Origin of the sequence: Echinicola shivajiensis (assembly GCF_018642165.1) — a bacterium.
Lineage (GTDB): Bacteria > Bacteroidota > Bacteroidia > Cytophagales > Cyclobacteriaceae > Echinicola > Echinicola shivajiensis.
Genome location: NZ_JAHHZM010000018.1, coordinates 1 through 57,671, shown reverse-complemented (window position 1 = coordinate 57,671; position 57,671 = coordinate 1). Strand labels below are relative to the sequence as shown.

At 38.6% G+C, this 57,671-nt stretch carries 40 protein-coding genes (1 of these 40 running past the window's edge); 8 read left to right on the top strand and 32 right to left on the bottom strand.

Annotated elements, in window-relative coordinates; all coding sequences use genetic code 11:
- From KMW37_RS20055 to KMW37_RS20010, 10 genes are all read right to left on the bottom strand, one after another.
- Nucleotides 1-1,809 carry the 5' portion of a TonB-dependent receptor gene (locus KMW37_RS20055; RefSeq protein ID WP_215226425.1) on the bottom strand. It extends 1,509 nt beyond the left edge of the window, so 1,809 of the gene's 3,318 nt are visible here — the first part of the coding sequence; its start codon is at nucleotides 1,807-1,809; its stop codon lies off the left edge, out of view.
- A gap of 168 nt (nucleotides 1,810-1,977) precedes the next feature.
- A complete protein-coding gene (locus tag KMW37_RS20050; RefSeq protein WP_215226424.1) occupies nucleotides 1,978-3,135 on the bottom strand; it encodes a FecR family protein in 1,158 nt (385 codons plus the stop codon).
- Between the two features lie 95 nt (nucleotides 3,136-3,230).
- Nucleotides 3,231-3,758 carry a sigma-70 family RNA polymerase sigma factor gene (locus tag KMW37_RS20045; protein ID WP_215226423.1) on the bottom strand — a complete coding sequence of 176 codons (528 nt, stop codon included), beginning with the start codon at nucleotides 3,756-3,758 and terminating at the stop codon, nucleotides 3,231-3,233.
- Between the two features lie 159 nt (nucleotides 3,759-3,917).
- Nucleotides 3,918-6,050 carry an FN3 associated domain-containing protein gene (locus KMW37_RS20040; RefSeq protein ID WP_215226422.1) on the bottom strand — a complete coding sequence of 711 codons (2,133 nt, stop codon included), beginning with the start codon at nucleotides 6,048-6,050 and terminating at the stop codon, nucleotides 3,918-3,920.
- Nucleotides 6,051-6,121: 71 nt separating this feature from the next.
- Complete coding sequence (locus tag KMW37_RS20035; protein WP_215226421.1) at nucleotides 6,122-7,576, bottom strand: DUF1501 domain-containing protein; 1,455 nt, start codon at nucleotides 7,574-7,576, stop codon at nucleotides 6,122-6,124.
- Nucleotide 7,577: 1 nt separating this feature from the next.
- Nucleotides 7,578-9,890: a PSD1 and planctomycete cytochrome C domain-containing protein gene (locus KMW37_RS20030; protein ID WP_215226420.1), complete on the bottom strand. Its 2,313-nt coding sequence runs from the start codon at nucleotides 9,888-9,890 to the stop codon at nucleotides 7,578-7,580.
- A 158-nt stretch (nucleotides 9,891-10,048) separates the two neighbouring features.
- A complete protein-coding gene (locus KMW37_RS20025) occupies nucleotides 10,049-10,633 on the bottom strand; it encodes a GNAT family N-acetyltransferase (protein WP_215226419.1) in 585 nt (194 codons plus the stop codon).
- Between the two features lie 33 nt (nucleotides 10,634-10,666).
- Nucleotides 10,667-12,142 (bottom strand): alpha-L-fucosidase, encoded by a 1,476-nt coding sequence (locus KMW37_RS20020; RefSeq protein ID WP_215226418.1) that lies wholly within the window; start codon nucleotides 12,140-12,142, stop codon nucleotides 10,667-10,669.
- 322 nt (nucleotides 12,143-12,464) lie between these two features.
- Complete coding sequence (locus KMW37_RS20015; RefSeq protein ID WP_215226417.1) at nucleotides 12,465-13,565, bottom strand: family 20 glycosylhydrolase; 1,101 nt, start codon at nucleotides 13,563-13,565, stop codon at nucleotides 12,465-12,467.
- 43 nt (nucleotides 13,566-13,608) lie between these two features.
- On the bottom strand, nucleotides 13,609-14,853 hold the full coding sequence (locus KMW37_RS20010) for a DUF5009 domain-containing protein (RefSeq protein ID WP_215226416.1): 1,245 nt from the start codon (nucleotides 14,851-14,853) through the stop codon (nucleotides 13,609-13,611).
- A gap of 547 nt (nucleotides 14,854-15,400) precedes the next feature.
- On the opposite strand from KMW37_RS20010, the gene KMW37_RS20005 reads away from it, so the two are divergent.
- Nucleotides 15,401-15,775, top strand: coding sequence for a CHASE3 domain-containing protein (locus KMW37_RS20005; RefSeq protein ID WP_215226415.1), 375 nt, complete (start codon nucleotides 15,401-15,403; stop codon nucleotides 15,773-15,775).
- Nucleotides 15,702-16,379, top strand: a complete 678-nt coding sequence (locus KMW37_RS20000; RefSeq protein WP_215226414.1) for an ATP-binding response regulator — start codon at nucleotides 15,702-15,704, stop codon at nucleotides 16,377-16,379. The genes KMW37_RS20005 and KMW37_RS20000 overlap by 74 nt, the downstream gene beginning before the upstream one ends.
- Before the next feature lie 68 nt (nucleotides 16,380-16,447).
- Here the strand turns inward: KMW37_RS20000 and KMW37_RS19995 are convergent, their stop codons facing one another.
- The 12 genes from KMW37_RS19995 to ggt all read right to left on the bottom strand — a co-directional run bounded on the left by KMW37_RS19995 (nucleotide 16,448) and on the right by ggt (nucleotide 36,169).
- Nucleotides 16,448-17,641 carry an MFS transporter gene (locus KMW37_RS19995; protein ID WP_215226413.1) on the bottom strand — a complete coding sequence of 398 codons (1,194 nt, stop codon included), beginning with the start codon at nucleotides 17,639-17,641 and terminating at the stop codon, nucleotides 16,448-16,450.
- 541 nt (nucleotides 17,642-18,182) lie between these two features.
- On the bottom strand, nucleotides 18,183-19,481 hold the full coding sequence (locus KMW37_RS19990) for a response regulator (protein WP_215226412.1): 1,299 nt from the start codon (nucleotides 19,479-19,481) through the stop codon (nucleotides 18,183-18,185).
- A gap of 85 nt (nucleotides 19,482-19,566) precedes the next feature.
- A complete protein-coding gene (locus KMW37_RS19985) occupies nucleotides 19,567-20,916 on the bottom strand; it encodes a sigma-54-dependent transcriptional regulator (protein WP_215226411.1) in 1,350 nt (449 codons plus the stop codon).
- Nucleotides 20,917-21,326: 410 nt separating this feature from the next.
- Entirely contained in the window at nucleotides 21,327-25,295 is a 3,969-nt protein-coding gene (locus KMW37_RS19980) for a PAS domain-containing hybrid sensor histidine kinase/response regulator (protein WP_215226410.1), read from the bottom strand.
- A gap of 350 nt (nucleotides 25,296-25,645) precedes the next feature.
- A complete protein-coding gene (locus KMW37_RS19975; RefSeq protein ID WP_215226409.1) occupies nucleotides 25,646-27,169 on the bottom strand; it encodes a sulfatase-like hydrolase/transferase in 1,524 nt (507 codons plus the stop codon).
- A 49-nt stretch (nucleotides 27,170-27,218) separates the two neighbouring features.
- The gene (locus tag KMW37_RS19970) at nucleotides 27,219-29,537 is read right to left on the bottom strand and encodes a GH92 family glycosyl hydrolase (RefSeq protein ID WP_215226408.1); all 2,319 of its coding nucleotides are present in this window, start codon (nucleotides 29,535-29,537) and stop codon (nucleotides 27,219-27,221) included.
- Nucleotides 29,538-29,587: 50 nt separating this feature from the next.
- Entirely contained in the window at nucleotides 29,588-31,180 is a 1,593-nt protein-coding gene (locus KMW37_RS19965; RefSeq protein WP_246581581.1) for a sulfatase, read from the bottom strand.
- A gap of 290 nt (nucleotides 31,181-31,470) precedes the next feature.
- Nucleotides 31,471-31,716 carry a YtxH domain-containing protein gene (locus tag KMW37_RS19960; RefSeq protein WP_215226407.1) on the bottom strand — a complete coding sequence of 82 codons (246 nt, stop codon included), beginning with the start codon at nucleotides 31,714-31,716 and terminating at the stop codon, nucleotides 31,471-31,473.
- 147 nt (nucleotides 31,717-31,863) lie between these two features.
- Complete coding sequence (locus KMW37_RS19955; protein WP_215226406.1) at nucleotides 31,864-32,322, bottom strand: hypothetical protein; 459 nt, start codon at nucleotides 32,320-32,322, stop codon at nucleotides 31,864-31,866.
- Nucleotides 32,323-32,575: 253 nt separating this feature from the next.
- A complete protein-coding gene (locus KMW37_RS19950) occupies nucleotides 32,576-33,565 on the bottom strand; it encodes a 2-hydroxyacid dehydrogenase (RefSeq protein ID WP_215226405.1) in 990 nt (329 codons plus the stop codon).
- A 228-nt stretch (nucleotides 33,566-33,793) separates the two neighbouring features.
- Nucleotides 33,794-34,162 (bottom strand): response regulator, encoded by a 369-nt coding sequence (locus tag KMW37_RS19945; protein ID WP_215226404.1) that lies wholly within the window; start codon nucleotides 34,160-34,162, stop codon nucleotides 33,794-33,796.
- A 264-nt stretch (nucleotides 34,163-34,426) separates the two neighbouring features.
- Nucleotides 34,427-36,169: a gamma-glutamyltransferase gene (gene ggt, locus KMW37_RS19940; RefSeq protein ID WP_246581580.1), complete on the bottom strand. Its 1,743-nt coding sequence runs from the start codon at nucleotides 36,167-36,169 to the stop codon at nucleotides 34,427-34,429.
- 244 nt (nucleotides 36,170-36,413) lie between these two features.
- Between ggt and KMW37_RS19935 the strand changes: the two genes are divergently transcribed.
- The 3 genes from KMW37_RS19935 (at nucleotide 36,414) to KMW37_RS19925 (ending at nucleotide 38,787) form a co-directional block, all read left to right on the top strand.
- Nucleotides 36,414-37,298 carry an AraC family transcriptional regulator gene (locus tag KMW37_RS19935; protein WP_215226403.1) on the top strand — a complete coding sequence of 295 codons (885 nt, stop codon included), beginning with the start codon at nucleotides 36,414-36,416 and terminating at the stop codon, nucleotides 37,296-37,298.
- A 159-nt stretch (nucleotides 37,299-37,457) separates the two neighbouring features.
- Nucleotides 37,458-38,042: an SRPBCC family protein gene (locus tag KMW37_RS19930; protein WP_215226402.1), complete on the top strand. Its 585-nt coding sequence runs from the start codon at nucleotides 37,458-37,460 to the stop codon at nucleotides 38,040-38,042.
- 43 nt (nucleotides 38,043-38,085) lie between these two features.
- Nucleotides 38,086-38,787 (top strand): methyltransferase, encoded by a 702-nt coding sequence (locus tag KMW37_RS19925; RefSeq protein ID WP_215226401.1) that lies wholly within the window; start codon nucleotides 38,086-38,088, stop codon nucleotides 38,785-38,787.
- Here KMW37_RS19925 and KMW37_RS19920 read toward each other — a convergent pair.
- From KMW37_RS19920 to KMW37_RS19900, 5 genes are read right to left on the bottom strand one after another with little or no spacing between them, the layout of a single operon-like run.
- Nucleotides 38,768-41,857 (bottom strand): efflux RND transporter permease subunit, encoded by a 3,090-nt coding sequence (locus tag KMW37_RS19920; RefSeq protein ID WP_215226400.1) that lies wholly within the window; start codon nucleotides 41,855-41,857, stop codon nucleotides 38,768-38,770. The two genes, KMW37_RS19925 and KMW37_RS19920, sit on opposite strands and share 20 nt — an antisense overlap.
- A complete protein-coding gene (locus tag KMW37_RS19915; RefSeq protein ID WP_215226399.1) occupies nucleotides 41,854-42,912 on the bottom strand; it encodes an efflux RND transporter periplasmic adaptor subunit in 1,059 nt (352 codons plus the stop codon). The genes KMW37_RS19920 and KMW37_RS19915 overlap by 4 nt, the downstream gene beginning before the upstream one ends.
- Nucleotides 42,909-44,240: a TolC family protein gene (locus KMW37_RS19910; RefSeq protein WP_215226398.1), complete on the bottom strand. Its 1,332-nt coding sequence runs from the start codon at nucleotides 44,238-44,240 to the stop codon at nucleotides 42,909-42,911. The genes KMW37_RS19915 and KMW37_RS19910 overlap by 4 nt, the downstream gene beginning before the upstream one ends.
- The gene (locus tag KMW37_RS19905) at nucleotides 44,237-45,073 is read right to left on the bottom strand and encodes an SDR family NAD(P)-dependent oxidoreductase (protein ID WP_215226397.1); all 837 of its coding nucleotides are present in this window, start codon (nucleotides 45,071-45,073) and stop codon (nucleotides 44,237-44,239) included. Before KMW37_RS19905 ends, KMW37_RS19910 begins: the two co-directional genes overlap by 4 nt.
- Nucleotides 45,073-45,870, bottom strand: a complete 798-nt coding sequence (locus KMW37_RS19900; protein ID WP_215226396.1) for a DUF1295 domain-containing protein — start codon at nucleotides 45,868-45,870, stop codon at nucleotides 45,073-45,075. The genes KMW37_RS19905 and KMW37_RS19900 overlap by 1 nt, the downstream gene beginning before the upstream one ends.
- Nucleotides 45,871-45,968: 98 nt before the next feature.
- On the opposite strand from KMW37_RS19900, the gene KMW37_RS19895 reads away from it, so the two are divergent.
- On the top strand, nucleotides 45,969-47,081 hold the full coding sequence (locus KMW37_RS19895) for a sulfotransferase family protein (protein ID WP_215226395.1): 1,113 nt from the start codon (nucleotides 45,969-45,971) through the stop codon (nucleotides 47,079-47,081).
- Here the strand turns inward: KMW37_RS19895 and KMW37_RS19890 are convergent.
- Entirely contained in the window at nucleotides 47,078-47,599 is a 522-nt protein-coding gene (locus tag KMW37_RS19890) for a hypothetical protein (protein WP_215226394.1), read from the bottom strand. The genes KMW37_RS19895 and KMW37_RS19890 overlap by 4 nt on opposite strands.
- Nucleotides 47,600-47,740: 141 nt before the next feature.
- Here KMW37_RS19890 and KMW37_RS19885 point away from each other — a divergent pair, with 141 nt between their 5' ends.
- Nucleotides 47,741-50,590 carry a TonB-dependent receptor gene (locus tag KMW37_RS19885; RefSeq protein WP_215226393.1) on the top strand — a complete coding sequence of 950 codons (2,850 nt, stop codon included), beginning with the start codon at nucleotides 47,741-47,743 and terminating at the stop codon, nucleotides 50,588-50,590.
- 62 nt (nucleotides 50,591-50,652) lie between these two features.
- On the opposite strand, the gene KMW37_RS19880 is transcribed toward KMW37_RS19885, so the two are convergent.
- The 4 genes from KMW37_RS19880 to KMW37_RS19865 all read right to left on the bottom strand — a co-directional run bounded on the left by KMW37_RS19880 (nucleotide 50,653) and on the right by KMW37_RS19865 (nucleotide 55,469).
- Nucleotides 50,653-51,903, bottom strand: a complete 1,251-nt coding sequence (locus KMW37_RS19880; RefSeq protein WP_215226392.1) for an NAD(P)/FAD-dependent oxidoreductase — start codon at nucleotides 51,901-51,903, stop codon at nucleotides 50,653-50,655.
- A gap of 198 nt (nucleotides 51,904-52,101) precedes the next feature.
- Nucleotides 52,102-53,100: a 4-hydroxyproline epimerase gene (locus tag KMW37_RS19875; protein WP_215226391.1), complete on the bottom strand. Its 999-nt coding sequence runs from the start codon at nucleotides 53,098-53,100 to the stop codon at nucleotides 52,102-52,104.
- Between the two features lie 21 nt (nucleotides 53,101-53,121).
- Nucleotides 53,122-54,558, bottom strand: a complete 1,437-nt coding sequence (locus KMW37_RS19870) for an aldehyde dehydrogenase (NADP(+)) (protein WP_215226390.1) — start codon at nucleotides 54,556-54,558, stop codon at nucleotides 53,122-53,124.
- Nucleotides 54,558-55,469 (bottom strand): dihydrodipicolinate synthase family protein, encoded by a 912-nt coding sequence (locus KMW37_RS19865; RefSeq protein ID WP_215226389.1) that lies wholly within the window; start codon nucleotides 55,467-55,469, stop codon nucleotides 54,558-54,560. The genes KMW37_RS19870 and KMW37_RS19865 overlap by 1 nt, the downstream gene beginning before the upstream one ends.
- A 285-nt stretch (nucleotides 55,470-55,754) precedes the next feature.
- On the opposite strand from KMW37_RS19865, the gene KMW37_RS19860 reads away from it, so the two are divergent.
- A complete protein-coding gene (locus KMW37_RS19860; protein WP_215226388.1) occupies nucleotides 55,755-57,440 on the top strand; it encodes a DUF885 family protein in 1,686 nt (561 codons plus the stop codon).
- The last annotated feature ends 231 nt before the right edge of the window (nucleotides 57,441-57,671 follow it).

Genomic DNA, 57,671 nt, shown 5'->3' with positions numbered 1-57,671 from the left:
ACCGGCCATAAAGCTCAACCGATGACGATCGTTAAAAGATTTTGTGTAGTTTAAGTAATTTTCATTCAATAAAATCGTGTTTTTGTTGGAAGAAATCGCTCCTGTACCTCCAGTGTTTCTTCCAGCTCTCAATGTAGTTGGCGTAAACTGACCATTTCTTGTATTATAAATTTGAACCCCGAAGGTGGTTTTAAAGGTCAGGTCTTTAATAAGGTCAATTTCCAAAAAGGAGTTGCCTTGAAAAATATCTGAGACCGTATTGTTTTGGAATTCATTGGCAACTGCGACAGGGTTGTCATGAGGATCCCCTACCTGGTGAATGGTATAATTACCATTTTCATCATAAACTCCTTGCACGGGTTCAAATTTCAAAGCTGCAGAAAGAACACCCACATTGGTAGCCCCGCCTGTAGTTTCTTGAGTTTTGACACCATCATTTTGGGTCCTCATAAAATACATTTTCACCCCAGACCTCACCTTATCACTTAGCTCTATATCCAAATTGGATAGACCTGAAAATCTCTCATATTTGGAATTGATTACTACCCCTTTGTTGCCATAATAGTTTACAGAAGTGTAATATTTCAAATTTTCCTTTCCACCATTGGCAGAAACTTGGTAATTCTGCAGTCCTCCAGATCTAAATATCTTATCCTGCCAATCCGTTCCAATCCCGTATTGCCCAGGATTAGGATAAGGGATGTTATTTACACCATCATTCGCATAGAGTTCATTGATATATTCCGCAAATTGTTGGCCATTGAGTAAGTCAAGTTTTTTACCGATTTCCTGTGCAGAATATGACATATTGAAATTCACTTGACTCCTACCTGCTCTACCCCTTTTTGTAGTAATCAACACTACTCCATTTGCACCCCTAGAACCATAAATCGCTGTGGCAGAAGCATCTTTTAATATTTCCATAGAAGCGATATCTTCTGGTGGTGGCATCACAGCTCCGGCAAATCCATCAACAACATATAATGGGGCTGAGCTGGCATTAATAGAAGTCCCTCCCCTAATTCGAATTCTTGCCCCTGAACCAGGTTCCCCATTAGTAGAGGTGACCATTACTCCTGAAGCCCTTCCTTGGATGGCCTGAGTGGCACTTATGGCAGGATAAGCAGTCAGTTCATCAGAGGTAACAGATGTAACAGAACCAGTTAAATCTGATTTTTTTATTGCTCCATAGCCCACCACTACAACTTCCTCTAAGCTTTCAGCTGAAAGTTTCAAGCTAACTGTAACAGTGGATTTTCCTTCAATATTTACCTCTTTACTATTATATCCAATAAATGAAATCACCAAAACAGAGCTACCATCAGGAATTTCAAAATCGAACTTACCATCTAGATCTGTTACCATACCTATATTGGTCCCCCTGACCATTACATTGGCATAAGGCAATGGATTCCCTGTTTCATCAAGCACTACCCCCTTTATCTTAGTCTTTTCTTTTTTTACTGCTATGGGAGTGTCTGTCACCTGAGAAGTTCGAGATTGGTCATAACCTTCATTTTTTAGGATAATCTGTTTGTTTCTAATAATAAAGAAAACATCAGTTCCCTTAAAAAGCCTCTCCAAAGTAATATCGAGGGGTTCATTATTAGCCTTGAAGGAAACTACTCTAAAAGCGTTAATCTTTTCATGATTATACAGAAACTTATATTCTGTCATTCCTTCAATCTCTTCAAGAACATGAGAAACTTGAACATTTTTTAGATCAAAGGATACCTTTACCTTTTGCGAATACGAATTCGCATGTGTAGATATAATCAACACAAAAAAAAGGAAAACGGTCAATTTCATGGTTAAAATGGGTTGTAACGGATATGGAAAATTATTCCACATCCTATTGTCTTTTTTCATACTTTTGTAAAGTGTTAAATGGTTATTTTGATAATCGTTTTCTATAAGCCGGGGAATGTTGCCGCATTTTCCGGCTGTTTTTTTCGGATGTTTTTTAATCCATAGGCACTATGGTTTTCTTATTGTTATAATATTATTTTTTACCTGATAACTAAACGGTGTATCTTCCTTAAAGGAATTAAGGACCTCTTCGATCGATTCAATATCAAAAGTGGCTGTAAACACTTGATCATTTAAATGAGAGTATAAATTCTTAATTTCAATATTATAATGCCTCTCCAACTTTGCGATTATGGTACTAAATGGTTGGTTTTTCAATATTAGTTTTCCTTCTTTCCAGCCCAAATAAATATCAACATCTACTTTTTCATATTCCACAAACTTCCCCTCTTTACTCCATTCACCTTTAAATCCAGGCTCTAACAATGCAATTCTGGCATCTTCATAGGATTTTTGGGAATCATAAAGTCCTACCGATCCCTCTACTAATACGGTACTAACTGTATGATCTTCTGGATAGGAAGAAACATTGAACTGAGTGCCATACACTCTTACATTTACTTCCTCTGTATTCACTAGAAAGGGATGTTCATCATCTTTGCTAACATCAAAGTAAGCCTCTCCTTTTAAATAAACTTCTCTATTTTTTCCACGAACAAAATTTACTGGATATTTGAGAGAGGAACCTGCATTTAAATACACCTCTGTTCCATCAGAAAGGGCCAATTGAATTTTTTTACCATAGGGAATCACCAATTCATTATAAATCAATTCATCTCCAACTACTCCAGTATATACTATCTGGTCATTTTTTTGTCTTCCTGTTATTTTTCCATTTTGGTCTTTTAGGGCTATCTCTTGATCTAAATTGATCACCTGGACCTCTCCTGCCTCATTAATCAGGGTTATTTCATTTGTGTTAGCTGGATCGATATTTGGTCGACTTTGATTTAAATTCCATAGTAAATAAGATAGGCTCAAAACAGCAATCAAAACAGCTGCATATTTGAAGAAAATAGAAGGGTAGATCTTTTTGCTATCTTCCTTTTTCCTTTCCTTATACTTTTCAAGGACGTTTTCCCACGCCGCATTGGCATCTAATTCTTTACTATTATTTTGATCTGATTCAACACCCTTCAATAATTTAAGCTCATGAAAAAACTGCCTATTTTGGTGAGATTCCTCTAACCAGGTTTTAAACAACTCCTCTTCTTCGTCATTCAAGCTCCCTTGAATTTTTCTAATCAACAGATCCCAGTTTTCCATTCTAATCGTAATTGAATTATTGCTTTTGTTTATAAGATCCAAAAACAGGAAAACAGGGTGACGAATTTTTGAAAAAAAAAAAAAAATTAAACTATTTAAAAAATGTATAGATAGGCGACTATAAGTCCTTTCAAAATGGTTTCCCCCAAAGCTTCTCTCAATACTTTGTAGGCTTTTTTGACTTGAGACTTCACGGTATTGACTGAAATCTCAAGCTTATCAGCAACATTTTGATAAGTAAGTTCTTCCACTATGCACATTAAAAAAACTTTTCTACATTGAACCGGAAGCTTGTTCACTTCTGCTAAAAGTTTGGAATTTTTCTTTTCGACCGTTAATTCAGCGTCTTTTCTGACTAAAAAATTTTCCTCAGCTATTAATTCACCTTCAATGGAGATTAATGTTTTTCTATCACGCAATCGTTTAAGACATTCATTTTTTATAGATCGTTTCACATAAAACTCCAAAAAATCAACATCAGCTAAATTATTCTTGAGCAAAAGTTTAACAAATACATCCTGCACTATATCCTCAGCTTCACTCATGTCATTGACATAAGCCTTCGCTAATAAGCACAATTCTTGGTAATGCACTTTAAAAATCAATTCTAATTTTGATCTCAAAATCAAACGGATTATTGTGGGTTTATCCCAATACTAATCCATTTTTTCTGCTAAACCAAGAATTTGTACTTGCCAAAAATAAATTTTATCTCCGCATATTCTAATTCAACACACTGAATTGTTATCTTATTGTTGTTGAACTAAATCTAAATACACTCACTAATTCACCACCACTTCATCTATAAACACCCAGCCTTTGTCTCCCGCTCCTCTGTGCCAAGAAGGCAAGTGCTGATTGGGATATAGTGTCAGTTTTAATTTGTCATAATTAGCTTGGTCCAACTGATAGAGAATTTGTTTCATCCTGCTTCTTTTTGATTTTTCTGGCACCTCTGGGGTTTCCTGTATGATGGTTTCCCAAGCCCCAGCACCAGTTTTTCCCTCTACCAATATTCTCACCGGGGGAAAGATATGGGCCTCTTCATGATACATTAAACTAAAGGCTATATTTTCAACATCTTGCCCCTCAGGAATGCCAATTTCCAATATCATAGGTTCATCCCTGAATCCTAACCAATCACCAGAAGCGTAATTACTATCTCCTTTTACCAAATCAAATAAAGTGGCTTTACCATTACCTTGATATTCGCCTGAAGGAGAAGTCTTTAAATCTACATCAATTGGCTGGATACCTGATTTATAAAAATAAGCATCTACCAATTCACTCTTGGTCCAACCTTTAGCATAAGCCCTGGCTTTAATGCTTGAGGTATTATCAATTACAATTGGTGATTCATATTTCAAACTGTTAATGCTATCTGGCTCAGAACCGTCAAGGGTATAAAATACCTGAACAGAGCCAATAGGATGCTTGATTTCTACCTTTTCATTTTCGTCGAAAATTTCCTTGTCGAATTTGATCTGTGGTGGATTGAGGGCATAAACTATCCCATCATCACTGAACCCCCATTCCAACATTACGTGAGGAAATTCTTTTTGATAACTTTTGGCATCCTCTTCACTAAGCCCTGTACTCCATAGATACACATACTCTAAGTTTTCAGCTTTGGCAAGGGTTTGGAAAATTTCAGGACTTAGCTTATTTCCAGCCAAAGTTAAACTTCTTAATCTTGGCATGGTTCCTAATACTTTCAGTTGTTCAGTACCAAGATCACAAAAATTAAGCTTTAGTTCTTCTAGGTTCGTAAACTCAGCTAATACGGATAAATCCACCTCTTTCAATGGCATCTTATTTAGGCTAATTCCAACAATTTGGTCTTTCACTTTTTTCAAGTCTTTCAAAGAAGCCGGATCAAATGCATTTGCTCCAAAATAAGACACCTCTAATGCCGGTGACTCTGGATAAAGTGGTTCTACCACTCTGTAGAAATTATTTAAAGAGGTTACTAGATCTGCATCAGCGGCTTCAAAATCAAATGGTGCCTCTTTTTCCAATTGTAAACTGGCCAATTGAAATAAAGTACTTTCCTCTCCTGTATCAATTAATTTCTGATCATATTTGGATCCTCCTTTTACCCATTCCTGCAAAATCTGTAATTCCTCAGGACTTAACTGGGGCTTGCCTTTAGGAGGCATGTGCCCCTTTTCCTCTATTGGTTTTACCAAACGCTTCATGAACAAAGAATTTTCCCAGTTCTTTTCATCAAACAGAACACCGTTTTTGCCCCCCTTTTGGATCATCTCCACTTCATCCAATCTTAGCTGTCCTTTACTTTTACTTGCTTGGTGGCATGAATTGCACTTTTGCTCCATAATAGGTTGAACCAAATGCGCGAAAACTTCAGCTTCCTCCAAGTTCACCTGAACACCATCATTTCCAGCAATAGGTGCCATCAAAAAGTCAGTGCCATGGGTTAGATTAGCTCCCCAATGCCCAGCACCAATCAATACCAACAATAAAGCCAGGCCCATTCCTTTTTGCATTTTAGGCTGTTTTTCCATTAAGAAATAAACCATAACGGCCAAGAAAAACACGGCTACACCCATCCATTTATGAAGCACCAGGTTATCCCCTTCATAGCCTTCTTCTTGGCTCAGCATCCAACCAGTCAATACCGTAACACCCGCAAAAAAACAGGCAAACAATAAAGACCATCTAGCTACTTTTTGCTGATATGGTGAAGGAAGTAAATTAGGTACCAGAACAAATACTAATGCCAATACCATTAATACAATGGGAAAGTGCAGAATCAAGGGATGACTTCTACCCAGCACCTGCAAAATAGGAGGCACCATCATCCTATCCCCACCGATAATAAATATGATAATTAAGCCGGAAAAAACGATCAATAGGTTTTCCAACCAGCCCTGTAGGTTATTTCTAATGTTCATTGTTAATTCTACTAAGCTCATGCCTACTGCTCAAAACAGAGCAGACTGCACCCTCATGAATGATTATTTAACTAAACTATGATCTCCTTCACCACAGATCCCGCCACATCTGTAAGCCTATACCTTCTGCCAAGATGTTTAAAGGTCATTTTTTCGTGGTTGATCCCCATCAAGTGAAGTACGGTAGCCTGGAAATCATGAACATGCACTGGATCTTTGGTAATATTATAGCCAAAGTCATCTGTTTCACCATGTACAATTCCGGATTTCACTCCGCCTCCGGCCATCCAAATAGAAAAAGCTCTTGGGTGGTGATCCCTGCCATAGTTTTCTACCGACATCTTGCCCTGACAGTAATTCGTACGTCCGAATTCTCCTCCCCAGATCACAAGGGTTTCATCCAATAAGCCCCTTTGCTTTAGGTCTTTGATTAAAGCAGCAGAAGCCTGGTCCACATCTTTGGCCTGTCCTGCCATTTCATTTGGAAGATTTCCATGCTGGTCCCATCCTTGGTGATAAAGCTGAACAAAACGAACACCACTTTCTGACAGTTTTCTGGCCAACAGACAATTGGCAGCGTAAGTACCTGGCACTAAGCAGTCAGGACCATACATTTTAATGATGCTATCCGGCTCTTTACTAATATCCGTTACTTCAGGAACAGCTGTCTGCATCCTAAAGGCCATTTCATACTGTTGGATTTTTGCTTGAATTTCTGGGTCACCAAACTGGTCATAGGATATTTGGTTCAAAGATGAAATTTGATCAAGCATTCTTCTTCTGTCCGCTCTTTTCATACCATTTGGATCACCAAGGTAAAGAACAGGATCCTCAGAATTGGAAAACTGAACGCCTTGGTGCACTGCATCCAAGAACCCATTACTCCAAAGTTTTGAATATACCCCTTGTCCATTGCCTTTACCCCTACTCAATAAGACACAGAAAGCTGGCAAATTATTATTTTCACTTCCAAGACCATAACTCAACCAAGAACCCATACTTGGTCTGTTCCCCACCTGTGCCCCCGTTTGAAAGAAGGTCAAAGCAGGATCATGGTTTATGGCCTCTGTATGCATAGACTTAACAATGCAAATATCATCCACAATACTGGCTGTATGAGGGAACATATCACTGATCCATGCCCTAGATTCACCATATTGCTTGAAATCATAATAAGATCCTACCAATGGAAAATTGGTTTGCCCTGCTGTCATCCCGGTCAATCGCTGACCATTCCTGATACTAGCAGGAAGGTCCTCACCCATCCGTTCCCTAAGCATTGGCTTGTAATCAAAACTTTCCAGTTGACTTGGGGCACCATTTTGGAAAAGGTAGATTACCCTTTTTGCTTTTGGGGCAAAATGGGGAATGGCTGCCATTAGATCTTCTTCCATTCCAGCACTGCCTTTAAACAGGTCTGGAATCAATAGGGATCCCAATGCCATACTTCCTACACCAAGACTTAATTTGGAGAGAAATTTCCTTCTATTCTGATTTAATCCGTGCTCTAATATTTCCTTTTCCATATCAAATCTTAGTTATGGTTTCTTCTAAATTGTAAAGTGAGACGATTACCTGCATCATAGCAGCCGACTCTGCACTGACGCCTTCTTCCAACAATGGTTTTTCGCCAATATCTAAGCTTTCTTCAATCACCTCAGGTTTGCCTTCAAAACGTTCTTTCTCTTGCGCATAATATTCCATTAACACATCCTTCTCCTCATCTTTAATATCCCTGCAAAGAATCTTTTTGAAAGCTGTTTCAATCCCCTCTTCTGGACTTAAACCGTCTTTTTCCATTTGGGTACTCATCACTCTTGCTGCCTCCAACACAAATGGGTCATTGAGCATCACCAATGCCTGCAATGGCGTATTGGTCCTGCCTCTGGTCACCTCACATCGATCACGATTACTGGCATCAAAGATGATCGCTTTTGGTGGCGGAACGGTTAATTTGATAAAGTGATAAAGTCCTCTTCGGTAAATCTTGTCACCCTTATCCTGAACATATTTGGCTAAAGAACCTCTTCCTGAAGTAGCCGCCTCCCAAAGACCTTCAGGTTGGTAAGGCTTAATACTCATACCACCAATTTCTTTGTTCAAAAGTCCACTGCTGGCCAATACCAAATCCTGAATATTTTCTGCAGTCAACCTTAATCTTGGGGCTCTTGCCAGATAAAGGTTGCTAGGATCCTTAGCCAGTTTTTTCTCTGTAATCACAGAAGACTGTCTGTAGGTAGCTGAAGAATAAATCTGCTTCATCAATCTTTTAATATTCCAGCCATTATCCATGAAATCCACTGCCAGCCAATCTAATAGTTGGGGGTGAGTAGGTAAATCACCCTGCATCCCAAAATCACCAGCGGTGGCTACGATCCCTTGTCCAAATATCTCCTGCCAAACAAGGTTAACAAACACCCTAGCTGTAAGTGGGTTTTTCTTATCTGTTGTCCATTTGGCCAGCCCCAAACGGTTCTTGGGCAATCCTTCAGCATACTTCATGATGGATGGAGGAGTTTCTGCCTGTACCTCAACTGTAGGAGCATCATAAACTCCCCTATCTAAAATATAAGTCTTACGTAAAGTATCTAGCTCATCCATTACTGAGACCATGATCTGCGAAGTATCCGGCGCATTCAAATAACTTAAAACACCTTCTGGATCCGTATCTTCTTTATTGATCCACAGAATTGGGGTTTTCGCAGGTTTACTTCTTGAAACATCTCCTTCAAATCCTTTTTCAGGAGTGTTGTTAAAGAAGGCATACATTTGATAGTAATTTTCTTGGGAAAAAGGATCATACTTATGATCATGGCACTGGGCACATTCCATGGTGATTCCTAAAATTCCTTTGGTAAATGTATTGGTCTTGTCCAGTATATATTCAACCCTATATTCCTCATGAATAATACCGCCCTCTTCCGTATATTTATGATTTCTATTAAATGCCGTGGCTAATATTTGTTCTTTGGTGGCATTTGGAAGCATGTCCCCGGCTAGCTGCCAAGTGATAAACTGATCATAGGACATATTCTCATTGAAAGCATGAATTACCCAATCACGGTATGGCCATTGGGTACGCATTTCATCATCCTGATACCCATAGCTATCCGAATACCTAGACACATCCATCCAAAGTACAGCTAGTTTCTCACCGTATGCTGGTTTAGCCATTAACTCATCGATCAATGCTTCGTATTTATCACCACTTAGATCCAGATATTTATCGACCAATTCCGGACTAGGTGGAAGCCCAGTAATATCAAGGCTCAAACGCTTAACTAAGGTAGCAGCATCTGCTTCCTCATTTGGGGAGAGCTTATGTTGCTTTATTTGAGCGAGCGCAAAATTATCTATTTCATTTCGGCACCATTCATCTTCAAGTGGAAGAGCTGCTTTTTGAGGAGCAGTAAAAGCCCAATGGGGCTCATATTTAGCACCTTTATTGATCCATTTCTTAATCAGCTGAATTTCTTCCTCAGTGAGCTTAAGGTTGGAATCAGGAGGAGGCATCTGTATACTAGGATCCTCAGTACTTATTCTTTGGTAAACTGCAGACTCCTTGGCCTTTCCAGGAACAATCACATGTTCCTCAGGTGAATCTTTTAGGGCAGCATAGGCTCCTTCTTCAGTATCCAGTCTTAGACCTGCTTCACGCTTATTGGCATCTGGACCATGACAAGCAAAACACTTATCCGACAAAATAGGCCGGATATGGAAATTATAGCTTATCTGATCAGATGCTACCATAGGATTGCTAGTATCTGTCCCAGAATTACAAGAGCTTAAAATTAAAGCACCTAACACTCCAGTAAGCAGAAGGTTAACTTGGGTTTTCATGCTTATATTTAATTTGTAGGTTTGTTTAAACAAATATGTGGAAAATACTTTCAAAACCAATAATTAACAATTAACTGATTTTCTTTTAGTAACATATTTTTCTTTGTAATAATCCCAAAACACTCTTTTGAAATGATTTTATGCTCAAAATAGGGCAATTACCCTAAATTATAAATTTTCTTTAAAAAATAAAATGGAAATCCGAAATCGTTTATTTTCCCATATAGTTCAAATCCATTCTTTAGATACCATGGAACATTCTTTTCAGTGGAAGTTTCTAAGCAAATAGTTTGATTGTTATCTCTTCCCAATTTCAAAACCTCATTCAATAAATCGGTCCCGATTCCTTTTCCTTGCATAGCAGGATCTACTCCAATATACCAGAGATATAATATTTGACCTGAAGGGTAATTTCCCTTGACGATTGATTGTCTTTTAAGTGCTTTTAGAATATTAGCTATACCTATAGTACTAATAATCAATTTAATATCCAACATAATAGCCTTAAAGAGAGGAGGCTTTGAATCCATGTATTGAACTAAAGCACAGGCACTTTCATCATCACTCAAATAAACTTGGCCATTAAGTTTACAACTCTCATAAGAATAATCCATTAGGCCAGCAATCCTCTTAAATCTTTGCGAATCCTTTTTAATCAAATAGTCCACGCTCCTATTATCATTAAAGGACTTACACAAAATACTAATCACCTTGGTTTTATCTTCTCTTTCTGCTATTCTCATTATTTGTCTTATATCGATAAAAGAGAAATAATATTACTTAATATGACTTATCTTAAAAGCCCAAGCATTCTCACACGGCAGTTCATCATTGCTTAATTCAGGCATCTCGATCACCAACTTCCTATTTTCCACTTTATAGGTCAATTCACCCTCGTGGCCCAAAAGACTCACTTTGGTGTCCTTGCTCACTTTAACATCATCTATCACCAACTGTTTCTTGTGAAATTTAGGACTGATTGCAAAAAGGTCATCACCTTTTATAGTAAAGAAAAGCTCTTTTACGGCCTTACCAGGTGCAGGATCAATTGTTTGCTTCAGGATATAATCCCCTCCCAAATATCCCTTTTTATGGTCAATGCTCCTATCACCTTCAGACCATTGCGCTGCTCTTTCCCATTTCCTACTTCCATAAATTGCCTCCCCATTGACTTTCAGCCACTCTCCTATTTCTAGAAGTCTCTCTTGCATAATTGGAGGGATATTACCTCTGGCATCTGGTCCTATATCCAGCAAAAGGTTTCCGCCATTACTTACGATATCTACAAGCATTAATATCAAAGCTTGTGTACTGTTATAATCCTGCGCATCTTCATTTTGATTATACCCAAAAGAAAAACCCATTCCACGGCATTCTTCCCAAGGTTTATCAAACACTTTTCCAGCTTCATATTCTGTGGTATAGTAACCACCATGCTTTTGTCTCAAACCCTTACCCCAACGGTCGTTCACCAAGATATTATCCTTAGCTGCTGACTCATTATAAAGCCAAGCCAGAAACTCCTCACTTTTCCACTTCTCTCCTTCCATTTCCCATTCACCATCAGTCCATAAAATATCTGGTTGATAATTTTGAACCAAATCCTTTATTTGAGGAAGATAATGTTCATCTACAAATCTATCTTTATCACTTAGCCATAATGGATGATACCATTCATAGAGCGAATAATAAAGACCCATTTTTACAGAAGTATTCTTAACTGCTGCACTCAGTTCTCCTACCAAATCCCTCTTTGCCCCTACTTCCATACTGTTCCACGCAAACCCTCTATCATTGGCTTGTTCATTTGGCCATAGGGTATAACCATCATGGTGTTTTGAGGTCAGTACGATATACTTGGCTCCCGCCTCTTCAAATAATCCAGCCCATTCCTCCGGATCAAACAGATCAGCAGTAAACATATCCCCAAACTCATAGTAGTCAAAATGTGCACCATATGTTTTCTTGTGGTATTGATATACTTCATCACCTTTGAAATTTCCATTTCCAAAAAGAGCTTTGTTTTGAAGCCAGAACTGATACCATTCAGAATAGGTGCCCTTGGGAGACCAGGCAGGAACTGAATAAGGTCCCCAATGTATGAATATACCAAACTTGGCATCTTCGAACCACTCCGGAACTGGCCTTTGATCTAATGATTCCCAGTTAGCCTCATAATTTTGGGCATTCAAAAAAGTAGAACTCAATATCAATAACGATAAACCAATTAAAACATTCCCAATGTTCTTCATCTGCAAGTATTTCCTTTTATAATCAATTCTTAACCCTCAAAATCATTTTCATTCTACAAATTATAAAAATTTACACTTTATCCCACACCCACAACTAATTACGCAAAAATAGTACGTACAAATGCAAACCTTCAAATATTTTCGATGTTAAGCACTCCTCATGTTAATCAGTTGTATCGCATAAATTGTACTTACTCCATTACTAAATAGCGGAACATTGCTAAGGACAAAAAAATGGATACCTATCCTGATATCCATTATAAAAGGCGTGAAAGTTCATTACAAAAAAACACCTCCTAACTTCCCCATAGTTGTCAGATACTTAATCTTCTAATTCTTGTATTTTATCAAACATCACCTTGAAGGTATGCCAGGAAGTTTTATTTCCGCCTTCTCGATCAGGTTTATTTTCATAAAATCCATCCATAAAATTCCCGGCTCCAGTCCATACCGTTTGCATGATGCCCTGAAATCGATCCTTCATTTCATCAGTGGATTTACTTCTAAATTCATACATATCCTCAACTTGTGCTACTGACACATCAGGATTCCTCCAATTACAGGTTAACACATTAAATCCTTTCATGGCAAAATACACAGCAGATTGATCAGGTCTTTCATAATGCCAGTCTCCAATAATGACATCTTTTGGAATCAAATCGATTGCTCTGTGGGTATTGTTCATACTGGCCTCCCACATTCCATACCCAGTAATCTTTCCATCCAACAAACGATCTCCCCAAATCCACAGTTCTCTTTTATCCTGGGCTAAATGATTCCTGATTTTGCTCACCTCTCCAGCAAACAATTCTGCTTTATCCCTTCCAGAGCATCTTGGGCAATCATCCTCTCCTAAATAAAACACCTCATCCATACCCGCATGAAAAGCATCCGCTTCAAATACTTCACAGATCTCGTCGACCATATCAAAAACGACCTCATGAACATCTGGATGAAGAGGACAATAACTCTTGCAATAAAGTCCATCTTCATTAGGCCATTCATATTTCTCAGGCAATTTCACATTTGGAGTTTCATCAAATTCGGGATATACTTCCAATAATTTACCCATTTTGCTGTGCCATGATTGATGCCCTAGGAGGTTGATCTGAGGTATCAGCCTGATATTATTTTCTTTACAGACTGCAACCATTTTTTTCACCTGTTCTTCGCTTAGGGGATCCTCACCAATTAACTCTGGACGCCCCTCATATTCATACCTGTAATCTACTCTAAGTATCAGGGCATTAATTCCTCTTGTAGCTAATTCCTCATCTATAAATTTCACAAAGCGATCTACCTCCTCAGGCATTGGTGCGGCAATAGCAAAACCTTTTACAGGCAAAGCTTCATAAGACACTTGAGCCATTAGGGGCTGTAAGCAACTTATCAATATCAACGATAAAATCTTTATTATTTTCATCTTTCTGTTTTTAAGGTTAATTGGTGTCTCCAAGGATAAGGTATTAAAGTTTCAACCTCAATCTTAACTTCTCCAAAACACCGGCAATTACAATAATCACTATAGAATAAAGAAGACATTTTATGATACCCAATACACCTGACCGCAATACTAGCGGTAAACTTATTCCTATTATCGTATAAATGGCATAATGAATATAGGGCAACAAATAACATGTAAGTGTACTTGTACCTGCTGGTTTAATTATATTAAACCACTTCATTTGCTTTTTGATATCTATCAACCAAACAAAAAAGGCAAATCCAGCAACACTTATAGCTATACAAATACTTAACCATGAGGGAGAATCCCCGATCTTATGAATCCCCCAAATGGGCCTAGTCACTATTCCATAAACCAACATAAGAGCTGAAAAAGCAAAAGACAATAGCCAGAAATGCTTGTGATTCCCTTTTAGAAACCACTTTCGATAACTTAATGAAATAATAACCCCTGCCATGGTAAAGGCCGGCATTGCACCATTACCTACTATCCATATGTATTCCTTCATTGGGGTCAAGAAGTTCAACCAACCCAATTCATTAAAGGAATTAAATGTAAAGAAAAACACAAAGGCAATTATCTGCCATGCACTCGCCCCCTTGGTGACAACATAGATTATAGCACAGATCATATAGGCCCAGCCGATAAGTCCCAAAATCCCATACCATTGCGTACGCATCCATTCAGGATTTTCGACTGTCCCACCTTCGTAGACATATGCCATGACAGTTAATAATAAAATTCCAGTAGCCTGAATTACATATTTCTTGCTTTTCGCAAGATGCTTGGGAAAATCCAACCAAATCATAAAGAAACCTATGGTGATCAGAATCTGCCATACCGGTTTCGGTAAAACAGCTCCATCGCTATAAGACTCCAAATTGACATGAAAAATCCCCATAATAAGCAGGGCGGCTGACCTGATAAATATATGCCCTATAGTGCTTATGGTACTAGCTCCTTTTTTCAGTCTACTTTGGATAGCAAAAGGAATAGATAATCCCATGATTACCAAGAATGCCGGAAAAACCACATCCGAAAACCCCAATCTATCTTCACCAAATGCGGCATGACCAATCCAAGCCGGATAGCCAGCTAAACTCCATAAATCGTTCACAAAGATCATCAGAAACATGGTAAAAGCACGGAAAACATCTATTGCATAACTTCTGCCTATATGCGGAATTGCCGAACTGGTGTCATTTTCCTTTTCTGGCCTTTGAATTATTATACTTGATCCGTCCATTTAAATACAATTAAGAAATAATTTGATTCCTTTCAGGTTTTGAAAAAATTGCCTTGAGGCATTAACCTGATTTAATCCTAAACTAAACTTAAACAAAACTATCCAATTCTTCCTCTTTAATCTCCTATATTTTCTTTCAGATATTCAGTAAAAAACAAAAATATTCAGTACCCCACAATACCCCTTAAACGATTATAACCTCATATAACAATTGTTTAATTTGTAGCAAAGTGCAAGGTTGATTTAGGCTTTTTACACTACCTTTACAAAGTAAAATCAGGAGCTAATCCAATTAAGTTTACACTATCTTCAATTTTATAGTTTTTTGTAAAAATCCTATTGGAAACACAAAATGAACGGCAAAAAATCATAAACATTAGTGTCTGCTATATTTACTATTTTTGACATTAATTGCTATATTTTGAAGTAAATTCTTTTATAATTTATCCCCCTTTCATTTACCAACTTAGTTTCCCTACTCACAATGCTAAATTTTAAAAATCGGATCATTATTGGATTCTCTATTTCACTAATCATCATTGCTTTAGTGAATTACTCATCCTATAATAGTTTAAAGTCCTATGAAAACAGATCAGAAAGAGTAGAACACACTTATGATGTCCTAGTGACAACAAAAGAAACACTTATCCAATTACTCATTGCAGAAGCTAGTCTGAGCAATTTTGCCTTAACCAATCAAGATTATCAACTAAATGGCTATATAACGGCCAAAGACTCCATTCAAGAAAGCCTGGATAAACTCAAAAATCTTATATCAGACAATCCCAATCAGATTAAGCGGGTAAAGGAATTAGAAGGCTTAGTTGAGAAGATATTATTAAATATCGATGAATCGATTGATGGATCTAAGAAACTGCAAACCGAGAATAAGGAAATTAGAACAATTAGAACGTATATTTGAAGAATTTTCCCAAGCAGATCCTACCATTACCCATAAATACGGAGGCACAGGGCTTGGATTAAGTATTGCTCGAAACCTGGCGATATGTAAAGGAGGGGACTTAAAGGTTGAAAGTACATTAGGAAAAGGGTCGACTTTTACATTTATGAATGATTTTGAGCTAGTAAAGGATGAGTATATGGAAGAAGAAAATCAAAAAGATCAGGAAATCCGACCTTTTGAGGAAACAGTTTCCATTTTGATGGCAGAAGACAATATGATCAATCAGTTTGCTGCAAAACATGTTATGAAAGATTGGAACGTAAATCTTGAAATAGCAGAAACAGGAACTGAAGCTGTTCAATTGTTTAAGGAGAAAAGCTTTGACATTATTTTGATGGACATGTATATGCCGGAAATGAATGGATTTGAAGCCACTCAGATCATCAAAAAGGAAATGCAGGAACAAAATAGTGAGATCCCCATTATTGGGCTTTCAGCAGTAGTGCTCGAAGAAGATATACAAAAAGCAGAGTCTGCTGGGGTATGTGATATTATTAGCAAACCATTTGAGCCTATAAAGCTATATTCCATGATCAAAAAGCACCTTGAAGCAGTTAGGTAAAATCAGGCTAGATGTTGAATAAAAGGCCTTCTCTCGGAGAAGGCCTTTTATTTTACTAAGAACTGCTTTTAAGACAAAGCCTCTTCAGCTTTTACATCCCTTTGGATCTTATTCCCTTTAAATTTCATAAACAAAAGGAAGAATATTATTGTAAGTATTGCTGGCAAAATAGCTACATAAGACAAAGTCGATGCACCGCTATCTGCATCCATAAATGAACCCATTACAGGTAAGACTATAGAAACAGAGAACATGCCTAAACCTCCCATCAGGGAAAGGCCAAGAGCACCACTTTCTGGAATTCTTTCGGCAACAAAACTTAACATTGTTGGCCAGAAATAAGTAATTCCTATCGCAAAAACAAAAGCAGCAGCAAATACAATGGCACCACTCGCATTGCTTAGCCAAAGCAAGCCAATACAGCTAAAAATAGCGGAAAACAGCAACATTCCAGTAGTATCCAACTTCTTCACAACGGGACCTGCAAACCCTCTTCCTATTGCCATAATTCCATTTACGAAGGCTAAGATCAAAATGCCGGAAACACCAGTTTCGCTCAGCAATGATTCAATTCTCTGGTTGGTCCCCAATTCAGTGGAAGCTGTCAACAACATGCAAAATCCCATCAATAAAAATAAAGGAGACACTACGGCTTTCCACATTTGCTTATTGGAAACTCCCATAGCCACTCTTTCAGTTTTTGGCAAATCTTTGCCCATGAACAAGATACCATAAAGAACAAGCGGGATAAATAATACGGCTACTAAAGCTTGCCATGGCAATCCTAGCATGTCCATCATAAAATAGCCAATGAGGCTGCCTATCACAATTCCACCTGGGAACCATACATGAAAACGGTTTAACATCTTCGTTTTGTTCTCTGGAAATAGACTTGCCACCAAAGGATTACAAGCTGCCTCGACCATTCCATTACCAATACCAATGAACATGGTTCCTAAGAAAAAAGAGTAAAACTCGGTAGAGAAAATTGTTAGTACAATTCCAACTAAATGACTAAAAAAAGCCATCCAAACTATCTTTTTGATACCAAAATAGTCCACCAAAGGACCACCAATAATCATGGCTAGGGTAAAGCCCCAAAAAGCTGGCGCAAATGCCAAGCCTATTTCTGTACTTGTTAATTCGAAATCAGTTTCTAAAACACCTTCTAATTTTGCCCTGACAGCAAAGGTCATTGAGGTGACAATTAATGCCAAACAACTGGCATTAAATAATGCATACTTTTTAATAGTCTGGTTCATTACTTTGGGATTTTGTTTATTTAAAGGTTAATGAAATTCTATCAGTTCAAAAACAGCTTGAAAATAAAAAATATTAGCTTTCAAAACCTAATTTTTTATGCTTTTTTCATCTATAAACTATTAGAGCAGACCTCATATGGCTAAACCACAAAATCATCTACCGAAACAATAAGTATTTATAATATAATAGCCAATTAGACCCTAACCATTTTAAGGAAGTACAAACATTAATTATTCAAGATAAAATAAAAGTGCCCAGACAAACCATCTGGACACTTAGGATGATCACTCTTATCAAAAAAGAATCCCTATATAAGGTGATCGCTACTTTGGAAGATTAACGATTGAGGGATATTCTACTGCCTTATTACCATTCTTATGCCAAGCATAAAATCAGCCTAAAACAGATAAAATCGAGGATTCGTATTATTTCTATTTCCATTTATTGGAATCCTATTCCATATATGGAAAACTTAATTTGAATATGGATTTCCCAAAAATAAAAAACTGAACTTCAAGGCTCAATGCCAGGTATAAGGATTTAAATCAGCTTCACCTTCTTTAATTCCATATTTGCTTCTTCAACCACAGCCTCTATCCTACCCAGAATTTTCACTATCTCATCTTGGTTAAGCTCTCCTTCTTCCAGCAGCACTATATCCTCTTTGACCCTAGTAATTCCCATACTATTCAATGAGGGTTTTAATCGATGAGCTACTTTTTGAACCTCCGCTAAATCCCTATTCATTAAAGCCTCCCTCATTTCCTTAATGGAGGAATTAGAAACCTGAATAAATAAGGTTATCATGTTTTGCATGAACCCTAAATTTCCATTGCAAATGGTTTTTAATTTTTCGAGGTCATATAACAACTCCTCAGGAGACTCTACTGACTGAATTTTACTATTTTTCAACTTTTCAAATAATTCATATTCATCAAAAGGTTTAATCAGATAATCATTCATGCCTGTTTTACCGAGCATCTCCACCCTCATCATTTCCATCTCTGAAAATACACCGATGATGGAGATATCAAGCCCCCTCTTTTGCCTAATAATTTTGGCTGTTTCTAAACCATTCAATAAAGACAAATCATCACTCAATAGCACAAAGTCGACTGAACTCTCTTCCAACTTTTTCAAGACCTCCAATCCGTTATTACATACCTGAACCTCAGCTCCCTTTTCTTGAAAAAGCCCCTTGATCATTATTCTATTGAGCTCGTTTTGCTCCGCCAATAATATCTTCTTGTCCTGAATAAAATCAAAATCAGCATCTGCCGATGGCAACTGATCTTTAGGTTTTCCTATTTTAAAACTGATTTCTAGGCAAACTACTTCTTGCCACTCCTTATCAAGCGTATAAATTAACTGTCCCTTCAGCATGGGGATCAATTTATCGTCTGTAAATAGATTATAAAACTTAAAAAAACTTCCTATTGATTTATCAGCATCCTTTTGAAGGGATTCAGAGGGTAATGCCATTTTTAAATTATCATTCCCTATATCAGTAAGTTTAAGCTGAATAATTTGTGTTATCTCATTTTCTTCCTTTAACTCACAGCTAATTTCCAATCTACCCGTTTTGGAATAAAATAAACCTTGATAAATTAATTGACAAAAAACTTGATTTATCCTGTAAGGATCCCCTATGAGAACAGGAGAAATAAGGTGATCTATAAAAGCTAAATTCAGTAACTTTCCCTTTTCCTGAGCATGGGGATGCATAAATCCAATTGTTCTTTGCAATAGCTGCTTTAGATCAAAGCCTACATTTTCCAAAGAGACTTTACCTCTTTCTATATTCTGTTTATCTATATGATGATCTAAAATCCTCAGCAAAATTCAGGTATTAAAAAATTTAAAAACAATTAACAGATCTTTATTTTGACATAAAAACACTTTTATAAACACATTATTCTAAGCATTAAAGCTCCCCATCCTTTATCATTTTATAGATAGTACTCTTACCTATATCTAACTGTTTGGCTGTGCTGACCACATCATTATTGTTTTTATTCAAATAATATCTAATTATATCAGTGGTGTGATCCCTTAGAGACTTTTGCTCGGCTAGAAACATGTCTTCCCTCACTATGCTATTAAATGATAAATCGTCTTCTGTTATTTCCTGCTCATTCGACATAACTATAGCCAGCTCAATTACGGATTTTAGTTCACGTACATTACCCGGGTAATGATATTTCAGTAACTTATCCTTAGCATATTGATTTAAACCAATACTTGCCATTTTGTTCTCACGGGTAAACTCATCAATAAAATACTTTGCCAAGATCAAAACATCACTCCCCCTTTCCCTGAGAGGGGGCAGCAAAATGGGTAGCCCCATAACCCGATAATATAGATCCTCCCTAAACTCATTTTTCTTTACCTTTTCAGCCAAATCCTGATGGGTGGCGACTATCAACCTTACATCCAGTTTAATCCTTTCATTTCCTCCTACACGCGTGATTTCACGCTCCTGCAAAACCCTCAGCAACTTGCTTTGATTATTAAAGTCCAGTTCAGCTATTTCATCCAAAAAAATAGTACCGCCTTCAGCCTCTTCAAACTTACCTATTTTTCTAGCCACAGCCCCTGTAAACGCCCCTTTTTCATACCCAAACAACTCACTTTCTATTAGTTCACTGGGTATTGCTGACATATTTACGGCAACAAACTTTTTATTCTTTCTTTTACTATTATAATGGATGGCCTTGGCAACCACTTCCTTTCCAGTACCTGTTTCACCTGAAATTGAAACATTGATATTAGTTTTAATGGCTTTTTCAATTAGCCCAAAAACTTTTTGAAGTGAATCACTACTGCCAATAATGCTCTTTTGGAAATTGAATTTTTGACCCAATTCCTCCTTAAGGCTTTCTACCTCCTTTTTCAGGCTTTGGTTTTCCCTGATTCTGACTACACTGTTCCATAGCAGATCTTTGGTGGTATCATCCTTTATAAGGTAATCGCTCACGCCCATTTTGAGCAACTTGACCGCTACAGCAATGTCCTCTTGGGAACTTACCACAATAACAGGCAAGTCTGAATGGGTCTCCCTGATCTTCTTGAACAATTCATCACCCTTCATATCCGGTAAGGAAAAATCTAAAGTCACTACATCAGGCTTTTTATGCAAATTGGCCAAAAGCTCTTTACCCGTTTCGTATCGCATCACCTGATAATCTGGATTAAGTCCTAAATGGTACTCCAAGATTTGTCCATACCAAGGGTCATCCTCTACAATAAAAATTTGAAATCCGTTCGTTTTCATAACAATTAAAGAATTGGGGTAAGCCCCTTTCAAAAATCTAATATATGCAAAATATGAGTGGATTAAAGTACAGAATTTAGAATGAATTCCAAATTCTGGAAATCTGGCACAGATCAAAACCACTCAAGCAACTCATAATCAATGTATTAAAATCAAGGCATACGAATTGTAAATTAATTATCAAAATCATTTAGATTCTGGACAAAGAAAATGAACCCAGATAGAATTAGAAGGAAAAACAAACTGTAAGTATGGTCCTTCAAAATCTATCCAAGACAGAGGCTCGATGATTTTTCCAGAAAACATTGAAATGCTTAAAGTTAGATAGTAAAAGTTGATTGATCACCCAAACACCAACTCAATTACACTTTAAGTCAAGCTTTCGAGAGGGTAATCCCCTCCGAAAGCTTTTAATTTTTTATATACTGCTTTACAGCAGCTATAGAAACCTTCAGTTCTTCCAAAACCTTTTCCACCAATACAATAAGGTTCAAATCTTCAAAATCCTTACAACCTGATTTTTCTATTCCTCCTGATAATTCGGCTAGTTTTTCCATTCTTAGGGATCTAGATGAGCCATATAACTTATGTGCAGCAATGGTAAGTTGAGGATTTTTATCTTTTGACAATTGCGCAATATCCTGTAGGGAGCTTTCCAATTCCTTCACTCCAGATTTCAAAATGGTCTGGAACATTTCATTTTCAACCTCATTTATACCCAATAATCTCTTAAGCTGTTCAACATCAAAATCACTCATTGACTCCGCTTTAGAAGGCTTAAAGCTAGAAGTATATTCTTCCGGTTTTACAGTCCACTTCTCTAGTAATTTGACTAAATCTTCTTCCACAAATGGCTTGGCTATAAAGTCATTCATACCAGCTTTTAGGCACTTTTCTTTTTCGCCCTTAATGTTCCCAGCTGTTAAGGCAATAATCAGAATATTATTTTTATGGTATTTTTCCCTAATTGCAGCGGTAGCCTCGTAACCGTTCATTTCCGGCATTTGGACATCCATGAGAATTATATCAGGAAGTTCCTTAGAACAGATCTCCAAAGCCTCCTTACCATTAAATGCTTCCAAAATTTTAATTCCAGGCGAAAGGTTTTCCAATACGGTTTTCGCTAATAACATATTTATACTGTTATCCTCCACCAACAGCACCTTAGTGTTGCTTGGCAGTACTGAAGTCTCTTCTACTTTTTGATCCTGATTCTTCTTATTAATACCTTTTCTATTGATGGTCAAAAGTGAGTTGTACATATCCCTCAACTTGATGGGCTTCACTAATCTAAGCTGAACATTTAATTCCCTACATGCCTTGACAATTTTTTCGTCATCAGAAGAACTATGTAAAAAGATAATAGGCTCCTGATCAAAACTTTCCCTGATTTTTCTGATAGTCTCAATTCCATCCATCATGGGCATATGATAGTCCATCAGAATAACATCAAATTTCTCCCCATTGATCAGTCTTTGAATAGCCTCAAACCCATTTTTAGCCTGAACAGTAGAAATCCCCCTTAGTTCTAGCATTCGCTCCAGGATCATCCTATTATTCTCATTATCATCTACTATCAAAATACTTTTGATATCAAGCTCCTCATCCCACACCATTGGTTCGCCATGTTCACACTTCACTTTGAGGTCAAAATAAAAGGTGCTCCCCTTTCCCAATTCACTTACCAAATTCATCTTGCTTCCCATCATATGTAGCAAGCTATTTGAAATAGTAAGGCCTAGGCCAGTACCACCATACTTCTTGGTAGTACTAACATCTTCTTGAGAAAAGGCTTTAAATATTTTGTTTTGCTTGTCAGGATGAATACCTATGCCTGTGTCCTTCACAGAAAACCTGATAGCCATCTCACCATTTTTATTGGCTTTACCCAGTGGACTTAATTTCAACTCTATCTCACCTTTCTCAGTAAATTTGGAAGCATTTCCTAATAAGTTTACCAATACTTGCTTTAGCCTTACACTGTCCACCCATATATACCTAGGAATATCAGGATCGATATTAAGCAACATTTCAAGTCCTTTTCTATGGACTTCATAGGTGATGATATCACTTGCCTGGTTGGTAAGCTCGTACAGGTCATTCTTATCCACATCCAGATCAAGCTTACCAGCCTCTATTTTTGAGAAATCAAGAATATCATTGATAATGTTTAATAGAGAATTGCCGGATTGATTGACAATAGAAAGGTACTGAGCTTGGGTTTCTGTAAGTTCGGTTTTCAATACCAAGTCCGTAAAACCAATCACCCCATTTAATGGTGTCCGGATCTCATGGCTCATATTGGCCAAGAATTCCGATTTGGCAATACTCGCCTGTTCAGCAAGCACTTTTGCCCTTTTCAGTTCTTCTCTTTGAAGACAGGCTTCAGTAATGTCCTGAGTAAGCATCATTATACCGCCAATCTCCCCATCAAACTGATACCAGGGTCTAACTTCCCACCTCAAGTATTGGTCATGATCCCAGCCAGGTGGTCTCCAAACATCCTCTTCATTGCTGATCACTTCTCCCTTCAAACACCTGGAATGAATGCTCTTCCATTCATCAGAAATACCAGGGAATACCTCATAATGAGACCTGTTTTTCAAATCTTGTCCCTGTAACTTATATTCTTCCAGCCACCTATTTGAATAAGCAACATATTTGATCTCAGTATCAAACATCGCCACTGCTGCAGGCGCGTGCGTAACAAATGCATTTAATCTGGCCTTCTCGATAATGAGCTGCCTCTCTGCATCTTTACGTTCAGTTATATCAGTTGCAATACCCAAATACCCTTCAATATCTCCCTTTTCATCTCTAATGGTTGTAACTGCAAGGGAAACATAAAACCTTGAACCATCCTTTCTTATATAAGTCCACTCTCTTTCTTCCGCTCCCTCTAATTGTGATTTATATACAAATACCCTAAAGCCCTCTATTTTCTCTCCATATTCTTCACTTAATTCTTCTCCCCGCTTAGCTACCTCATTTGGATCGTGAATTATTGCAGGGCTTTGTTTATTCACCATTTCATCAGCACTATAGCCCAACATTTTTTCTGCCCCTCTATTGAAAACGATGATCATTCCATATTTATCAGTAGAAATGATACTCACTTCGGAAGAAGCATTCTGGACGTCCTCCAATAACTTCTTAGACCTTATGATTTCAATTTCTGAATGCTTTTTTTCATTGATATCTTGGAATGTCCCAAACAGCCTTACACAGATGCCATTTTTAAACTCAGGATGTCCAATGGCCCTAACCCATTTCTCCTTGCCCTTAGCAGTAATTAGTTGTAACTCCAGATCGTAAGGCTTTCCTTCACTAGCAGCTAATTCAACTGCCTTGATAATCTTATTTCTACTTTCACCTTCTTTATAAAAATCAATGGCATCATCAATATCAGGCTGAAAATCCTCATCTACCTCATGAATTTCTCTGGTTACTTTTGACCAATGGATTTTATTCTTCTCAAAATCACATTCCCAACCTCCCACTCTTGCCATTTCATTGGTTTGCTGTAAAATTTCCTTAAGCCGGTTATATTCCAGCTCCAATTTATTCCTCTCTGTGATATCCAATGCATTGCCCAAAACATATTCAGAACCATCTTTTCCTTTCTCCAGCACATTTGAAAACAACCAGATTTTAGGTTCTCCAGACTTATTCAGGATTTTCATTATCCCTTGGGCAAACCCTTTTTCTTTTATTGAAATAAGGTAGCCTTCAAACCCTTTTTGATGATTTAGGGGCATTAGGCTCTGCAATTCTCTACCAATCAACTCCTCTTTTTTGTAGCCCAGGCTGTTCGCGCTGGACTCATTGACCATCAATAACTTACCCGAGAGATCATGAATACACATCAAGCCCAAGGAGTTTTCAAAAAATTTCCTAAATCTATGCTCTTCAGCATCGCTCTCATCTTCCGTTAGGGCCAAACTCTCCTTGATTTCCTCCAAAATCAGTTCCATGGATTTCCGCTGACTTTCACTGTATTGCTGATCAGAATCACCCAAAAGAACCACCCAATATTTTAAATACTGATTTTCATTTTGAATTGGTGAAATTGAGCAATACTCCATGAAATAATCACCACATTCAAATCCATTTGTTCCTTCCAACTTACCATATTCCATTCCTTGAGGAAACTTTAGACAAAGTCCCTTGAAATCAAGCCTTTGAACATTGAATTCCTTTTCATCTATACCAAGGGCTTTTACAAGCTCGAACTGATCCTCAAATTGCTTAAGAATAAGTGCAACGGGTAAGTCAAGACTTACCCTTAATAACTCCAACAACCTCCCCAACTTGAGTATGATTTGATTACTATAAGACGCATCAGATTGACCATTAATGTTTAGAACAGGTTGCTTCATAATTGAGAACAAAAGCCGGTTAAGCTAATCGAAATATGATTTTTTGTTTTTACACACAAATAAAACGCTCTTAAAAACAAGCGCTTTAAACTATTAAAACGGTAGATTAAAAGATAAGACTATAAAAAGGATTTTGGAAATAATTTCAATCAAAACAAGTTTAGCTCCTATTATAAAATTGCTCTAAACGTGTATAAACATCATCAATTTGTAAACAAAATCCACTCTTGATCTATAACAAAAATTGCTTCTAGTCATTACTTATGATAAAGTAATGACTAGAAGCAATATCCAAACTTCAATTTATCAAAAGCTTTTACACCGTGTTATGATGAATTGTATTTTCGCTTTTATAACAGGGAATAAAAGGGAGTCAGATCAAGCGGATCATCCATTTCTTTCTGTAATTTCAGCAAATCTTCAAATAAACCTTTGACCCTTTCTGCTTGTTCAGGATTTCCAGCCAAATCGTTCATTTCCAAAGGATCATTTTCCAAATCAAACAACAATACCTTATTGATTTTTGGGTAAACCAATAGCTTATATTTATCCTTACGGATCATTCTTTGATAATCCACATATGCTCCATATATACCTTTTTCATAGGCTCCTTCTTGCGTTTCATTCTTGGCCAAGGATAAAAAGCTGTTGAACTCAACATAATCTGGCTTTTCTATCCCAGCCAACTCCAAGGAAGTGGCCATCACATCTTGCAAATAGATATCATTATCCACTTTATTTCCTTTAGGCAAATCAGGGCCCATGGCCATGAAAGGCACACGAATACTGTGATCGAATAAGCTTTGCTTCCCTAGCAAACCATGATGCCCCACAGCTAAACCGTGATCTCCAGTAAAAAAGATATAAGTGTTTTCCAATTCTCCTGATGCTTCCAAAGCATCTAATATTTCCCCTATTTGCTCATCCAAATGGCTAATAATGGCATAATATTCCTTCTTATGCGTTTTTATTGCCAATTCAGTCCTTGGAAAAGGTCCCAAAGCCTCATCCCTTAACCCTATTGAATTTCCAATATCATCTTTATAAGGGTACTCAGGCAACCAGTTTTCCGGAAGAGGTATATTCTCCAAGGGATATTTGTCCAAAAACGATTGAGGTGCCTGCCTTGGATCATGAGGAGCATTAAAGGCGATATACATAAAAAAAGGATTCTCTTTCTTTCTGGCATCATCCAGAAATGCTAAAGCATCATCCTTAACCACCTCACTCCAATGTTTTCCACCTTCCCAATAACCACCATTGCTCGGGTCAGAGGATGACCATAAAGTATCAATTTCGCTCAAAGGTCTATAATAACCTTTCGGTCGTAAATCAGCAATATTCTCTCCATTTTTCAAAGCCTCTTTAATATCGGGAACAACCTTTCCTAAGTTTCCGCGAAGATCATTGGGCATTCCGGGACGGATATGCTTGGCCACTTGAAAAACTGTTTCAGCAGGGGCGTTAACGTGCCATTTACCCGTCATATAAGTAGAATAGCCTGCATTTTCCATCAACCGTCCCCAAGTCTGCTGTAGTGACAATGAATCTCCCTCTGTCCATTTTTTTGATACCTCTTGGGCTCTCCAAACATGCCGTCCAGAAATCATCATTGCACGAGAAGCTACACAAATGGCCCCATTCCAGCCACCCATATTGTAGGCATGGGTAAAAGAGGTTCCTCCATTTACCAGTCGGTCTAAGTTGGGAGTTTCTATCACTTCATTTCCCAGTGCATGGATCGCTTCAAAAGTATAGTCATCAGCAAACAGAAATAAGATATTAGGCTTTTTCACTTGTTTCTCCTTCGGCTGCTGACAACGCCATAAGGACAGGGCAAGCATTATAATTAGTAGGCTTTTTAAACGTATCATATCTTTTACTTTTAAAAACTTCTTTTCTTGATGAGGCTTATGAGCAATCTCATTTTATTCCCCACTCTTTATTAGGTTGTACACCTAAATTAATTTCAAGCTTGCCCCCTTTTGCAAATAATTCATGCGGAAAACGATAACTGCTCCACTCTTCTCCATTGAGCTTTGCAGACTGGATATAGACATCTTTATGAAAATCATTTGCCTCCGTAATGATTTCAAACTTATCTCCAGGATAATAATCATTATTCAAGTCAATGGAAACCTTATTGAAAATTGGGCTTGTAATTTCATACTCTGATTGAATAGCAGTACCACCATCTACTTGGAAAATCCCCATTGCCATCAATACACCTAGTGCTCCCATTTGGCCTTGATCTTCATCACCATTATACCCACCATACGGGCTTGTATCTCCAAAGGTGATTTCTTTGACTTCTCTTACCCAATACTGGCTTAACCAAGGTTTTCCAGCATGATTGAACAAATGGGCCATTTGACATGAAGGTTGATTTTCATAATCCACCCAGCTTTCTGCATGCTTTCCATGGTCAGTGATAAAATTGTTTCCTCTTGCCTTTTCAAAATACCCATTGAGCATTTCTGTATACACTTCATTTCCACCAAACAATTCAATCAGGCCTTGCATGTCATGCGGAACAAAATGGGAGTAAATTGCTGAATTACTTTCGCAAAATCCAAGTGTATTAAATCCTTCGCCTATCAATGCAAAATCAGGTATCCATTTACCATCCATATCTTTAGGGTGAATGGCTTTGGATGCTGGGTTCCAAAGATTTCGGTAATTCTGGGACCTTTTCATAAGCATTTCATAATCTTCCTCCTTGCCCAGCACCTTGGACAACTGGGCCAAGCACCAATCTTGGTAAGCATATTCCAAAGTCATGGACGCCCCATCTTTGTGGCCACCATTTCCTTCTACTCCCTCCGGTACATATCCTCTGCTTTCATAATATTTCATTCCACCGCCAGTAGGGGTCAAGTCATGTTCATACCCTGCTCGATCCCTGATTCCGGCCACAAAGGCATTTTTCATCAAACCTTCATAGGCCTTGTCAATATCATATCCTCTAATCCCTTTGTTATAGGCAGTAGCGAAAAATGACGTAGCTGGATCGCCTATCATCACATAAGTATAATTCCCTCCAGAAGGACCTCTAGGGATCAATCCACCATCATTATACATATTCACCATGCTGCTGCAAAAACCATCCATGATCTCCGGATAGGCCATTGACCATAAAACATTCAGGGTCCACTGGCTGCCCCATAAAGCATCAAAATTATACTGCGGAAAAACAGGTTTCCCTTGGTCATCCAAAGGCACCTTTCTGATTCTAGGACTCTCCCCAGTCATATCACAGTAATCCCCATTAACATCACTCACAACCCTTCTCCCTAACAAAGCATGCCAAAGATCAGTGTAGAACTTGATCTTTTCTTCTTTTTTGCCTCCTTCAACTTTAATTCGGGAAAGCTTTTCTTCCCATTCCATTTCTGAATCCATTACCACTTGGTCAAAGTCCCAATGTGGTAATTCCTCTTCCATATTTTTCCACGCGTTTTCCAAACTGGTATAGGAAATGGCCACTTTCATCTTGACGGGTTTCCCTTCAATATGTAGCTTGACATAGGCCCCATTATTCTTCCCATTTACAGTTCCATTGGCATTTAGAAGCTTACCATCTTCCCATCCACCGAACTCTTCAATAGAATGATCCAATTCTGCAGCAAAATAAACGTAAGTAGACTTGGGTCTTCTCCTAGTTCCACCCATCAAGGAAAATCCTTCTAATTTACTTTCACCAACTTTCCTTACCATAGAAGAATCCACCTTACCATGAGCCAAAAACTCTCCAGTGTGAAAACTAATATAAGCTTCTTGGCCTGCTGGGAAGGTATATTGATGAAAGCCTACACGTTGTGTAGAGGTCAATTCTGCCTTGATACCATAGCGGTCCAGGTTGATTTGATGATATCCGGGTTTTGCAATTTCCGAGGCATGGTCAAAGGATGATTTGGTAGCCTCCATCCCCATATGCCCTTCAAACTTCCCGGATGTAGGCATTACCGGAATCCCCGCCATTTGCCATGCGTGGACATGACTGAAACACCTCACCTCAGTGCTGTCATACAAATAGCCACTATTCCAGCTCCCTTTAGTCCAAGTGTCAGGACTTAAGTTCACCATCCCAAAAGGCCTGCTTGCTGATGAGAAAAAAAACCAGCGGCTCTTATGTGTATCAATAAAAGGGTTTACATAATCAATCAATTTTTCCTCTGCCACCTCTTTACAGCTAAAGAATAAAGGGAGGCAGACAAAAATCAAGTGCTTTAGTTTGAACATAAATTAATTAAAAGGTTGTTGGGTTAGTTATTAATTAAATCAATGGAATCTTAGTCTTTAATGACTTTTGAACCCCACCAATCTGAATTCGGTTGCCAATCGGTTTTAAACATATTCATCCTTTGGCTTTCCAATTGAGGTAATCTGATTTCCTTAGCTTTGTCAAGTACTTCCTGTTCTTTACTGGCATCATATTGAGGATCAGTCTCGGGTAAATTAGCTTCAGTATTTTTCAGTCTCTCTAAAAGTTTTTGCTGTAGCTTCTTGGTTACTTTAGGTTCCAAGGAAGCTAAGTTCTCGTGTTCAAAAGGATCTTGTTCTAGATCATAAAGTTCCGCTTGTTTATCCTCCCAATAGTAAATTAATTTCCACTTGCCTTCTCTTATGATAGAGCTTGGGTCACCTCCTTGATTTCCATAATGAGGATAATGCCAATAGAGGCTTCTTTTTTTCATGGACTCCCCTTCCATCACTGGAAGTAAACTTACTCCCTCTACTCTATCACTTTTTACTTCAGCACCAACCAAATCCAATATTGTAGGATAAAAATCAATTCCACTTGCAGGGTAATCAATCAGCATATTTGGAGTCATTCCGGGAACTTTGATAAAGTAGGGTACGCGAAGCCCTCCTTCCCATTGATATCCCTTTCCTCCTCTTAGCGGCAAATTGGAAGTAGAATAAGCATCGCCTGAAGCTACACCACCATGATCGGAGGTAAATACTATAATTGTATTTTCATCCAAGCCTGTTTCTTTTAGCGCATCCATCACGATTCCAACCGCTTCATCCATGGTCTCAACCAATCCTGCATAAACAGGATTGTCCTGAACCTCTCTGATAGGCAATCTTCTTTCCATGGAATAGGCACTTTCCGCCACACCATTTTGGACAGCTTTCTCCCTATATTTACTCCATTTCTCTTCTGTAGTTTGGATTGGACCATGAACGGCATAGAAGGCCAGCATGGCAAAGAAAGGTTTTTCATGCACCCCTTTGATATATTGAGCAGTTTCTTTGGCCAACCTGATACTTAGATTTTCTCCATCAGGGCCTTGCTCCAGCCGGGGATTTACATAGGGTGCAAAATACCCTCCCATAGGGCTACCCTTTTCCCATCCGCCTTTGTTGATGTCAAAACCGTGATCTTCTGGGTAAGAACCTTCATCACCCAAATGCCATTTACCTGCATAAAAAGTAGCGTAGCCTTCTTCCTTCAATGCTTCAGGAAGGGTAACAAAATCACTACCTAACTGGTGCTCGTAATGAGGAGGCAATAATTTGGTTTCCCTGCCATAAGACCTCCATTGCTCTCCTTCAGGAGCTCCTATCCAATCTGTGATCCCATGAACATCAGGACTAACACCAGTCATAATACTTGCCCTTGCCGGACTACAAACTCTTGCAGCAGTATACCCTTGAATAAATTGGAAAGATGACCTCGCCAATTCATCTATATGAGGACTTTCATAAAAAGTACTTCCTGTAACACCCAGATCATGGTAGCCCAAATCATCAACCAGAACAAAAACTATATTAGGTTTTTCCTGAGCCTCAACGGTAGAACTAGAAAACAAAACACTACACCCGGTAAGTACTGAGGCCATCACAAACTTAGCCCCTTTCATTCTATTAAATTTCAATGTTATTCAATTTTGATTCAAACTTTAAAAATACTAATAATAAACAAATGCTCTCATTTTGCCGAGAAAAAAAAGCAATTGAAAATAATTTATTTTATAAACGGTCAACTTTAAGAAACATTCCATTTCAAATAAGCATTTAGTGACCAATATTGAGAAATGAAATTTACAAAACGCTTTAGTCTCCTCTATTTCGCTTTCATCCAAAACCTAGGCTATAAATTCCCTTAAAACAAAAAAACCTCCTCAATTCGATGAGGAGGCCTGTTCAATCTAGCGATTCCTAAAACTCAGGACTCGTTGTTTACAATTGCTTCTTTTTTCATTTTGATCTTTTGTGAAAGCTCATTGATCGAACCTTTCAATTCATCAAACTTCTTGTCCATTTTACCATTTAAGGAGTGGGCCAAGTCTTCACCTTGTTTTTGAAATTTTTTCCTAGTCTTTCCACCTTCATCTGGAGCAAACATTACCCCTAAGGCTACACCGGCAAGCAATCCTGCTGCAACTCCTAACAATACTTTTCCTTCACCCATAATTTTACAATTTTTAGTGGTTAATAATTTCAATAAAACATTTATTTCATCAAAATATCTGTCTGGTTTAAAAATCAAATATTCTGATATTCAATAATAAAACAACAACCATGCTAAAAAGCCAACTCGAACTGTTTTTTAAAGAATTTATTCCTTTCCTCCTTCAGATTGAAACTGCTCCAAACCATCTTCTACCAATTGAAAAATAATCCTTTTTAATTTTCTGAAGTCCTTTGCAAGAACTGACAATAGATATTCTAATTCTCCGTGATTGGAAATAATACTTTGATTGGCCGTATTATTATTGGACTTTAAATGCTCGCTGATCGCTTTCATTTGACGGTCTATCTTAAAATCCACTTCCTCCCTCCTTCTATCCAAAATCATTAGCCTGTTCTCTATTCTCCTCACATGATTGATATCAATATCCTCAATAAACCTGTTGAAATATTTTCCCAAAAGATCCTTAAGGAACCTGACTTCATCTTTATAGAAAGCCAAATCTGAACGCCAATGTTCACCTAGGGCGTAATAACTCGTTAATACATCCCCATTGAGATTTACATTTAATCCAATACCGGACTGCACTCCTATTACCCCCGCCATAACCATTCTTTGTTTTTTCCTTCAAATAACCCTTGCTGTTAATCCAGTTAGAAGCATTGCCAAATGCTACTTTTAGATAAACTATTTATTATAGTTTATACCCATACATCCGATTAATTGATTCTTCCATTATTTAAAGCATTAAAGGTTTAATCCAACCTCTGATTTGCTTTATCTTAATTTAACCAAATACCCCGCTATTGGCAATATTTTTATGAAAAATATCCCTATTTCTTTACCTAGACCTGTTCTCTCATACTTTCAATTCATTCGGACTGGGTTTATTCCTATCCCAGCAATCCAAATTGAACGCTGTTACTTCAGCAATTTTTTCCAAAGCCTCCGTGGTTAGAAAAGCCTGATGACTGGTGATCAATACATTTTGAAAGGTCAGCAGGCGGGCAATCACATCATCCTGAAGAATATCTTCAGAATGATCTTCAAAAAACAAATCTTCTTCTTCCTCATAAACATCCATTCCCATTGCCCCTATTTGCCCACTTTTTAGCCCCTCAATGACGTCCAAAGTATTCACCAATGCACCGCGGCTTGTATTAATCAGCATCACCCCCTTTTTCATGGTGGAAATACTTTCCTTATTAACCATATAGCGCGATTCTGGGCTAAGTGGTAAATGCAGGCTTATGATATGAGAAGACTGACATAATTCCTTAAAATCGACATACTTTACCCCATATTTTTCCACCAATGATTCATTGATATAAGGATCATAAGCTAAAATCCGACATCCAAATCCTTTTAAAATGGCCGCCACTTTACTTCCTATTTTCCCCGTACCGACTACACCAACTGTTTTGCCTTCCATATCAAAACCTACCAAGCCATCCAAAGAGAAGTTCAAATCCCTAATACGATGGTGTGCCCTAGGTAATTTACGGTTCAAAGCCAGCATCAGCGCTACAGTATGTTCAGCAATGGCCGCTGGTGAGTACTCTGGTACTCTTGCCACCTTTATCCCAAGTTCCTCAGCCTTTTTTAAGTCCACATGATTGAAACCAGCTGATCTTAATGCCAAATATTTCACGCCTAATTGACTTAATTTTTCCAATACCGGTGCCGAGGCATCATCACTTACAAAAATCGATACGGCATCACATCCTTCAGCAAGTCCTACCGTATTCACAGTTAACCTGGCATCGATCAATAGAAGCTTGTGATTGGGAATGGCGGCCTTCAAATAGCTTTGTTCGAATTTATGCGCACTAAAAACACTTACTTTCATTGGAGTATAAGTTAAAAGCTGTCTTCATTATGAAATAATAAGCCAAAAAGGCCACATAGCCCCTTTAAGCTAGCTTATAAAAATAAGCGATTTTTGATAAGATGAAAATGATATTTGCCAACAGACAGCATATAATTGTTCATCTAAATGAAAATATATAGATCAAAAAAAAATCCATATTAAGATAATATGGATTCAAACCAAGGTAATGGTCTACCTTGAAAGTTCTTACTGCTTTGGACTTAAAACCTGATCAACTGCCAGATGTAGCGATTTGATAGAAAAGGGCTTTTGGAGGATAAAACTATTTGGAATCCTTTTTATCAACTTTCTTATAGATTCGCTGTTTTCGTTAGTACTTAAAAACAACAATGGACAAGAATAATCTTTTCTTATGTCCCTAGCGGTTTCAATACCATCCTTTCCTCCATTTAACCTTGTTCCCAAAATCACAAAGGATGGTGAAAATCGATTAACCAATGCTTTTGAGTTGATCCCTGAACCAATACTGCAAACCTCATAATTTTTGTAGCTAAGGATTTCCTTAATATTGTCAGCGAGATCAAAATCTTTCTCTAGAATTACGACTTTAGACATAGTTTTTCTGGTGTGTGTGGCAACAGATCTACAAAAGTTTTTTAAGTGAACAATTTTAATACCAAAAAGTTTGCTGGTGAGACAAACTAAATTATTAAAATCATCTAATCACTTGATTAACAATACTTATGAACTAAATTTAATTCACTAATATCTTTGAAAGATATCACAATAATTCCATAAAGCCAAAATTAATCATTTTGAGCTCTAGTATATCCACTCTATCCAATTTTAAACAAATATGTTTTGATATTTTAATCAATACTAAAAACCTGCAGCCCAATCATCCCCCCTAGGGTCACCTGCTCCCTCCAGCAAACCTTCAGCATTTACCAGTATTGCATCTACCCTGCCAATATTGCCTCTTTCCTTTATACTATGCCCCATACTTTCCAAAATGGATTTTGTAGCCTCGTCAATGGCATCCTTTTCAGGAAAAATAAAATTTGGTTTCCATTGATGGTGAATCCTACCAGATGACACTGCTTCGGCCATATTCATATCATGATCTATCACATTCAATATAGTCTGATATACAGAAGTTATAATCGTACTTCCGCCAGGGGTCCCTACTACCATAAACAACTTCCCCTCCTTTTCTAAAATTGTTGGAGTCATCGCGCTCAGCATTCGTTTTTCAGCCTGGATAGCATTGGCCTTACCACCTAAAAGCCCATAGACATTGGGCACTCCTGGCTTACTGCTGAAATCATCCATCTCATTGTTCATCAAAAAACCTGCTCCTGTTACAAAAACCTTAGAACCATATCCCGAATTGATGGTAGTAGTAACTGAAACTGCATTTCCTGTTGAATCTACTATGGAATAATGTGTAGTTTCCTCGCTTTCCTGATGGTCGAAATTCATGGCCAATACCTCCTCACTGTCAGTGGCATAAGTTGAATTAATTTGCCTTACCCTGCTTTCCAAATATCCATCATCCAACAAATCATCCTTAGGAACCTCCCAAAAATCAGCATCTCCCAAATGCTCCGCCCTGTCTGCATATACCCTTCTTTCCATTTCTGTCATCAAGTGGATGGTCTCTGCTTGATGAAATCCTAAGTCTCCCAATGGAAAATGAGCAGACATTTTCAATAACTGCATCAAAGCTATCCCTCCACTGCTAGGAGGCCCCATACTGTATACCTTCACCCCCCTGTAATCACCAACAATTGGAGTCCTCCATTTAGCCTTGTACTTGGTCAGGTCCTCCAACTCAATGATGCCATTTCCAGCTTTCATTTCTGCCACTAGGAGCGCTGCTGTCTCACCTTTATAAAATCCATCCTGGCCATCCTCCTGTATCCTTTTTAAGGTCATTGCCAGGTCTTTTTGGACCAGGACATCGCCTTCCTTCCATTCCCTGTCAAGTCTGACCAATGGAATGTTTGTACTATCCTGATTATGCGCGATGAAAACCGTTTTATAATGATTGTAATTATTGGCTTGCTTTTCTGTAATTGGAAAGCCTTTATCGGCAAGTTTATAAGCTGGTGCAATCAAATCCTTCAAAGGAAGAGAGCCATATTTCCCATGCGCTTGAATCATCCCAGCTACAGAACCAGGCACTCCAGAGGCCATGGGGCCAGCCAAACTTAAACCTTCAATAATTTCTCCATTCTCATCTTGATACATCTCCTCGAAAGCGGCAAGTGGTGCCTTTTCCCTGAAATCCAAACTAGCGACTTCTCCATCTACTGGACGATAAATCATAAACCCTCCCCCACCAATATTTCCAGCGGAAGGATATACAACCGCCAATGCAAAATGTACTGCCACCATTGCATCTATGGCATTACCACCATTTTCGATAACCTCTATCCCAACCCTTGTGGCCTCTGGATGGGCGCTCACCACCATAGCTTTGTTGGCAAACACGGTTTTTCCTTCTTTATAGTTCTTACTTTCAAAAACTGAACAGGCAAAAAATTGGCTTATAAAAACCACCAAAATAAGTCCCCTGACCATATGAAACTGATAGCTGTATATTCTTTTCGTTGACATAAATTAAATCTTCTATTTTCGATTAATTTCTAACCTCTTAAATATTAAGTCAATTAATTCATCTTCTTCCTCCTAAATAGCTGAAAACAATTAGTTCTCTCCCATAATTTCACTTCTTTGCTCTAAGCCTAATTACCATAATGCTAACAATGCATTTCCTTAAATATAATATCAAACAAAAAATAATTTTTCATTCTGCTAGGCATATCGTAAACTTACCTAATTATTCGAAGACCCAAATAGAATGAAACCCCTACTGTTTAAAATTGCCAAAATAGAGGAAGAGACAGTTCGAATCCTGCAAGAAGACTACCCCTATTTTTATGATAACCTTCATTATCATGCAGAGACGCAGATCATGGTGATTTTAGAGGGTGCTGGCACTTATTTTATTGGAGATGCCATTGGTAACTTCAAAGCAGGTGATATTTTTATTTTGGGATCTAACCTTCCACATTTCTTTCGAAGTGACAAAGCCTATTATGAAAAAAACACCCACTTAAGATCCAAAAACATTTCAATCATTTTCTCATTGGAAAGCCTGGGCGAAAAGCTTTTGGAACTTCCTGAACTCCATGCCATTAAAAAGCTGTTACATTACAGTAAAAGAGGCCTAATGGTCAATGGGAAAGCCCAAAAACAACTCTATAAATCTGCCAATAAAATGGTGAAAAAAAAGGGGATTGAAAGAATATTGTATCTCCTTAAACAACTTCATAGATTATCTCAAAGCAATGAACTGATAGCTTTAAGCCATATTGATTTTGACCATGAGACCAAGCCTACAGACACCAAAAAAGTCAATATCGTCATCAATTTCATTATGGAAAATTTTGCTAAGGATATTTCTCTTTCGGAAGCTGCTGATGTGGCCAACTTAAGTGTCAATGCTTTTTGCCGTTTTTTCAAGCAGCATACTAGAAAAACTTTTTCCCAATTTCTCAATGAAATTCGAATTGGTCATGCCTGCAAGCAGCTTATTGAAGAAGGATACAGTGTAAAGGAAGTGGCATTTGATAGCGGTTATTATAACATTTCCTACTTCAACCGCCAGTTTAAGTTAATTACTGGCTACACACCCTCGGAATACATTAAAACCCATAATCAGAAACACAACCAAACAAGTTAGTTCCTGTTTTTTAATTTCATTCCAATTAAACAAGTATCATCCTTAATTCCTTCAAAACCTAGCTTTCACCCTTCCTATATTTCCAAAATCAACTGGACTATAACCCCTTGCATCAGCCACCGCTTTTAATTATCTTACTTTAAAAATATTAGATAATCGATGTTCATTTTTTATCTTCTTATCATATTGTTTTCATGGCCCCAAAACACTGATTGGAAATTGGAGAAGGATAAAAATGGAATTAAAGTTTTTACCAGAAAGTTAGACGGTTACCCTATCCGCCAATTTAGTGTTGAAACCCAAGTTAAGGCACAGATCAAAGATTTGGATTCCCTGTTCAGAAAAATAAAAAACTACCCCAACTGGATGGCCGATATTGAAAAGGTCGATGAAATCAAACAGCTAGACGAAAACACCTATCAATACTATTTGATACTTGATTCCCCTTTTCCCAGTTCCAATCGAGACCTAATGGTTGAAATAAAATTTCTGTATCCCCAAAAAGACATTCTTAGACTGGAAATCAAAGATCTAAAGCACCTAAAAGCCCACCAAAAAGGCCTTGTAAGGATAGAAGACCTGGAGGGGTTTTGGCAGTTTGAAATATTGGACAATGACAGTCTTTTGATTAAAAATCAGTTCATCTCTGATCCTGGGGGAAACATTCCCAGCTGGATCACCAATCAATTCTTAATTCAAAACCCATTCGAAACTACCCAAAGCCTTATCAAGCAACTTGAATAGCATTTATCACATATTGCTCATAACAGAATTCCTAACTGCCATTATGGTATTTGTTATTTTGTTTTATATCAAGGCACCTTACGGCCGCTTCCAGCGTCCAGGTTGGGGATTTACGATCAAAGCCAGATGGGCATGGATACTTCAAGAATTGCCCGCTTTTCTATTCCCATTGTTGCTATTTATATCTTATCGAGCTTGGGATTCGATTCCTGCTATCATCATGCTGATCATCTGGGAATTTCATTATTTCCATAGGACCTTTATCTATCCCTTTAGATTTGGCAGCCCCAATAAACCTTACCCTGGACTGATTGTCCTTTTTGCTATTATTTTTAATTGCATCAATGGTTTTATCAATGGGTATTATTTATTCCACCTTGCCTCCTTTTCTAATGAGTGGTTATTGTCACCCTATTTTATTGCAGGAATTACACTTTTCCTATTGGGCTATTGGATAAACAAACAAGCCGACAGCCAATTGAGGTCACTAAAATTAATTGGTGGAACAGAATATAAGGCACCTAGGAAAGGACTTTTTAACTGGATTTCAAACCCGCATTACTTTGGTGAAATTCTAGAGTGGTCGGGATGGGCCTTGCTCACCTTGTCCTTACCGGGTTTGGCTTTTGCTGTCTTTACATTTGCCAATCTCGCTCCTAGAGCTTGGTCACATCATCAATGGTACCTAAACAAATTCCCTGAATATCCTAAAAACCGTAAGGCACTTATACCTTTTCTTTGGTAATGCTCTTCTCTTTGGAAAACATAGAATAGACCACAGGAACCACCACCAAAGTAAGGATCATCGAAGAGCTCAAACCTCCTATAATCGCCCATGCCAATCCATTTTTCCATTCTGAACCGGCACCAGAGGCCAATGCTATGGGAATCAAACCTATGATCATGGAAATATTGGTCATCAACACAGGTCTGAACCTTAATCTAGTCGCCTTAATCAAGGCATCCTTCAGTTGCATCCCCTTTTCTCTCAACCTATTAGTAAAGTCCACTACAAGGATAGCATTTTTGCCAACCAAGCCTACCAGCATAACCAAGCCCAAGATTGAAAAAATACTCAGGGCTTCTTTGGTCAATGCCAATGCTAGCAAAGCCCCTACCAAGGCCATTGGAATGGAAAGCAATACCACAAAAGGATAATTGAATGAATTATACAAGATTACCAGCACGAAATAAACCAGAAAAACAGAAAGTGAGAAGGCAAAAATCATGGTTTCAATCCCTTCTTTGGTCCTCTTTGACTGGCCACCAAATAGAAAAGTTGTTCCTTCTGGGGCCTCTAAGGCTTTAAGTTTACTTCTAAAATCATTGTTTACCTGACCGGCAGTTCTTCCCATAATTTGAGATTTTATAGTCACGGATGGGCTTCGGTTGGTACGTTCCAACACCTCGGAAGATTTCACGCTATTGATTTGGGCCAGTTGGTTAAGTTTGATCAATTGTCCATTTTCATTGATGACTGTCAGGCCCAATAAATCTTCTGGCTCGTTGATGTATTCCTTACTAAGCTGGATATTGATGGGGTATAGTTGATCGTCTTTAAAAAAGTTCTCCTCCTGATTACCAAAAACTGCCGTCCTAAGGGTAGCCCCGACAATCAATGGGTTAACCTTCAAAAGCGCCATTTCATCTTCATTGAGTGAAACTTCTGATTCATTTGAAATAGAAGAGGAAGTTGAAGTAACCTCGACAGTTCCTTTGACTTGATCAAGTATATTTTCAACTTGGGTGCCCAAGCGGTTAAGCTTATCCTTATCAGGATTCAATACAGCAACCTGGACGGCGTCATCATCCCTCAAGCCCAACAGATTAATATCAATGGGCCTAATGGCCAAACCCGGTATAGCTCCTTCAAGCTCCAGCTTTATTTGTCTAGCAATTAAAGAAGCGGATCTTTCCCGATCCTTTTTGTCAATAAGCTTAACACTTACTTCCGCCAAGTGGGGAGTAGCAAACTCTATCCTGCCACTACTGGTAATTCCAACTGTTGTAAAGACTCCCTCCACCTCTGGAATCTCCATCAAATAGTCTTCTACTTGTCTCGTAACTTCACTTGTCTTAGATAAGGTCGATCCTTCCTCCACCCGAAGTTCCAATAAAAACTCACCCCGGTCTCCTCCCTTCACAAATTCAATTCCTATAAAGCCGCCTGGTATGAGGATGAAAGCCCCAAGCAATAGGAAAAAAGCCATTGCTAGAGTAATTATACGATGGCCAAATGCCCATTTCAAAACATTAACAATCAAATCACTGAATTGGTCTATCCAACCTTCAAAAGAATGGACAAACCGGCCTAAAAATGTTGATTGACTCAGCCTTTCAAGTTTTCCAAAACGTGAGGCCACCAAGGGAACTAGGGTAAAGGAAACCAATAGGCTCATCAAGGTAGACACCAAGATGACCACCCCAAATTGCCTGAGCAAATCTGCTACCAGCCCTGTGGAAAATATCAAAGGAAAAAAAACTACCACATCAATCAATGTGATTGAAATAGCTGTAAAGCCAATTTCCATACGGCCATCATATGCAGCTTCCCTCTTGCCCTTTCCCATTTCAAAGTGTCGATATGTATTCTCCACAACCACAATACTATCATCCACTAAAATCCCTATTGCAAGGGAGAGCCCTAGCAGGGACAATAAATTAAGGGAATACCCTAAAAGATACATGACAGTGAAAGTGCTAAGAATAGAAAGGGGAATAGACAAAAGGACTATAACCGAATTCCTGATACTATGCAGAAACAGCAGCATCACCAAAGAGACCAGCAAAATGGCAAATCCTAAGTCAGCTAGGACCGCATTTGCTGCCTTTAAGGTAAAGGAGGAAGTATCCATGGAAATATCAAATCGAACACCCTCCAATTTAAACCGCTCTTCCAACATTAATATTTCTTTTTGAACAAGCCGACTCATCTCCACAGCATTGGCGTCGCTTTTCTTCTTGATATCTATGCCTATGGCACTTTTCCCATCTACCCTGCTGATAAGTTCCTGCTCCTTTTTCCCCTCTGAAATATCTGCCAATTGTTCCAACAGTACTGTATTTCTTTTGACAGGATGAATGACAGGAACATTCCTTATCTCCTCTAAGCTTGCAAACTTTCCTTTCAGCCTTATCGATTGCTTGGATGCTCCATCCTGCAATGAACCTACAGGAATATCCTTATTGGTCCTTTTCATTGCATCTACTACCTGTAAAATGGAAAGCCCATAATGCTCCAATTTATCCTGGTGAACCATTACCCTTATTTCCTGTTCCTCGCCTCCTAGCATCCTCACTTCTGCCACTCCTTCTATTCTGGCTAAAGCAGGGACAATCTGATCCTTGGCCAATTCCTGCAATGCAACAGGATTCAAATCAGCAAACAAGCCCATACGCATTACAGGAAGGGCATCAAAATCAAAACGAGAAACTACAGGACTCTTTGCAGCGGCAGGAAGTTTATCCGCATTTGCTGCCATCATTCGTTGAACCTCACGAAGGACAAGGTCAACATCAGTACCGGAAGGCAGCTCCAACCTGATCAAGGAAAAATTATCTAAAGAAACAGCAGTCAGCACACTTACACCAGAAAGGGAAGACAAGGCGTCCTCTCCCATTCTGCTGACTTGTTCTTCTACTTCTTTTGCACTGGCTCCCGGGTAGGCCGTTGCCACAGTAATCACTTCTGGACTAAACTTTGGCACCAATTCATAATTCAACCGGAAATAACTATAGATTCCTAAAATGGCAATCAAAAGGTAAAAAACGATTACCACAACTGGACGCTCTATGGATAGCTTGGTAATATTCATTCCGATATGACGACTACTGCTTGTTCAGGATCAATCCTATTTTTTCCTTCTAGAATCACCCTATCTCCGGGTTGAACACCTTTTAGGATTTCAATATAATCCCCATACCTAGCTCCAGAGACAACATTTTTTCTAATGGCCCTTCCCTGCTCTACCACATAAACATATTCCTCCTTCTCTCCAACATCCATCAAGGAACCGATAGGGATATAAATTCCCTCTTCATCGGGCTCATTATCCAAAAGCGCCAAACCGATCATGCCTGCCTTAAAACGAGCTTTCTCGTTGACTAGAGTGATTTCTGCTTCATACTGATTATTATGATCAGCTTTTACACTGACAAATTCCAATTTACCGATTAAGGTATCCCCGGGCATTGAAGGCACAACCACTCTTATTTCCTTAGCCGACTCTAATCCTAAGACCTCCTTTTCTGCCAAATTTAATTTTAAGATCAAACTACTGGTATTAACAATTTCACAAACTGGGGCACCAATACCGATTAATGATCCTTTTTTCACAAACATCTGGTTGATAAATCCTGCTATGGGCGCCTTGATGTGAGCATTTTCAAGTTGTTTTTGGGCAGCCAAATATTTGGCTTTAGCGGTATTCAAATTAAGCTCTACACCTTCCCTTTGCTGGGAAGTTATGGCCTCCCCTTCTTCCATTCGTTTAAATCTCTCTAAATCTATTCTCAGTTTTTCATAGGCCAATTTGCTCAATTCATATTCTTCCTTGTACAATAAATCCTCCACAGCGGCTATTTCTTCTCCAATCTCGACCCATTGACCCTTTCCTTTAGATAAGGATAATATTTCACCCTGAGTCTGAGACAGTAATACCAGTTCACTTGATGGAGATAATTGCCCCGAAAGTCTAAAAGAAGCACTTGGACTGCTTTGCCGAACCGTGAAAATATTCACAGGGATCTTTTCCACTTTGGTCTCTGCCAAAAGGCTTGCTTTCCTCATTTCATTTCTGTTTGTCCATAAGACAAAACCGATCACAGAGATAAGGACAATTAACAGCATTATGATCGTAATCCGCTTCATGGCAGATCTGTTATATGGTCTAAAATATCATAAGCCTTATATAAGTCTAATATGCTCAGAAAGTAGTCTACCTTCTTTTGCTGGAATGCCACCTTTTGTTTCACCAATTCCTCATCTGTTTCAAGCAATTCTCTTAATGATGCTGTGTGTTCTTTGTACCTGAGTTCTGCCTGTCCGTATTGTCTTTTCCGAAGATCAAGCAACTCTTCATGGTGTTCCATTTCCACTCGAGCTATCTCCGAGGCATCCAAAGCCTTTTCTCTTTGCATTTGCTGGCTTTCCAGTAGCAACTCTTGCTGAAGGTTTAAAATCTCATTGTCCAGTTTGGCCTGCTCTTTCCGATTTATAGTTCCCTTGCTAATAATCGGAATATTCAATCTCAGGCCAATAATGTGTTGATTAAACCATTCCGCATTGGAGCTAAACAGGTCCCCATAGCCCTCCTGCTGCAACCACTGAAAAGACATAAAAAGATCCAATGAGGGATAGCTTTGGGAATCTCCCTTTGCGGAAGCACTGGAGTTAATTTGCTTTTGTAATTCCATTAATTCCCATGATATCCCTTTTATAGAGTCCATAGTCTCCAAAGGAACAAATTCAGTTTCCAGTTTCTGAATATTGACCAAAGCTATTTTTTGGTCTTGTGGCAAACCACAAAGTAATTTTAGGTATTTCAAACTTTGTTCATACCCTTGTTGAAACTTCCTTTCTCTAATTACCAGCTCCTTCTGCCTTAATTCAATTTCCTCCAGATCCACCGATTTAGCAAACTTATTATCAACGGATATGCTGGTAATCTGCTTCAGCTTATGAAGTCTCTCTTTATTAAAATCCAATAAAACCTGATTCTCTTGAAGGCTCAATACCTGAAAATAGGCTTTGAGTACCTCATACCTAAGTTCATTTTCATCAAGCTGTATTTTTCTTTCAAATATTTCACCTGAAGCTTGTTTTAGCTTTCCAGCACCAAACATGCGGGCATCTAAGAGGCTTTGCTCAAGCATGATTCCTGAATAAAAATTTTGGTCCGCACCCAATTGTACCGGTCCATTCAAATTTGCCCCGGTATTCTCAGGAAAAAAGTAAACTGGGTAATCATCCAAGTATAGAAAATATTGGCTAAATGCACTTATCTCGGGTTGCAAAAAATTAGCTTCAGCCTTCAACTTTTGCTGCTCTTTATTTAATTCCAGCTTTTGAAGTTTTAATCGTTTATTATTCTGAAGAGCTAATTCCAAGCATTCCTGAATGGTCAGCATTTGAGTATTCTGTGCCCATATGGGTTGAAAAATCAAACTAAGCAGTATCAGCAAGTAACGCCTTTTCATCTTATGAATGCTTTGACAGCACGAATGTCCGAGCCTGTAAGCGCAGTACTTTCTTCGATCAAAAGATTGAGCAAATGCTGTTCAACTGGAGAAGATTTAACAGCTCCATTTTTGATCAAAGCACCTGAAGGAAATGTTCTCATCCCTTGGATTATCTCCACTATTTCTTTGCAAGCATTTTCAGGTCTTCTCATGAAGGAACGGGCAATTTCATATAAAAACCTGAACCAAAGCCCTCTAGACCTGCTGATGCCAGACTTAAATGTTCCAGGATCAATATTATACACTTCGACATGCGCATAAGCTGGATTGTCAGCCATCCATTTCCCAAGCATCATAAGCATTTTCTTGCTCCGACCATAAGCCTTCATGGGCTGGTATGCTTTTAATGATTGAAAATCCTTTGCATCAAGATGATACCAAAATGCCGCCCTAGAACACATATTAAATAGTCTGGTCCTTTGGGAATTAAACAACTCCGCCAATTCTGAAACCAAATAGTAATGAGCCAGATAATTCACCTGAAAGGTTGCTTCAACTCCTCTTTCATCCACTCTGGGGCTATCATAACCAAGGATTCCCGCATTATTGATGATTATGTCTATCTGATCAACCTCTTTCTTGATATTAAAGATGGACTGCTTCAGGGAATCCATACTGGCCAAATTGGTTTCAAAGCATTTACAATTTCCAGATTTGAAAGCTTCCAAGTCTTGCATTTCCTCCATATTTCTCCCCAAAAGAATAGTCTCAAAGGAATTATAGGCAAGAAAGTTCGCTAGATATTTTCCTGTCCCAGAGGTAGGTCCTGATATGAGTACCTTTAAAGCCATTATTTTTTGCGATTGGGCAGAGGAATGAGGACCGAAACTTTCTCCTTATATTGCTTATAACCTTGCTTTTTCAATTCTCGCTTTTCCATCATGGGAATACTGATAAAGACGAACAATAAGAAAATGCTAACTGAGCCTCCCACAAGCCAATAACGGTCTGGTTTGTAATCATTTAAGATAAACAAAAACAAGCCAAACCAAAAGAGTATTTCCCCGAAATAGTTGGGATGTCTTGAATAAGACCATAATCCCCTATCCATAACTTTCCCCTCATTATCAGCTGATTGCTTAAAACACCTAAGTTGATTATCGGCTATAGCTTCAATCAATATTGCTCCCCCAGTTACCAAGAATACTATTACATCAACTATCCCCAAAGGGGCGCTAATCTGAAAAATAAAGTAAAGTGGTATACAAGAAAGAAAAACCAATAGGGTAGGAAAAAGGTGGATTCCCAAAAAACTGACTAACCAATAAAAAGGCCCAGTTTCGCTCTTTAGTTGAACATATCTCCAATCTTGATGCATCATCCCATGCCAGCCCCTTGCCCAATTTAAAGTCAGCCTGATTCCCCATACTAACACCAAGGCAAAGACCAAGCAGTTACGGTACATATTTCCTATATCCCCAATCAAAATGATCCAATAAGACGAAATAAAAATCGGGTATACACTCCAATAAGGATCGTAAATACTTGAATTACTATAAGCAAATGAAAAAACAAAAACGATGACTGTAGCTGTTAAATCTGCCAGCCCCATTGCCCACAAATCATTTTCTACATTTCCATAAAACATTATAAACCAGGAGACCAATAAACAGAGACAATAAACAATGATTACAATAAGAAAACTTTTAACTTTAGAAATACCTGTTGTCATATGAACAAATAGTTATGTCAAAGAAAGAATTCAGCCTACCTCCATTATCCCCCCTTATAGGCTCAAAACTAAGCAATTACATTAAGATAACAAGTAAAGAACAAATAGAGACAAAGTACCTTCTCAAATATTTTCTTACAGGTGCAATCATCAGCATTTTAAGTCCACTCCGATGGTATGAGGATTGGAAATATAGGGATACCAGTCAGGTGAAAGTCAATAAGCCTGTCTTCATTTTAGGCCACTGGAGAAGTGGGACTACCTTATTGCATAATCTCCTTTGCCAAACTGAAAAAGCTGCTTTCGTCAGTACCTATCAAACTGTTTTCACCAATTATATGGCCTCAAAACCATTGATGGCGCCACTGATGAATTGGTTAACACCTGAAACTAGGCCCAGTGACAATGTAAAACTCCATTATACCTATCCCCAAGAGGAGGAATTTGCCCTTTCCAATATCTCGGAAGCTTCCTTCTATAATTTTTTCTATTTCCCCAAAAAAGCATCAGATTTCTTTGAGCGCTATATTTCATTTTCCAGTGAGAAGGATAAAGCAAAATGGGCCAAGGATTACGATGGATTACTTAAAAAAACCAGCCTGATCAATCATAACCAACAGCTCTTCATCAAAAACCCAGCATCTACGGCCAGGTTGGATACCCTTCGATCACTTTACCCTGATGCTAGATTCATTCATATTTACCGCAACCCTTATACGGTTTTTCTTTCCACTATGAAATTCTTCAAGGAATTGATGCCTACACTTTGGTTTCAAGAACTTACTGATGAAGAAATAGAGAAAATGGTTATCCAGAACTACACAAAGCTTATGGATTCTTTTTACACCCAGGTCAAACCTGATGACAGGCTAATTGAAATTAGATTTGAAGAGCTTGAAAGATCACCAATAGAATCTTTGGTAGAAATTTTCGACCAACTGGACATCAGTGGATTTAAGGAGTCAAAAAGCAATTTTGAAAAATACCTGGACCAACAAGGTCCCTATAAAAAAAATAAATATTCCATCTCTATCAGAGAAAAGGACCTTGTAGAAAAACATTGGGCCGACTATCTGCAGAGATGGAATTATGATCTTCCTGACAATATGGAAATTATAAAAAACTAAATTTCTTCAAATACAATATGGACATTCGCAATGGTTAAACTACCATCGCCTGGATCCACCAAAGGAAAATTTGTAGCATCCCCTTCCACATCTCCATTGACATTGGCCAAGTTCTCTAACATCAGTGGAAAAGGTTGATTTTGAATGGTCAGGTTCATAGTTAATGCAGACCTGTCATCATTCACGAACCAAGTCCCGAGGTTCAAAGGATCTAAATTTTCGCTATCGCAACCATAGGCCACATCATAGTTTTCCATTAGAATGATCTGGGTATTGGCTCCATCTGCACAAGGAGAATCATTATATAATAGCTGCTTAACCACTTCAGTGATGGGTGAGCCTGCAGGCCAAGTATTTCCCATAAAGGTTACTTCAGCATTAAGCGTAGCAGAAGAAAGTATATAGGTCCCAACCAGAGGATCAGGTTCCTTTACATCATCGTCATCATCCCCGCAGGAGACAATGAAAAGCGCGAAAACCATTAAGAAGATCGAAAATATTTTTTTTGAGATTTCCATAGTTGTGCATGATAATAAGGTATAACATAAAAAAGAATGGGACGAAATACATTTATATAAATATAAGTATAATTAAATTCATAATAATGACAGAAAATAATTATATATTGAATGAATAATGATTTAACTATTTAATTATCAATGACTTTTATTGGAACAATAAGTAAGGAATTGAATCCAACATCGGTCAATCAGCTGATTGGTTTAGGACTATTTTTTGTTTTTTTCTTGTTCAATTTTTCCTGTTTTGCCCAGTCATTCACCATTAAGGGAACCGTTTTTGATAACAATTCAAGATCTCCATTAAATGGTGTCAATATTTCTATACAAAACACATTTCAAGGCACCTATACTGATATAAATGGTAAGTATTCATTGGAAGTCACTGAAGAGCTGCCTTTCACTTTGGTGTTTAGTATGATCGGTTATTCGAATCAGAAAATCCTGATAGAAACTCCAATCAACATCCTTGACATCCATATGGAAGAGGAAGCCTTTCAGGTTCGAGATGTAGTAGTTTCAGCATCAAGGATGGAAGAGGCGCTGCTGGAATCTCCAGTAAGTATAGAAAAACTGGACATCAGGGATCTAAAAAGGACCACTGCTGCTAATTTTTATGACGGGATTTATAATCTAAAAGGAGTGGACATGAATGTCCAAAGTCTAACTTTCAGGACTTTAAACACACGAGGTTTTAATGGCAACACTAATTACCGATTTAACCAGTTTACTGATGGTATGGACAATACTCCTGCTGGATTGGGTTTTGCAGCTGGAAATATTTTTGGCCTATCGCAATTAGATGTGGAAAGTGTTGAGCTACTGATCGGAGCATCAAGTGCCCTATATGGACCAGGGGGTATGAACGGAAGCCTACTTATGACGAGTAAAAACCCTTTTGAATACCAAGGACTAAGTGCCTCACTCCAAACAGGTATAATGCACATGAATGCCGAATACAGGGACAATCCCTCTCCTATGGTTGATTTGAATCTTCGATATGCTAAATCCTTTAAAGATAAATTTGCCTTCAAAGTGGTCTTGGGTTACCTACAAGCTAATGACTGGCATGCTTCTGATTATCGGGACAGGAACAACTTGGGTGATCCCAATTCAACCCGAGAAAGTAATGAAGGCTATGATGGTGTAAACGTGTATGGCGATGATATTATAGTCCCTGTCAACCTCAAAGAAGTAGCTCCGGAAGTAGCTGCTGGACTAGCAGAAAATTTCCTTGGATTACAGCCAGGCACGCCGGAATTCGACTATTATGTGGACAGTGTAGCAGCTCTTTTCCCAGACCAGATAGTTAGCAGGACAGGCTGGAAAGAGAAGGACCTTGTGGACTATAACACCAAAAATCTAAGAATCTTATCCTCTCTAAACTATCGCTTTTCAAAGACTTCAGAACTTATTTTGTCAGGAGGCTTTGGCAGTGGGACATCTGTTTACACTGCTCAAAACAGATTTTCGCTTAAGAACTTCAGTACCTATATGGGCAAGCTGGAATTGAAAAAACCAGAGGGATTTTTGCGACTTTGGACAGTAGGAGAAAATGCGGGTGACACCTATGATGCTGGCACTACAGGACTTTTATTGAATGAAGCTTGGAAATCAAGCGAAGACTGGTATGCTGATTATCTTGGTGCCTTTGCACAGGGCTATGTAGTATTTGGTTTTCCTTTGAATCAATCGTATAGTTTTGCCCGAACAGTTGCCGATAATAGAAATGTCCAAGGAAACATCCCTGATCCCAGTAAACCTGCTTTTCCGCTTGCTGGCACAGAAGAATTTAATTCTTTACTGAATGATATCACAAGCACCTCTCTGCCCAGTGGTTCCTTAATTGTAGACAAAACCAGTCAGATTGGCTTTGAAGGAATGTATAATTTCAATCACTTAATCAAGGCATTTGAACTGATAGTTGGCTGGCAGTACCGATACTATAATATCAACACGGAAGGCACTACTTTTTTGGACGAAAAGGATGATCCCCTGCACTCTTGGTGGTATGGTATTTACGCCCAAATCAGAAAAGATATCCTTAAGGACCATTTGAGGATTACCTTCTCTTCACGTTTTGATGATCATCAGCAGTTTGAATCCATCTATACGCCAAGATTTTCGATGGTCTATTCCATGGATAAGGAGAAAAACCACACCGTAAGGGCTTCTCTCCAATCAGCCTTCAGGTATGCAAGCCTCGCTGACCAATGGGTAGACCTGAATATTGGCGCTTTTCAGGTGATAGGTGGACTCCCCCAGGTATTTGAGAAATACGGAATCACCAGTGACAATGTCTACCCTTTGACCGGATCCAATCCAATTACTGACAAGCCCTATTTAGATGATGGCCCTATTAATCTCCCTGTCTTTAGACCCGAAAAAGTAACTGCCTATGAGCTTGGATACAGAGGCCTATACTTCAAAAAACAGCTGTTCGTAGACTTTTATGTATTCCAAAATATCTATAATGGATTTCACTCAAGACAGTTGATGGTAAAGGACCCTAACACACCTGAAGAAACAAGGTTTCAAACCACCATCAGTTCAGATAGCAGGGTAACCGCCAATGGTTGGGCCTTGAGCGGTGATTTCCGCTTCATTAATGGCATTTGGTTAAAGGGTAATATTTCCTACAATGGTTTATCAAAAAATGACACTCCTCCAGGTTTTAGCACCAGGTTCAATACGCCTGATTACCGTTTAAACTTGGGGCTAGGCAAAACCAATATTATCAATAATATAAGTGCCAATGTAAACTGGCGATGGCAAAATGATTTTTATTGGGAATCTTCTTTTGGGGATGCTGCGATTCCTTCCTTCAATACTTTGGACGCTATGGTAGGATATAAACTTCCAAAAATCAAAACTTCCATTAAAATCGGAGGCTCTAATATCCTCAACAAGTATTATACAACTGCTTTTGGAAATGCCCAGATAGGAGGGCTTTATTATATTACCTTGGAATTCGATGAAATGATGAGGTAGCCAAAAAATGCATTACTGACTACCTCCTTCTTTTTAATTCTTGCTTCTGTTATACTGACGAATCACCTTGCATATCTATCAACTGCAAAACCTTCTAATCTCACTTCTCCTTCTTTTCCCTTGCTGAGATCCGCAAGAATCTTTCCAGTTGCAGGAGCCAAACTAAGTCCCATCATACTATGACCTGCACCGAAAGCCACATTCTTCCATTTAGGAGCCTTGCCGATATAAGGCAAACCATCAGGTGAACAGGGCCTCATACCTTTCCAAATTTGATCTTCTTGGGGAAATTCAGCCTGAAATTCGGGATAATAATTTTTAATAGACTCAAAAATCCCTTTTACCCTATTAATGTTCACGGTATCCGCTTTATTGGATATCTCCATGGTTCCACCAAAACGGACTTTTTCTCCATAAGGACTTTGGGAAACCCTGGCTTCGGTAAGGATACTTGACTGCATCAACTGAGGTGTGTTGGGAAGGACAAAACTATATCCCTTTCCGCCCATCATGGGCAACTTGAATCCAAGCATTTTGGCTATTTCTCCAGACCAAGATCCTGCACAGACCATCACTTGCTTACAATCAATTTTACCTTTAGTGGTAAGTACAGCCTGCACTTGGTCTACGCTCTTTTCAAATCCTATTATACTTACTCCACTTTTAAGCCCTACACCATTCTTTAACAGATATTGCTTCAGGTAATCGTACAAATCTTTGGGAGATAAATGGGCGTCATCTGGAAAATAGATACCACCACGTACATCTACTTCCTGATTGGACTCCATTTTTCTGATATCATCCCTATTTAATACTTCTACATCAATCCCACTTTTTTTGGCAAGATGGCTGAATTCAATTTCCTCTTTCTCCCCTTCCCTGCTCTTGTATAGCATCAATAAACCCTTGTCTTGAAAATTGATATTATTATCCCCATGCTCAACCATGAAATCCAAGTACAACTGTTTACTAAACAAGCTTATCCCCTTTAAATAGGGAATGGACTTTTGCACATGCTGTGCATTGGAGTTCTTATAAAACAACAAGCACCACTCAATCAACTTTTTATCCAATCTGGGCTGGATATAAAAAGGACTTTTTGAGGACAGCATCCAGGATATCCCCTTGGAAATCATCCCCGGGGAAGCCAAAGGAACTATATGACTGGGAACAACCATTCCAGCATTTCCTGTAGAGCAATTCTCCTCCAGGTCGCCCCTATCAATGACAATCACTTCTTCACCTATTTGCTGAAGGTAATAAGCAGTAAAAAGACCGACTATTCCTCCTCCTATAACAATCGTTGGTTTCATAAACACATTCTCAACATTATAAAGCATTCAGAAAGATGCCGAATACTAAATGGGTTTTATTCAAAAAGGGTTATTATCCCATATGGGACAAAAGAATATTTTAATTCTTGATAATATTGAACCGTGTCAACTGTCCTACTATCTTCCTACTCAAATCACATGTCTCACATCTCAAGTCTCACGTCTAATATCTCATATCTATATCACCTGAAATCCCTCCATATAAGGATCATCATCATCTAGAAAGATGGTATTATATCCAGTAATTTTAGCCCAGCCTTGAATACTTGGAATGATCGCAGGAACTCCCCCAACCTCTGTAGTATCCAGTATCTCACCAGTAAACTTAGACCCTATATAACTTTCATTGACAAATGGTTGATGAACCTTAAGCTGACCTCTTGCGTGTAGTTGGGCCATTCTCGCCGAAGTCCCCGTTCCGCAGGGTGAGCGGTCAATAGCTTTATCTCCATAGAAAACAGCATTTCTACTATCAGAACTTGAATCCAAAGGCTTACCTATCCACTGGATATGGCTCAGCCCATTGATCCTTGGGTTTTCAGAATGGACAAACTCATACTTCTCATTGATGGCTTTTCTTAATTTTCTGCTCATCACAATCAGTTGTTCAGCAGTGAAGTCCTGAAGGCCTGTAAAGTTTTCCTGAGGATCAATGATCGCATAGAAATTCCCCCCATAGCTCACATCAAAGCTCAGTTCACCCAATTCTTCACAATGAATACTCAGGTCCTTGGCACTAACAAAACTGGCCACATTGGTCAGTTTAACTGATTTGACCTGCTTACCTTCCTGCACATAACTCACCAACACCAAGCCTGCTGGAGTCTCCAGTCTTAACTTCCCTGGTGTTTTAGGGACGATCAATCCCTCCTCAATGGCCACTGTTACCGTTCCTATGGTTCCATGTCCACACATGGGCAAACACCCACTGGTCTCTATGTACAGTACGGCCACATCATTCTCAGGATCATGTGGTGGATAAAGCATTGAACCGGACATCATATCATGGCCTCTTGGTTCGAACATCAGACCTCTGCGGATCCAATCATAATGTTCCATGAAAAACTGCCGTTTTTCGAACATATTTTCCCCTTCCAAAAAGGGAAGTCCACCTGTCACCACCCTCACAGGGTTGCCACAGGTATGGGAATCAATACAACTAAATGTTTTCTTCATTCAATTATTTAGAACCAAATATTAAGACACCAATTTGCCATCCACTGTTCTAGGAATTCCTAATGGATTGGCTTCTTTTAAGGCCTCCGGAAGTAGCTCATCTGGGCAATTCTGTAAAGCAAATGGCCTTACAAATCGCTTGATGGCATAAACTCCCACAGACGTTGTTCTACTGTCAGTGGTGGAGGGAAAAGGTCCTCCATGTTGCATGGCATAACCTACTTCTACACCGGTAGGAACTCCTCCGAATAACAGCCTGCCACATTTTTCCTGAAGCGCACTGATCAATTCTTTCTGAGCTTCCAACTCCGATTTATCAGCCCAAAGGGTAATGGTCAATTGGCCCTGAAGTGATTGGGCCGCTGCCATCAGTTCCTCTTGGCTATTATAGGAAACTACAATCCCAAATGGACCAAATACCTCTTCTTGCAAAGATTTGTCTGCCAACCAAGATTTTGTATCGGTCAAGGCCAAGGCTGGATATCCTTTGTCCGATTGCTCTGCCTTTTTGGGCCAAGTGACAGTACTTAGCTTTTCCATTTCAGATAGACTTTCACTGTATACGCGCTGAATACCAGCATTCAACATCGTCTGACCTTCAATGGCCTCTAGATTTTTCCCGGTTGCCGCTGCAAATTCTTGGGCAAACTTTTCAGGAATAAAGATCACTCCAGGGTTAGTACAAAACTGACCTACCCCCATGGTAAGTGACTGTGCATATAATGCCGAAAGTTTATCCAAATCCTCTAAAGGCTTTTCCATCACAAAGACTGGATTGGTACTGCCCATTTCTGCATACACAGGTATAGGCTCTTCACGGCTGTTAGCCAAGTCAAACAGGGCCTTTCCTCCCTTGAAAGAACCCGTAAAACCTACTGCTTTGGTCAAAGGGTGCTTCACCAACTCCTGTCCTTCTGCTATCCCCCCCTCAACATGCTGGAATACGGCCTCAGGCAAACCACTTTGCTCCAATGCTTTTTTTATCGCTCCATATACTAAAAGGGAAGTTTTGGGATGGGATGGGTGTCCTTTATATACCACAGGACATCCAGATGCCAAAGCAGAAACCGTGTCTCCACCAGCTGTAGAAAAGGCCAATGGAAAATTGCTAGCGCCGAAGACCACCACTGGGCCAATAGGTACCAAATACCTCCGCAAATCCGGCTTAGGTACTGGGGTCCTTTCTGGATTTCCGTGATCAATGGTCGCCTCTAGCCAACTACCTTCTTCTATATAATCTGCAAAAAGGTTGATCTGCCCTGTGGTCCTGCCCAACTCCCCTGTAATTCTACCCTCAGGCAAATGTGATTCTTCGCAGGCAGTTGGGATCAACTCCTCCTTGATATCCCCAAGACAGGCAGCCACATTCCTTAAAAATAAGGCTCTTTCTGACAAGGATGTTTTTTTATAAATAGTAAAAGCTTGAGCGGATTGTTCTAATACCTTATCAATTTGCATTATACGCTTGTTTTTAAAGATGCTAATTCTGGTCTGTTATCAATACCAGTTTGAATTATCTTTTCAATTCTTTCTCTTTCATCACCGATCAAGGTCAGCCTAGGGGCACGTACATTTTCTGTTCCTAAACCAACCATTTGTTCTGCAAGTTTGATGTATTGTACCAATTTAGGATGGATATCCAATTCCAAAAGTGGCAGGAACCATCTATATATTTCTAGTGCTTCATCTATTTTCCTCGCTTTGATCAAATCAAATAGCACTACAGTTTCCTTAGGGAAAGCACAAACCAATCCTGCTACCAATCCATCAGCTCCCATCAAAACACTCTCCATGGTTAAAGTGTCCACGCCACAAAGAATTTTGTATCGGTCACCAAATTTAGTCTTCATCCTGGTCACATTGGATACATCTCTCGTGGATTCTTTTACTGCTTGGATATTCTCACAAACCGTCAATTCCTCAAACATCTCCAATGTCACATAAGTTTTATAATCTACTGGATTATTATAGATCATGATCGGCAAGGAAGTAGCGTCAGCTACAGCTTTGAAATAAGCTACTGTCTCTCTGTGATCGGACGGGTACCTCATTGGAGGTAATAACATCAAGGCTTCTACTCCCAATTCTTCCGCCTTTTTGGCCCAATGGATCGCTTTGGCTGTAGCACCTTCTGCAATATTCAAAATAACAGGAACCCTACCAGCAAGCTTTTCAACTGTTTTTTGAGTCAATTCAATTTTCTCATCATCTTCCAGCACACTTGACTCTCCAAGTGTTCCACCTAAGATCACACCTTTAACACCACCTTCAACCTGTGCCTCCAGGTTCAAGAAAAACGTATCATAATCGATGCTGCCATCAGCATGAAACTTAGTCGTAACGGCAGGAAAAACTCCATTCCAATTCATAGTCTTCAAGTTTATGTTTGAGACAAAGGTAGTATATGCCCAGATCAGAATATTGCACCAAATTAGTGATTAATGATACAATATTGCCGATGCTGATACTTGATTAACATATTATGAGTATTATCAAATTAAAATATTACAGCCCTATGATCTAAATCTGGAATGCTTCCTTTTATTGACAAAAAAATTAGTTCATTTTTGAATCACTGATATAGCCCTAAATCCAGGTAATTTTAATCATTTATGAAAATTATATTGAATGGAATATTAACCAATTTTGAAACTATGAAAAAAATTTTTGGACTATTATTAATTTTCTTTTCCCCATTAATCCTCAGGGCAACTGAGCTTTATGAGCCTATCATGAGTTTTCAAGCGGACAGATCAGCGCTGAACAGGAAATACAGCAACCATCTCAGTGAAGAGTACTTTCAGAGGATGGACACCTTTTACAGTAATTGGCTACAAAAGGTCAACTCCATGAACTATAAGGAACTCAGTGCTGATGGAAAAATTGATTTCCTGGCTTTCAAGAACTATCTGGAAAAACAACTTTATTTTCACCATGTAGATCATGAAAAATTCCAAGAGATAGAATCTGTACTTGACTTTTCCTCGGATTTGGAGTCCTTTTATATTGCCAGAAGAAGGGCCAATAAACCAGATGCAAAAGCCATTGCCAAGCAATTTAATAATGCGAGTTTGGCCATTGACAAAAAAATGGAAGAACTCAAAAACAGTCCTTATAACAACTGGCAAAAGGCCGATCTGGCAGCCAAGAGTGTAAAGTCACTTCAGAAAGAAGTACAAGAATCATACGAATTCTACTATGATTATGATCCTGAATTTACTTGGTGGGTAGCCGGCCCTTGGGAGAAACTTAACAAAAGGCTCAAAACTTATGCTGAATTTCTGGAAAAGAATTTCGAAAATACCAGCGTAAAGGATGACGGCAGTGGTATCATCGGTCACCCCATTGGAGCCGAAGCCATACAAAAGGAACTGGAGTTTGAGCTTATTCCCTACTCTGCTGAAGAATTGATAGCTGAAGCAGAAAAGCAATTTGAATGGTGTGAAACTGAAATGCTTAAGGCCTCAGAAGAATTAGGCTATGGAAAAGACTGGAAAGCAGCACTTGAACATGTAAAAAACACCTATGTTCCTGCAGGGCAATGGCCTGAGGATGTAGCTAAAATGGTTGTAGAAGCTACAGAGTATGTGGAAAATAATGATTTGATTACCATTCCTGAATTGGCCAAGGAAGTTTGGAGAACCAAAATGATGTCCGCAGAACGCCAAAGGGTCAGTCCATTCTTCTTGGGGGGAGAAACCATCATCATTTCATATCCAACCTCAGAAATGAGCCAAGAGGAAAAAATGATGAGCATGCGCGGTAACAATCCCCACTTTTCACGTGCTGTAGTTCACCACGAAATCATTCCAGGACATCACTTACAAGGTTTTATGATTCAAAGGCACAAACCACATAGGAGAATGTTCCATACACCATTCTGGATGGAAGGCTGGGCACTTTACTGGGAAATGAACCTTTGGAACAAGGAATTCCCAAGAAACACAGAAGATAAAATAGGTATGCTCTTTTGGAGGATGCACCGATGTGCCAGAATCATATTTTCTCTGAATTACCACTTGGGCAATATGAGTCCTCAACAATGCATCGATTTCTTGGTAGAAAAAGTGGGACATGAATATGCCAATGCAGAAGCAGAAGTGAGAAGATCTTTTGAGGGCAATTATGGACCGCTATACCAAATCGCCTATATGGTTGGAGGACTTCAGTTCTACTCCTTGAAACAAGAATTAGTAGATAATGGCAATATGAGCGAAAAGGAATTCCACGATATGGTCCTAAGCCAAAATGCCATTCCCGTGGAACTGATCAGGGCGAGAATGAAAAATGAAACACTCTCGAAAAATCATCAAACCCAGTGGAAATTTCTAAAAGACTAAAAGTGGTTTTCCCGTAAATCTAATTTTTGTATCATTCTGACGATAGGAAGAATCTCTAACGATTGATTTCCAAAAGCAAGAAAATCAGGAGATTTCTCCTATCGTACCAATGACGTAAAGAACTAGGCATGAATTTGTTCGAGTTCATAACCTAGTTCTTTAGCTGTTTTTTGTAGCCACCTTTCTCTGTGAAGCTGCATTTTTTCTTCATAGGCCTTGATACCTTTTTCA

Bases quoted from the DNA above. Each gene is read 5' to 3' on its own strand.
- KMW37_RS19860 (WP_215226388.1), top strand. From the start codon at position 55,755: ATGAAAAAAATTTTTGGACTATTATTAATTTTCTTTTCCCCATTAATC.
- KMW37_RS19925 (WP_215226401.1), top strand. From the start codon at position 38,086: ATGGTATTTGTTATTTTGTTTTATATCAAGGCACCTTACGGCCGCTTC.
- KMW37_RS19970 (WP_215226408.1), bottom strand. From the start codon at position 29,537: ATGTTCAAACTAAAGCACTTGATTTTTGTCTGCCTCCCTTTATTCTTT.
- KMW37_RS19865 (WP_215226389.1), bottom strand. From the start codon at position 55,469: ATGAATTGGAATGGAGTTTTTCCTGCCGTTACGACTAAGTTTCATGCT.
- KMW37_RS19935 (WP_215226403.1), top strand. From the start codon at position 36,414: ATGAAACCCCTACTGTTTAAAATTGCCAAAATAGAGGAAGAGACAGTT.
- KMW37_RS20020 (WP_215226418.1), bottom strand. From the start codon at position 12,142: ATGAAGAACATTGGGAATGTTTTAATTGGTTTATCGTTATTGATATTG.
- KMW37_RS20025 (WP_215226419.1), bottom strand. From the start codon at position 10,633: ATGAGAATAGCAGAAAGAGAAGATAAAACCAAGGTGATTAGTATTTTG.
- KMW37_RS19930 (WP_215226402.1), top strand. From the start codon at position 37,458: ATGTTCATTTTTTATCTTCTTATCATATTGTTTTCATGGCCCCAAAAC.
- KMW37_RS20010 (WP_215226416.1), bottom strand. From the start codon at position 14,853: ATGGACGGATCAAGTATAATAATTCAAAGGCCAGAAAAGGAAAATGAC.
- KMW37_RS19920 (WP_215226400.1), bottom strand. From the start codon at position 41,857: ATGAATATTACCAAGCTATCCATAGAGCGTCCAGTTGTGGTAATCGTT.
- KMW37_RS19895 (WP_215226395.1), top strand. From the start codon at position 45,969: ATGTCAAAGAAAGAATTCAGCCTACCTCCATTATCCCCCCTTATAGGC.
- KMW37_RS19950 (WP_215226405.1), bottom strand. From the start codon at position 33,565: ATGAAAGTAAGTGTTTTTAGTGCGCATAAATTCGAACAAAGCTATTTG.
- KMW37_RS20000 (WP_215226414.1), top strand. From the start codon at position 15,702: ATGAATCGATTGATGGATCTAAGAAACTGCAAACCGAGAATAAGGAAA.
- KMW37_RS19980 (WP_215226410.1), bottom strand. From the start codon at position 25,295: ATGAAGCAACCTGTTCTAAACATTAATGGTCAATCTGATGCGTCTTAT.
- KMW37_RS19995 (WP_215226413.1), bottom strand. From the start codon at position 17,641: ATGAACCAGACTATTAAAAAGTATGCATTATTTAATGCCAGTTGTTTG.
- KMW37_RS20050 (WP_215226424.1), bottom strand. From the start codon at position 3,135: ATGGAAAACTGGGATCTGTTGATTAGAAAAATTCAAGGGAGCTTGAAT.
- KMW37_RS20040 (WP_215226422.1), bottom strand. From the start codon at position 6,050: ATGAACATTAGAAATAACCTACAGGGCTGGTTGGAAAACCTATTGATC.
- KMW37_RS19880 (WP_215226392.1), bottom strand. From the start codon at position 51,903: ATGAAACCAACGATTGTTATAGGAGGAGGAATAGTCGGTCTTTTTACT.
- KMW37_RS19890 (WP_215226394.1), bottom strand. From the start codon at position 47,599: ATGGAAATCTCAAAAAAAATATTTTCGATCTTCTTAATGGTTTTCGCG.
- KMW37_RS19910 (WP_215226398.1), bottom strand. From the start codon at position 44,240: ATGAAAAGGCGTTACTTGCTGATACTGCTTAGTTTGATTTTTCAACCC.
- KMW37_RS19960 (WP_215226407.1), bottom strand. From the start codon at position 31,716: ATGGGTGAAGGAAAAGTATTGTTAGGAGTTGCAGCAGGATTGCTTGCC.
- KMW37_RS19945 (WP_215226404.1), bottom strand. From the start codon at position 34,162: ATGTCTAAAGTCGTAATTCTAGAGAAAGATTTTGATCTCGCTGACAAT.
- KMW37_RS19975 (WP_215226409.1), bottom strand. From the start codon at position 27,169: ATGATACGTTTAAAAAGCCTACTAATTATAATGCTTGCCCTGTCCTTA.
- KMW37_RS19875 (WP_215226391.1), bottom strand. From the start codon at position 53,100: ATGAAGAAAACATTTAGTTGTATTGATTCCCATACCTGTGGCAACCCT.
- KMW37_RS19915 (WP_215226399.1), bottom strand. From the start codon at position 42,912: ATGAAGCGGATTACGATCATAATGCTGTTAATTGTCCTTATCTCTGTG.
- KMW37_RS19900 (WP_215226396.1), bottom strand. From the start codon at position 45,870: ATGTTTTATGGAAATGTAGAAAATGATTTGTGGGCAATGGGGCTGGCA.
- KMW37_RS19885 (WP_215226393.1), top strand. From the start codon at position 47,741: ATGACTTTTATTGGAACAATAAGTAAGGAATTGAATCCAACATCGGTC.
- KMW37_RS20035 (WP_215226421.1), bottom strand. From the start codon at position 7,576: ATGGAAAAGGAAATATTAGAGCACGGATTAAATCAGAATAGAAGGAAA.
- KMW37_RS19870 (WP_215226390.1), bottom strand. From the start codon at position 54,558: ATGCAAATTGATAAGGTATTAGAACAATCCGCTCAAGCTTTTACTATT.
- KMW37_RS20030 (WP_215226420.1), bottom strand. From the start codon at position 9,890: ATGAAAACCCAAGTTAACCTTCTGCTTACTGGAGTGTTAGGTGCTTTA.
- KMW37_RS20015 (WP_215226417.1), bottom strand. From the start codon at position 13,565: ATGAAAATAATAAAGATTTTATCGTTGATATTGATAAGTTGCTTACAG.
- KMW37_RS19985 (WP_215226411.1), bottom strand. From the start codon at position 20,916: ATGAAAACGAACGGATTTCAAATTTTTATTGTAGAGGATGACCCTTGG.
- ggt (WP_246581580.1), bottom strand. From the start codon at position 36,169: ATGTCAACGAAAAGAATATACAGCTATCAGTTTCATATGGTCAGGGGA.
- KMW37_RS19905 (WP_215226397.1), bottom strand. From the start codon at position 45,073: ATGGCTTTAAAGGTACTCATATCAGGACCTACCTCTGGGACAGGAAAA.
- KMW37_RS19955 (WP_215226406.1), bottom strand. From the start codon at position 32,322: ATGGCGGGGGTAATAGGAGTGCAGTCCGGTATTGGATTAAATGTAAAT.